General features: G+C 59.4%; 38 protein-coding genes, 1 tRNA gene, 1 other RNA gene and 2 pseudogenes (1 of these 42 only partly in view). 11 read left to right on the top strand and 31 right to left on the bottom strand.

Features of this window, described 5'->3' with window-relative positions:
* Positions 1-37, top strand: partial view of a glutathione-disulfide reductase gene (gene gorA / locus HMPREF3142_RS10855; RefSeq protein ID WP_070612068.1) — the 3' end only. Its footprint begins 1316 nt before the window's first position; only the last 37 of its 1353 coding nucleotides appear in the window; the start codon falls outside the window, past its left edge; its stop codon occupies positions 35-37.
* 52 nt (positions 38-89) lie between these two features.
* Here the strand turns inward: gorA and HMPREF3142_RS10850 are convergent, their stop codons facing one another.
* Complete coding sequence (locus tag HMPREF3142_RS10850; RefSeq protein WP_012540364.1) at positions 90-713, bottom strand: glutathione S-transferase family protein; 624 nt, start codon at positions 711-713, stop codon at positions 90-92.
* A gap of 135 nt (positions 714-848) precedes the next feature.
* On the opposite strand from HMPREF3142_RS10850, the gene HMPREF3142_RS10845 reads away from it, so the two are divergent.
* From HMPREF3142_RS10845 to HMPREF3142_RS10835, 3 genes are all read left to right on the top strand, one after another.
* Positions 849-1997: an iron-containing alcohol dehydrogenase gene (locus HMPREF3142_RS10845; RefSeq protein WP_070612067.1), complete on the top strand. Its 1149-nt coding sequence runs from the start codon at positions 849-851 to the stop codon at positions 1995-1997.
* A 239-nt stretch (positions 1998-2236) separates the two neighbouring features.
* On the top strand, positions 2237-3889 hold the full coding sequence (locus HMPREF3142_RS10840; protein WP_008806929.1) for an alpha,alpha-trehalase: 1653 nt from the start codon (positions 2237-2239) through the stop codon (positions 3887-3889).
* Positions 3890-3955: 66 nt separating this feature from the next.
* The gene (locus HMPREF3142_RS10835) at positions 3956-4489 is read left to right on the top strand and encodes a GNAT family N-acetyltransferase (RefSeq protein WP_023298314.1); all 534 of its coding nucleotides are present in this window, start codon (positions 3956-3958) and stop codon (positions 4487-4489) included.
* A 24-nt stretch (positions 4490-4513) separates the two neighbouring features.
* Here HMPREF3142_RS10835 and HMPREF3142_RS10830 read toward each other — a convergent pair whose 3' ends face one another.
* A complete protein-coding gene (locus HMPREF3142_RS10830; protein ID WP_032736512.1) occupies positions 4514-5272 on the bottom strand; it encodes an SDR family NAD(P)-dependent oxidoreductase in 759 nt (252 codons plus the stop codon).
* Between the two features lie 119 nt (positions 5273-5391).
* On the opposite strand from HMPREF3142_RS10830, the gene HMPREF3142_RS10825 reads away from it, so the two are divergent.
* From HMPREF3142_RS10825 to HMPREF3142_RS10815, 3 genes are all read left to right on the top strand, one after another.
* The gene (locus HMPREF3142_RS10825) at positions 5392-6291 is read left to right on the top strand and encodes a LysR family transcriptional regulator (protein WP_012967098.1); all 900 of its coding nucleotides are present in this window, start codon (positions 5392-5394) and stop codon (positions 6289-6291) included.
* 106 nt (positions 6292-6397) lie between these two features.
* Positions 6398-7429, top strand: a complete 1032-nt coding sequence (gene yhjD / locus HMPREF3142_RS10820) for an inner membrane protein YhjD (protein WP_008806925.1) — start codon at positions 6398-6400, stop codon at positions 7427-7429.
* Positions 7430-7700: 271 nt separating this feature from the next.
* Positions 7701-9023: an MFS transporter gene (locus HMPREF3142_RS10815; RefSeq protein WP_012967096.1), complete on the top strand. Its 1323-nt coding sequence runs from the start codon at positions 7701-7703 to the stop codon at positions 9021-9023.
* Positions 9024-9060: 37 nt separating this feature from the next.
* Here HMPREF3142_RS10815 and HMPREF3142_RS10810 read toward each other — a convergent pair whose 3' ends face one another.
* Positions 9061-11112, bottom strand: a complete 2052-nt coding sequence (locus HMPREF3142_RS10810) for an AsmA family protein (RefSeq protein WP_023298316.1) — start codon at positions 11110-11112, stop codon at positions 9061-9063.
* A 194-nt stretch (positions 11113-11306) separates the two neighbouring features.
* Here HMPREF3142_RS10810 and HMPREF3142_RS10805 point away from each other — a divergent pair, with 194 nt between their 5' ends.
* Complete coding sequence (locus HMPREF3142_RS10805; protein WP_012967094.1) at positions 11307-12236, top strand: 2-dehydro-3-deoxygluconokinase; 930 nt, start codon at positions 11307-11309, stop codon at positions 12234-12236.
* A gap of 53 nt (positions 12237-12289) precedes the next feature.
* Here the strand turns inward: HMPREF3142_RS10805 and HMPREF3142_RS10800 are convergent, their stop codons facing one another.
* The 9 genes from HMPREF3142_RS10800 to bcsR form a co-directional block, all read right to left on the bottom strand.
* Positions 12290-13792, bottom strand: a complete 1503-nt coding sequence (locus tag HMPREF3142_RS10800) for a M16 family metallopeptidase (protein ID WP_008806921.1) — start codon at positions 13790-13792, stop codon at positions 12290-12292.
* Between the two features lie 220 nt (positions 13793-14012).
* Positions 14013-15299 carry a dicarboxylate/amino acid:cation symporter gene (locus HMPREF3142_RS10795; RefSeq protein WP_008806920.1) on the bottom strand — a complete coding sequence of 429 codons (1287 nt, stop codon included), beginning with the start codon at positions 15297-15299 and terminating at the stop codon, positions 14013-14015.
* Between the two features lie 156 nt (positions 15300-15455).
* The gene (hmsP, locus tag HMPREF3142_RS10790) at positions 15456-17462 is read right to left on the bottom strand and encodes a biofilm formation regulator HmsP (protein ID WP_016161933.1); all 2007 of its coding nucleotides are present in this window, start codon (positions 17460-17462) and stop codon (positions 15456-15458) included.
* A gap of 243 nt (positions 17463-17705) precedes the next feature.
* Positions 17706-21185 carry a cellulose synthase complex outer membrane protein BcsC gene (bcsC, locus tag HMPREF3142_RS10785; protein ID WP_070612066.1) on the bottom strand — a complete coding sequence of 1160 codons (3480 nt, stop codon included), beginning with the start codon at positions 21183-21185 and terminating at the stop codon, positions 17706-17708.
* On the bottom strand, positions 21167-22276 hold the full coding sequence (bcsZ, locus tag HMPREF3142_RS10780; protein WP_012967091.1) for a cellulose synthase complex periplasmic endoglucanase BcsZ: 1110 nt from the start codon (positions 22274-22276) through the stop codon (positions 21167-21169). Before bcsZ ends, bcsC begins: the two co-directional genes overlap by 19 nt.
* 3 nt (positions 22277-22279) lie before the next feature.
* Complete coding sequence (gene bcsB / locus HMPREF3142_RS10775) at positions 22280-24625, bottom strand: cellulose biosynthesis cyclic di-GMP-binding regulatory protein BcsB (protein WP_077270040.1); 2346 nt, start codon at positions 24623-24625, stop codon at positions 22280-22282.
* A gap of 10 nt (positions 24626-24635) precedes the next feature.
* Positions 24636-27254, bottom strand: a complete 2619-nt coding sequence (gene bcsA, locus HMPREF3142_RS10770; RefSeq protein WP_012540356.1) for a UDP-forming cellulose synthase catalytic subunit — start codon at positions 27252-27254, stop codon at positions 24636-24638.
* The gene (bcsQ, locus tag HMPREF3142_RS10765) at positions 27251-27982 is read right to left on the bottom strand and encodes a cellulose biosynthesis protein BcsQ (protein ID WP_012967089.1); all 732 of its coding nucleotides are present in this window, start codon (positions 27980-27982) and stop codon (positions 27251-27253) included. The genes bcsA (HMPREF3142_RS10770) and bcsQ overlap by 4 nt, the downstream gene beginning before the upstream one ends.
* Before the next feature lie 11 nt (positions 27983-27993).
* Positions 27994-28182, bottom strand: a complete 189-nt coding sequence (gene bcsR / locus HMPREF3142_RS10760) for a cellulose biosynthesis protein BcsR (protein WP_002921513.1) — start codon at positions 28180-28182, stop codon at positions 27994-27996.
* 168 nt (positions 28183-28350) lie between these two features.
* Between bcsR and bcsE the strand changes: the two genes are divergently transcribed.
* The 3 genes from bcsE to bcsG are packed head-to-tail and all read left to right on the top strand — an operon-like array spanning position 28351 to position 31777.
* Positions 28351-29904 carry a cellulose biosynthesis protein BcsE gene (gene bcsE, locus HMPREF3142_RS10755; RefSeq protein ID WP_012967088.1) on the top strand — a complete coding sequence of 518 codons (1554 nt, stop codon included), beginning with the start codon at positions 28351-28353 and terminating at the stop codon, positions 29902-29904.
* Positions 29904-30101, top strand: coding sequence for a cellulose biosynthesis protein BcsF (bcsF, locus tag HMPREF3142_RS10750; protein ID WP_008806912.1), 198 nt, complete (start codon positions 29904-29906; stop codon positions 30099-30101). Before bcsE ends, bcsF begins: the two co-directional genes overlap by 1 nt.
* The gene (gene bcsG / locus HMPREF3142_RS10745) at positions 30098-31777 is read left to right on the top strand and encodes a cellulose biosynthesis protein BcsG (protein ID WP_070612064.1); all 1680 of its coding nucleotides are present in this window, start codon (positions 30098-30100) and stop codon (positions 31775-31777) included. The genes bcsF and bcsG overlap by 4 nt, the downstream gene beginning before the upstream one ends.
* A gap of 107 nt (positions 31778-31884) precedes the next feature.
* Here bcsG and HMPREF3142_RS10740 read toward each other — a convergent pair whose 3' ends face one another.
* The 19 genes and pseudogenes from HMPREF3142_RS10740 to HMPREF3142_RS10650 all read right to left on the bottom strand — a co-directional run bounded on the left by HMPREF3142_RS10740 (position 31885) and on the right by HMPREF3142_RS10650 (position 57664).
* Entirely contained in the window at positions 31885-32886 is a 1002-nt protein-coding gene (locus tag HMPREF3142_RS10740; protein WP_012967086.1) for a glycosyl hydrolase family 8, read from the bottom strand.
* An 11-nt stretch (positions 32887-32897) separates the two neighbouring features.
* Positions 32898-33374, bottom strand: a complete 477-nt coding sequence (gene bcsD, locus HMPREF3142_RS10735) for a cellulose biosynthesis protein BcsD (RefSeq protein WP_008806909.1) — start codon at positions 33372-33374, stop codon at positions 32898-32900.
* Positions 33374-37426: a cellulose biosynthesis protein BcsC gene (locus HMPREF3142_RS10730; protein WP_070612063.1), complete on the bottom strand. Its 4053-nt coding sequence runs from the start codon at positions 37424-37426 to the stop codon at positions 33374-33376. Before HMPREF3142_RS10730 ends, bcsD begins: the two co-directional genes overlap by 1 nt.
* The gene (gene bcsB, locus HMPREF3142_RS10725) at positions 37426-39858 is read right to left on the bottom strand and encodes a cellulose biosynthesis cyclic di-GMP-binding regulatory protein BcsB (RefSeq protein WP_070612062.1); all 2433 of its coding nucleotides are present in this window, start codon (positions 39856-39858) and stop codon (positions 37426-37428) included. The genes HMPREF3142_RS10730 and bcsB (HMPREF3142_RS10725) overlap by 1 nt, the downstream gene beginning before the upstream one ends.
* Positions 39855-41966: a UDP-forming cellulose synthase catalytic subunit gene (gene bcsA, locus HMPREF3142_RS10720; protein WP_008806906.1), complete on the bottom strand. Its 2112-nt coding sequence runs from the start codon at positions 41964-41966 to the stop codon at positions 39855-39857. Before bcsA (HMPREF3142_RS10720) ends, bcsB (HMPREF3142_RS10725) begins: the two co-directional genes overlap by 4 nt.
* A gap of 19 nt (positions 41967-41985) precedes the next feature.
* Positions 41986-42778 (bottom strand): annotated as a pseudogene (locus HMPREF3142_RS10715) (cellulose synthase operon protein YhjQ/BcsQ).
* 1 nt (position 42779) lies between these two features.
* Positions 42780-43316 carry a cellulose biosynthesis protein BcsO gene (bcsO, locus tag HMPREF3142_RS10710; protein ID WP_016161937.1) on the bottom strand — a complete coding sequence of 179 codons (537 nt, stop codon included), beginning with the start codon at positions 43314-43316 and terminating at the stop codon, positions 42780-42782.
* A gap of 316 nt (positions 43317-43632) precedes the next feature.
* Positions 43633-43806: pseudogene (locus tag HMPREF3142_RS29400) on the bottom strand (hypothetical protein); the annotation flags it as partial.
* Between the two features lie 24 nt (positions 43807-43830).
* Positions 43831-44844, bottom strand: a complete 1014-nt coding sequence (gene dppF, locus HMPREF3142_RS10705; protein ID WP_008806903.1) for a dipeptide ABC transporter ATP-binding subunit DppF — start codon at positions 44842-44844, stop codon at positions 43831-43833.
* Complete coding sequence (gene dppD / locus HMPREF3142_RS10700; RefSeq protein WP_012540347.1) at positions 44841-45824, bottom strand: dipeptide ABC transporter ATP-binding protein; 984 nt, start codon at positions 45822-45824, stop codon at positions 44841-44843. Before dppD ends, dppF begins: the two co-directional genes overlap by 4 nt.
* A 10-nt stretch (positions 45825-45834) precedes the next feature.
* Positions 45835-46737 (bottom strand): dipeptide ABC transporter permease DppC, encoded by a 903-nt coding sequence (gene dppC, locus HMPREF3142_RS10695; RefSeq protein WP_012967081.1) that lies wholly within the window; start codon positions 46735-46737, stop codon positions 45835-45837.
* A 9-nt stretch (positions 46738-46746) separates the two neighbouring features.
* Positions 46747-47766, bottom strand: a complete 1020-nt coding sequence (gene dppB, locus HMPREF3142_RS10690; protein WP_008806900.1) for a dipeptide ABC transporter permease DppB — start codon at positions 47764-47766, stop codon at positions 46747-46749.
* Between the two features lie 134 nt (positions 47767-47900).
* The gene (gene dppA, locus HMPREF3142_RS10685; RefSeq protein WP_012540345.1) at positions 47901-49508 is read right to left on the bottom strand and encodes a dipeptide ABC transporter periplasmic-binding protein DppA; all 1608 of its coding nucleotides are present in this window, start codon (positions 49506-49508) and stop codon (positions 47901-47903) included.
* 819 nt (positions 49509-50327) lie between these two features.
* Positions 50328-52295 (bottom strand): RNA-binding domain-containing protein, encoded by a 1968-nt coding sequence (locus HMPREF3142_RS10675; protein WP_070612061.1) that lies wholly within the window; start codon positions 52293-52295, stop codon positions 50328-50330.
* Positions 52296-52588: 293 nt separating this feature from the next.
* Positions 52589-52721: non-coding RNA, RtT sRNA (locus HMPREF3142_RS10670), on the bottom strand.
* Between the two features lie 34 nt (positions 52722-52755).
* A tRNA-Pro gene (locus tag HMPREF3142_RS10665) sits at positions 52756-52832 on the bottom strand.
* A gap of 119 nt (positions 52833-52951) precedes the next feature.
* Positions 52952-54346 carry an ankyrin repeat domain-containing protein gene (locus HMPREF3142_RS10660; RefSeq protein ID WP_023340814.1) on the bottom strand — a complete coding sequence of 465 codons (1395 nt, stop codon included), beginning with the start codon at positions 54344-54346 and terminating at the stop codon, positions 52952-52954.
* Between the two features lie 196 nt (positions 54347-54542).
* Positions 54543-56216: a kdo(2)-lipid A phosphoethanolamine 7''-transferase gene (gene eptB, locus HMPREF3142_RS10655; protein ID WP_049137993.1), complete on the bottom strand. Its 1674-nt coding sequence runs from the start codon at positions 56214-56216 to the stop codon at positions 54543-54545.
* Between the two features lie 242 nt (positions 56217-56458).
* Positions 56459-57664 (bottom strand): L-lactate MFS transporter, encoded by a 1206-nt coding sequence (locus HMPREF3142_RS10650; RefSeq protein WP_070612060.1) that lies wholly within the window; start codon positions 57662-57664, stop codon positions 56459-56461.
* Positions 57665-57671: the final 7 nt, after the last annotated feature.

The raw sequence follows: 57671 nt of genomic DNA, 5'->3' as shown, positions 1-57671 counted from the left end.
CCCGACGGCGGCGGAAGAGTTCGTCACCATGCGCTAAGACGCGATCGCCGGATGATAAAAAGAAGCCCCAGGGGCTTCTTTTTTTATGTTCAGGCCACGCCGTTATTGCCGTGGCGCATAAACGCCGGGCGCTGGTTGAGCGCCATATACCAGCGTTCCACGGCCGGCATCTCCGGATGGGCAAAAGGGGTCATCTTCCAGCGATGCACCGACAGCCCCAGCACGATATCGGCGAGAGTGAAGCGCTCGCCGGCTATCCACGCCCCGGTACGCTGCAGTTGCGCTTCGACAATGCGCACGCAGTGGGTCCAGGTGGCAATACTCTCTTTAATCGCCGCCGGATCCTGAAAGCGCGGATCTTTACGCACCAGCCCCATAAAGGCATGGCGCCAGGCAGTGTTAAACTCGGTCGCCTGCCAGTCCATCCAGTGCTCCACCTCGGCGGCGGGCTGTGGCTCGGCGGGCAGCAGATCCCAGCGCTCCGCTTTCCGCGCCAGATAGCGGCAGATACTGTTCGACTCCCAGAGCACGAAGTCACCGTCCAGCAGCACCGGCACCAGGCTGTTAGGATTCAGGCGCTGAAACTCAGGCGTATCCAGAGGCTTAAATCCGCTGCCGTAATCCTCCTGCTGGTACGCCAGCCCGGCTTCCTCGCAGGTCCACAACACTTTCCGTACATTGATTGAAGAGCGTTTGCCCAGAATTGTTAGCATTGTCAGCGATTCCTCAGCCATAAAAGAGAGATCTTTCACTCTACTCTATTGTCAGCCTTGCCAGCCAGCAACAAGGCAGAGTAGTGGATAATGTGTATAGTTGATTCCAGCCTGTTTGCCGAAAAGGAACCCGACATGTTGACCCCTTTTACCGTTTTGATGCCCGCAAATATTCGTTTTGGCCGTGGTCAGGCCCTGAGCGCTGCCCCCTGGCTGGCGCAGCAGGGCGGCCCCATTCTGCTGGTGCATGGCGCCAGCCCGCAGCGGGCGGCGTTTCTGCGCCATCAGCTGGAGGCGCTGCAGCTGGAGGTCACGACGCTGGCGATAAGCCGCGAACCCTGGCTTATCGATATCGAGCAGGGCGTCCAGCTGGCGCGCGAGAAAGGCGTCCGGGCAGTGGTCAGCCTCGGCGGCGGCGCGGTGATTGACACCGGTAAGGCGATTGCGGCGCTGGTGCCCGCCGCCGGCCCGCTGGTCGACTATCTGGAGGTGGTGGGAACGGGTCGTCAGCTGGAAGCCAGTCCGCTGCCGTTCGTGGCGATCCCGACCACCGCCGGGACGGGCGCGGAGGTCACCAAAAATGCGGTGATCAACGTCCCGGAACAACAGCGGAAAGTGAGCCTGCGCGACGACCGAATGCTGCCTGACCTGGCGATTGTCGACCCGGCGCTGACCGACAACGCGCCGCGGAGCATCACCCTGAGCTCCGGCCTCGATGCCCTGACCCAGGTGATCGAACCCTGGCTCTGCAGCCGGGCCACTCCCTTCACCGATGCCCTCTGCCAGCAGGCGATCCCGCGGGGCATCCGCGCGCTGAAAATTCTGATGGAACAAGAGTGTCCGACCAGCCGCGACGAGATGGCCTGGGTCAGCCTGTGCGGTGGACTGGCGCTGGCGAACGCCGGGCTGGGGGTGATCCACGGCCTCGCCGGCCCGCTGGGCGGCCTGAGCTGCGCCTCGCACGGTGCTTTATGCGGCAGCCTGCTGCCGTTTGGCCTGGCGCTCAATGAGTCGCAGATAAGCGACCCTGCCCTGCGCCAGCGCTTCAACGACGTTCGCCGCTGGCTGGCCGACGGGCTGGACGTCCCTGTGGATCGGGTCTGGGACAGTCTGCGGGAATGGAGCCATCGCGCCGGCCTTGGCACCCTGCGCGACCTCGGCGTAGCGCGCGATGCGCTGGAACCGGCGGCGCTGGCCGCCAGCAGCTCCTCATCGATGAAGGCCAACCCGGTCAGCCTGAGCGGCGAACAGCTGCTGGAGATGCTGGAGGCGGCGTGGGAGTGAGCGCCCCGGGATAAAATTTTGTTGCATAATGAATGCTCCGAATTTCATCTGTGCCAGGATGTACAATTTTTAATTACTTATCAACAGCATACTTTAAAATGACAGCTTTTCTTCTCGGCGGAAAAGCGTGATCTCACGCACAGTTTGCTTCACACTCACCGAAGCGACTGTCTACGCTTAATAGACAAGGCCGGGTATGCCCGGCCCCGAACTCACGCTATCCGGAGGTCCGTATCGCTATGTTCAGCCAGAAATTACGCCACGTTGAAGACGACGAGTTAAGGATCGACATCGATCCCTGCTACGAAGCCGATCCGTACGAATTAAAGCTGGATGAGATGATAGACGCTGAACCGGAGCCTGAGGTGATCGAGGGGCTTCCGGCGTCCGATGCCCTTACCCCGGCGGATCGCTATCTTGAGCTGTTTACCAACGTGCAGAAATCACGCATCTTTGCCGACAGCAAAACCTTCCCCGACTGCGCGCCGAAACACGATCCGCTGGACATCCTGCGCAACTACCGCAAGGTCAAACGTCAGCCCGACTTCGACCTGCGACAGTTCGTGGAAGACAACTTCTGGCTGCCGGAGAACCAGACCGACGTCTACACCTCGGACCCCAGCCTGACGCTGAAAGAGCACATCGATAAGCTGTGGCCGGTGCTGACCCGCGAGCCTCAGGATCATATCCCCTGGTCGTCGCTACTGGCGCTGCCGCAGGCCTATATTGTGCCTGGCGGTCGCTTTAGCGAAACCTATTACTGGGACTCTTATTTCACCATGCTGGGGCTGGCGGAGAGCGGCCGGGAAGATCTGCTGAAATGCATGGCCGATAACTTTGCCTGGCTGATTGAAACCTACGGTCACATTCCGAACGGCAACCGCACCTACTACCTCAGCCGATCGCAGCCGCCGGTGTTTGCCCTGATGGTCGAACTCTTTGAAGAGGATGGCGTGCGCGGCGCGAAGCGCTATCTGGACCATCTGAAGATGGAGCACGCCTTCTGGATGGACGGCGCCGAGTCGTTGATCCCGCACCAGGCGTATCGCCACGTGGTGCGTATGCCGGATGGCTCCCTGCTCAATCGCTACTGGGACGACCGGGACACGCCGCGGGATGAGTCCTGGCGCGAGGACGTGGAGACCGCCCGACACTCCGGGCGGCCCGCCAATGAAGTGTACCGCGACCTGCGGGCGGGCGCCGCGTCCGGCTGGGACTACTCCAGCCGCTGGCTGCGGGATATCACGCGGCTGGCCAGCATCCGCACGACGCAGTTTATCCCCATCGACCTGAACGCCTTCCTGTTCAAGCTGGAGACGACCATCGCCAATCTCTCCGGCCTGAAGGGCGATCGCGAGACAGAGGCGGCCTTCCGCCAGAAGGCTCAGGATCGGCGGGCGGCGGTCAACCGCTATCTGTGGGATGATGAGAACGGCTGTTTCCGCGATTATGACTGGCGCCGTGAACAGCTGGCGCTGTTTTCCGCGGCCAGCATCGTCACCCTTTACGTCGGCCTGGCGACTCACGAGCAGGCAGAACGCCTTGCCGATGCGGTGCGGGCCCGCCTGCTCACCCCCGGGGGGATCATGGCCACCGAATATGAAAGCGGTGAGCAGTGGGATAAACCTAACGGCTGGGCGCCGCTGCAGTGGATGGCGATCCAGGGATTTAAACGTTACGGCCAGGATCCGCTGGGGGATGAGATTGCCTGGAGCTGGCTGCAGACGGTCAATCACTTTTACAAGCAGCATCACAAGCTGATTGAGAAATACCATATTGCCACCGGCGTCCCGCATGAGGGTGGCGGCGGGGAGTATCCCCTGCAGGATGGCTTTGGCTGGACCAACGGCGTGGTGCGCCGACTGATTGGCCTGTACGGTGAGCCAACCTAGTCGGGCTGTTCCCGGCGGCTTTCTCCTGCTATGTTCAGAGGATTCGCCCTGCCTGGAATGACGCTTATGCCTGAACTCCTGACGCCGCGCCTGCGCTGCTCACCGCTGCAGCTGGACGACTGGTCGTTTTTTCTTTCCCTGCAGCAGGATCCGCAGGTCATGCTCTACGTCGCCGACCCCCGGCCGCAGGCGGCCATCCGCGAGGCGTTCGATTCGCGGCTGCCGCCGTGGGCGCCGGGGGATGAACACTGGCTGTGCCTGGTGGTGCGCGACAGGCTCACCCATACCCCGCTCGGCCTGACCGGTTACCAGCATCATCAGCGCGACATTGCCGAGGTCGGCTTTCTCTTCGCTCCGGCGGCGCAGGGCCGGGGCTACGGCTACGAATCGCTGCGCGCGCTGTGCGACTACGCCTTTGCCACCGGCGGCGTCCGCCGCCTGACCGCCAGCGTCACCGCCGGCAACGAGGCGTCTAAGCAGTTGTTGCTCAAAGCCGGCTTCCGGCTGGAGGGGGAGTTGCGGGAGAACTACTGGCTGAACGGCCGCTGGCACAATGACTGGCTGTTCGGTCGGCTGCGTGGGGAGGGCGATGCGCCGTAGCGCACCGCCCGGCGTCAGTCTGGCTCAGAGGAACATCCCGCCCGAGACTTCCACGCGCTGCGCGTTCATCCACGCCAGCTCATCGCTGAGCAGGGCGGCGATGGCGTCGCCGATATCATCCGGCAGCCCGACGCGCCCCAGCGCGGTCTGGGCGGCGATATGCCGATTCACCTCGGCGTTATCGCGCACCACGCCGCCGCCAAAGTCGGTCTCGATGGCTCCCGGCGCAATGATATTCACCGAAATACCGCGCCCGCCCAGCTCTTTCGCCTGATAGCGGGTCAGGACCTCCATCGCCCCCTTCATCGCGGCGTAGGCCGCATAGCCCGGCAGGGCAAAGCGCGCCAGGCCGCTGGAAACGTTGAGGATCCGTCCCCCGTCCTGCAGGAGGGGCAGCAGCCGCTGGGTCAGGAAAAATGGCCCTTTGAACTGGATGTTCATCAGCTCGTCAAACTGCGCTTCGCTGGTCTCGGCGAAGGGGACGTTAAGGCCGATCCCGGCGTTGTTCAGTAAATAATCAAAGGTGGTTCGCCCCCACTTCTGCGCCAGCACCTGCGCCACCTCGCTGGCGAAAGCGTCGAATGTTGAAGAATCGCCGACGTTCAGCGCTAATGCCGCCGCTTTGACCCCTTTTTGCTCAATCTCCGCCACCACATCGAGGGCCGCCTGGCGGTTGCTGTGGTAAGTCAGAAGAATATCGGTTCCCTTCGCCGCCAGCTTCAACGCGGCGTTTTTACCCAGACCGCGGCTGCCGCCGGTCACTAAAGCGATACGTTGTGTCATCAGAAGACCCCTTTCAGGTTGCGTTGTGATTGTGTTCTAGCTTATTAACTGCCAGTGAAACAATAAATACGCTACATTACGTTTTACTGTTTCATTCATAACAACAATAGGCGATCGGCATGGATAAAATTCATGCAATGCAGTTATTCATTCGCGTAGCGGATCTGGAGAGTTTTTCCCGCGCCGCCGAGACCCTGGCGCTGCCGAAAGGCAGCGTCTCGCGGCAGATTCAGGCCCTGGAAAGCCATCTTGGCGTGCGGCTCCTGCACCGTACCACCCGTCGGGTTCAGCTCACCCAGGATGGGATGGTCTACTACGAGCGGGCGAAGGATCTGCTGAGCAACCTCGACGAACTGGACGGCATGTTCCAGCACGATCCGGCGAGCATCAGCGGCCGGCTGCGGGTGGATATGCCGGTCGGTTTTGCTAAAAAACTGGTGATCCCTCATCTGCCGACTTTTTTACAGCAGTATCCGGGCATCGAACTGGAGCTGAGCAGCAGCGACCGGCTGGTGGACGTGATCCGCGAGGGGTTTGACTGCGTGGTACGCGTCGGCGCGCTCAAAGACTCAGGGCTTATCGCCCGCCCACTGGGCAAGCTGACGCAAATTAACTGCGCCAGCCCGGACTACCTTGCGCGATTTGGCTATCCGCAATCCCTTGAGGATCTGGCGGATCATGCCCTGATCCACTACGCCAGCACCCTCGGGGTCCGTCCCCCCGGCTTTGAGGTGGTGATCGATGGCGCGGTGCGCTGGGTAAAAACCGGCGGCATATTGACAGTCAACAGTACGGAAACCTATCAGGCAGCCTGTATCGCCGGGCTGGGGATCATTCAGGTGCCGCGTACCGGCGTGCGCGAGGCGTTACGCGCCGGCGACCTGACGGAGATCCTGCCCCAGTACCGCGCCGAGCCGCTGCCGGTCTCGCTTATCTACCCCCATCGGCGCAATCTCTCCCGTCGCGTACATCTGTTTATGGAGTGGCTGGGCGGGCTGATGAAAGCGTATGTCGATTGATCCCCGCGGATGGTGAACGGGTGGCGGGTAGATGCGTTCCTGCAGGATACGCCATTTAAGGTATACTTTTTGCTGAATCTCGCGGTAAAAAAGGAAGAAATCACGTATGACGCCGGAAAACGACGATCGACGCCCACCACAGGAACCGGACACGCAGCCGGAGAAAAACAAAAGCCCCCTCGACGCTCTCAATGACACGGCCGTCGGGCAAAAAGCCAGCCAGGCGCTGAAGACCGTCACCGGAACGGCGGCCAAAGTGCAGCGCAACCCGGTGATCGCCCACTTACTGCGCGCCGCAGAACGTTTCAATGACCGGCTGGGCAATCAGTTCGGCGCGGCCATCACCTACTTCTCGTTCCTGTCGATGATCCCAATCCTGATGGTCTCCTTTGCCGCCGCCGGTTTCGTGCTGGCCTGGCACCCGACCCTGCTGCAGGACATTTTCGACAAGATTCTGCAAAACGTCAGCGACCCGACGCTGGCGGCGACGTTGAAAAACACCATCAACACCGCGGTGCAGCAGCGCACCGCCGTCGGTCTGGTCGGCCTGCTGGTCGCCCTCTATTCCGGTATTAACTGGATGGGCAATTTGCGCGAAGCGATCCGCGCCCAGTCGCGCGACGTCTGGGAGCGCCGGCCGCAGGACGAAGAGAAAATCTGGATAAAATACTTCCGCGATCTTATCTCGCTGATCGGTCTGCTGGTGGCGCTGATTATTACGCTGTCCATCACTTCTGTCGCGGGTTCCGCCCAGCAGTTGATTATCTCCGCGCTGTATCTCGACAACATTGAATGGCTGAAGCCCGCCTGGCGGCTGATCGGCCTCGCCATCTCGATTTTTGCCAACTATCTGCTCTTTTTCTGGATCTTCTGGCGGCTGCCGCGCCATCGTCCGCGGCGCAAAGCCCTGTTTCGCGGCACGCTTATCGCGGCGATTGGCTTTGAAATCATCAAAATCGTCATGACCTGGACGCTGCCGGCGCTGGTGAAATCCCCCTCCGGGGCGGCGTTCGGTTCGGTGCTGGGGCTGATGGCCTTTTTCTATTTCTTTGCCCGCCTGACGCTATTCTGCGCCGCATGGATCGCCACCGCGGAGTATAAAGACGACCGGCGGATGCCTGGCAAAACCCACCGTTAACGCATTGCGAGGATGAATTGAAGAGGCAAAATTCATCCTCGCGCTTTATTTCAGTAGATAAATCCACCCATTAACTTTTATTTAACCAAAAACTGGTTTTATCCTCTATCTTTTTAATTGTGTGAAGCATTTCATAGAACCATTTTTACTGGTGTAAAAATTATCCGCTTTTTGCCTGTTTTTTGCCCACTTTCCACGTTTGTTACAGATTGAAATGTCCCTGTGGCTGTGGCTATATGGCTTTTCGTTCGCGCAAAAATAAGAAAGATCTATGCAAGCCACAGCCACCACACTCGAAAACTCGCAGGAAACCGCCCCGGTCAATTCACGCAACAAAGTCGTTGTCGCCTCGCTCATTGGCACCGCCATTGAGTTTTTCGACTTCTACATCTATGCCACTGCCGCGGTCATCGTCTTCCCGCATATCTTTTTCCCGCAGGGCGATGCCGCCGCGGCCACCCTGCAGTCGCTGGCCACCTTCGCCATCGCCTTCGTCGCCCGGCCGATCGGCTCCGCGCTGTTTGGTCACTTTGGCGATCGCGTCGGCCGCAAGGTCACTCTCGTGGCCTCGCTGTTAACCATGGGGATCTCCACCGTGGTGATCGGCCTGCTGCCCGGCTATGAAAGCATTGGCATTGTCGCGCCGATGCTGCTGGCGCTGGCGCGCTTCGGTCAGGGGCTTGGCCTCGGAGGGGAATGGGGCGGCGCAGCGCTGCTGGCAACGGAAAACGCCCCGGCGCGCAAGCGCGCCCTGTACGGCTCCTTCCCGCAGCTGGGCGCGCCGATCGGCTTCTTCTTCGCCAACGGCACCTTCCTGCTGCTCTCCTGGCTGTTAACCGATCAGCAGTTTATGGAGTGGGGCTGGCGCGTGCCGTTTATCTTCTCCGCGGTGCTGGTGATCATCGGTCTGTACGTGCGCGTCTCGCTGCACGAAACGCCGGTCTTCGCCAAAGTGGCAGCGGCGAAAAAACAGGTCAAAATCCCGCTGGGTACCCTGTTGACCAAACACGTCCGCGTGACGGTGCTGGGCACCTTCATCATGCTGGCAACCTATACCCTGTTCTACATCATGACCGTCTACTCGATGACCTTCAGCACCGGCGCCGCGCCGAATGGCCTGGGCCTGCCGCGTAACGAAGTGCTGTGGATGCTGATGATGGCGGTGATTGGCTTCGGCGTGATGGTGCCTGTCGCCGGCCTGCTGGCGGACGCCTTTGGCCGTCGCAAGAGCATGATTGTCATCACCACGATGATTATTTTGTTCGCCCTGTTCGCTTTTAAACCGCTGCTGGGCTCCGGTAACCCGCTGCTGGTCTTCGCCTTCCTGCTGCTGGGTTTAAGCCTGATGGGACTCACTTTTGGCCCGATGGGCGCGCTGCTCCCGGAGCTGTTCCCGACGGAGGTGCGCTACACCGGCGCGTCGTTCTCCTATAACGTGTCGTCGATCCTCGGCGCCTCGGTCGCGCCGTATATTGCCGCCTGGCTGCAGGGCAACTATGGCCTGGCGGCGGTCGGCACCTATCTGGCGGCGATGGCGGCGCTGACGCTGATCGCCCTGCTGCTGACCCACGAGACCCGCCACCAGTCGTTGTGATCCTTCGCCCTGACGCCGCTGGCGTCAGGGCTCTCCCCTACTTTTTCATCTGTGACAAAATGGTCCGACACTGGTTGCTATCGCCCTCCGCCGGGGAGACCAGCGCCAGCAGCGCGGCAGCCGGCGTCACCAGGGTCGCCAGCGCCGCCGCTACCGCACCGCGGACAATCAGCGGCCCGGCCTTCACCCCCGCCTGCGGCGATTTAAAGGTGCCCCGAACATACAGCGGTGAACGCAGGGTGATCACCCGGAAGCCTTTGCTTTCCGGATCGATGGTCAGGTCCAGCTGCTCGGAGGCGAAGCTGGCGGTTCCGGTCACATTGATCAGCGCGTTTTCCGTATCGAAGGCAAAAATCTGCGGCCGGGCGACGCCGTTGGTCACGTCGATATTGGCCGCCGCACAGTTCACCCGAACTTCCTCATCACCAAAAATCTGGCCGATCAGGTAGTTGCCGACGTTAAGACCGAGAATTTCCATCAGGTTACGACTGATCAGGCCGTCGTTCATCAGCAGTTTCAGATTGCCATTACTGTTGCCGAGCAGGGCCGCCACCGAGTTGCCGCTGCCGCGCAGCTGAACATCGCCATTCATCTCGCCGAGGGTTTTCTGCATCATCTCGACGTTCGGCATCAGCGCCTTCAGCTTCAGGCGTCGCGCCTGCAGATTGGCCTCACCCTGCAGCGGCTTTTTATCGCCCTGCAAGTGTACGCTGCCGGCAATCGACCCGTTGGCCAGGCCAAAGCGCACCGGCTGCAGGCGCAGGTCGCCATCTTCCAGGATCACATGGGTCGACAGATCGCTGATCGGCAGGGTGCCGCCGTGCTCAATTCTCCGGCCCTTAAAGCGTACATCGGCATCCATCACCTGCCATTTATCGGTTTCAAAACGGTCTGCCGGCAGCACTTTACCCGCCGGCTGCGGTCGGTCGCCCGCCTGGCGCGCAGCGCCTTTCTTCGTCCCTTTGCCGGAATCGACGCCGATTAACGGCCCGAGATCCGCCAGCCGCAGCTGCTTCGACTCCATATCGCCGCTGAGTTTCGGCCGCGGTTTGCCGGTGGTATAGGTGAGGGAGCCATGAATGTCGCTATCGCCGATCCGACCATTAAAATCCTGGTAGTCAAAACGCATGCGGTTTTTCTGCTTAAAGTCGGCGCGCAGGCGGCCATCGGTAGAGAACGATGGCGTCTCCGGCAGCAGCACACCGGTCAGGTCGTAGAGATCGCGCAGCGAGTCGCCGGCGAATTTCAGCCGCAGGTCAATACCGCCGACGTTGAGCGGGTCGCTGACCGTGCCGCTGAATGCCACCCGGGTGTTGCCGGAGTGGAAGTCGCCCTGCAGCGGGAAAGGGGTGCTTGCGCTGCGCAGGGCCAGCATGCCGCCGATTTTACCGTTGCCGGTGACCGGCTGGTCCTTGTAGCGGCCCTTCAGCGACAGGCCAAAGACATAGTCACCCACTTTCGCCGCGCTATGCCGATCCTTCGTGCCGGTCACTTCGCTGAACGGCAGCGGTTTGCCGAGGGGATCGACAAGGATGGTGATATCGCTGCGGGTGATCTTGTCATCAATGGCGATAGTCCCGCGGTCAAAGAGAATATTATCGAGGCGAAAGGACCAGCTGGAGGGCGCGCTGTCGCCCGACGTACGCTGATCGCCAGCCAGCTGAAAGGTCCAGTTATTATTGTCTTCCGCCAGGCGGATCAGCCGCACGTCGGGCTGTTCCAGCTTGATCCACGGCAGGTACACCGTTTTGCTCAGCAGCGCCAGCGGGGCGAGGGTCGCCTCCACCCGCGGCAGGTGGATCATGGTCACCTGGGGGATGGCCGGCGGGTTGCCCAGCACGATATCTTCCGCGTGCACATGGGGCCACGGGATCCAGCTGCGCCAGCCGCGCTCGTCCGGCTGCCGCTCCCAGACCACGCCGAGATCGCCGCGGATGGCGAACGGGCGGTTAAGTTCGGCGGACACTTTCTGATTGATCGTCGGCTTCAGCCGGTTCCAGTCAAAGGTGGCCAGCACGATAAAGAAGAGAACGATCAGCAACAGTATCGTTCCTGTGATGATAACCAACGTTTTACGGGTTCTGCTCATCCCTACTCCGCTCCTTTTGCATCACGTCAGTCCTGAATATAGTCAAAACGCGGCGTTTATCCTGGAAATGCGCTTTTCGTCACATTACGCGCGTCAGGTCAAAAAAATAATGGAACGATGTTTTAATATGATTGACCAGCAAAACAGCGCAGCGCACACTAGCGCTTATATCGATTCCATTGCAGGTTCTGGCTATGTCTAAAAAAATTGCCGTTATTGGCGAATGCATGATTGAGCTGTCAGAGAAGAACGGGGCCGTTAACCGCGGCTTTGGCGGCGATACCTTAAACACCTCGGTCTATATCGCGCGGCAGACCGATGCCAGCGCACTGAGCGTCCACTATGTCACCGCGCTGGGAACCGATGCGTTCAGCCAGCAGATGCTCGACAGCTGGCAGCAGGAAAACGTCAACACCGATCTTATCCAGCGGATGGCCGACCGCCTGCCGGGGCTGTATTACATTGAAACCGATGACACCGGCGAGCGCACCTTCTACTACTGGCGCAACGAGGCGGCGGCAAAGTTCTGGCTGGAGAGCGATCGCGCGGCGGCGATTTGCGAAGAGCTGGCCACTTTCGACTATCTCTATCTGAGCGGCATCAGTCTCGCCATTCTCAGCCCGGCCAGCCGCGACAAGCTGTTCACGCTGCTGCGTGAGTGCCGCGCCAACGGCGGCAAGGTGATCTTCGACAACAACTATCGTCCACGCCTGTGGGCCAGCCAGGCGGAGACGCAGCAGGTCTATCAGGAGATGCTTGCCTGCACCGATATCGCGTTTCTGACGCTCGATGATGAAGACGCGCTGTGGGGGGAAAAACCGGTTGCTGAGGTGATCGCCCGCACGCATGCCGCCGGCGTGGAAGAGGTGGTGGTGAAGCGCGGGGCGGATGCCTGCCTGGTCTCGGTTAGCGGGCAACCGCTACAGGAAGTGCCGGCTGTCAGGCTGGCCAAAGAGAAGGTGGTGGATACCACCGCCGCCGGAGACTCCTTCAGCGCCGGCTACCTGGCCGTTCGCCTGACCGGCGGCGATGCTGAATCCGCCGCCAAACGCGGACACCTGACCGCCAGCACGGTGATCCAGTATCGCGGGGCGATCATCCCGCGGGAAGCGATGCCGCAGTAATTCTCCGCAGGAAGCGCTCTCCGGCCGCCGCTGGCGCGCCGGAGAGGCGTTAGTTACTGCCCTGGCGGGATGTCGCTGGCCTCGCTGTGGGCATCAACTGTATCAGCGCTGCCGCTGACCGCCGCGGCCGCCGGATTCGGCGCCATCAGTTTTTCCCACGTGGCCTGCAGCTCCTTCATGTTGTATTCCGGTTCGCCTTTCGGCTGCTGTAGCACCAGCGCCATATCCTGGGACAGCTGCTGACGCAGGTACTGATTCAGCATGTCTACCGTCAGGGAGTTGAGGAACTCCTGGCGCAGCTTCTGATACTGCTCCGGCGCGATATCCACCACCTGATTCTGCAGGGAGCGCATGCGCTGGCTCATCAGAATATCGGTGTCAGTGCGCGCATAGGTGGCAAACAGCCTCTGCAGCTCGAGGCTTTTCTGGGCGATAAGCGCGTCAAACTCCTCCTGCGGCAGGCCGTTGTCCCGCACTTTCGCCAGCTCGCGCGAGACCACGCTCAGGTTGTTGTTCAGACGCTCGCCCGGCGATTCGATGTTGATCGCGCACTGCGCGCGCTGATAGAGCACCCGGCAGTCAAAGCCAAGACCAATATCCTTCACGTTATTTTTGCTCAGGCTCTGCTGCACGTGCCAGAACAGCGCTTCGCGGGCGAGGTCGTCGCGCCAGTAGCGCTGCAGCGCCGCGGAGTCGCGGATTGGCTGCCAGGGCGCATCCCACATGATGGACAGTTTGTCCTGACGCACCGCGCTGGTCATGATGCTGACCGGCACGGTAGGCAGTGGCGATAAGGTCGGCACCGCCGCGGGCGTTTCCCGCTTGCCCTTCAGATCGCCGAAGGTTTTGCTGATTTGCTCAGCGACGCTGCGGCTGTCGACGTTACCGACCACAATCAGCGTCATGGCGTCGGGGGTGTACCATTTATGATAAAAGTCTTTCAGCTGCGCCACGTCTATCGGCTGCTTCAGCGGCGCGGCAGGATCATGGCCCAGCATGGTGGACCCTTTCAGGCGGTAGCGCCACCAGCCCTCTTTGGTATCCAGCGGCCACGTCGCCACCATGTCGCTGCCCTGCAGCGCATGATTGATCGATTCAGGCGTAATGGTCAGCTTACCGCTGGCGTCCGCCAGCCAGCTCAGCGCCTCTTTCAGCAGATCGTTGCGGTTATTGGGCAGACTGAGATTAAACATTGTGTAATCGTAGGAGACGATGGCCGGCGGCAGAGGACGCTTCGGGTCAATACTCTGCTGCCATAAAGAGCGCGCCTGCATCGTCGGCAGGCTGCCGCTTTGCGTCAACGCCAGGCGAGGAACAAAGCGGCTGAAACCACTCTGCTGAGTGCTTTCGCTCAGCGAGCCAATATTCACGGACAGACGGACTTCAATACGGTCGCTGGGACGCTGCGGCGTGGCCAGCACCTGCCACGTCAAACCATTCGCTAAGGTCCCTTGTTGCCAGGCCGGATCAGGCTGGAGCGCTTCTGCCTGCACATAACCGGCCGCCGCTACCATCAGCAAACCGCCCGTTAAGAGTTTAATTGTTGTGCCCTGCATGTGAACCCCTGATGAACATTCCTGGTTACAACAGCACCCCACTGACGGGCTGCCGAAAAAAAGTGAGAGTGAAATACGTCGGTTAGACCACACGGAGACGAAAATGTCGCATGACAACGCAAAATAATCATTTCGTGTCATTTCCGCCAAGCGGAAATGACCTCTAATTATGCGCAGGAGCCCGTACTCCAGCAAGGGAGTACGGGCCTAAGAGGAGGATTTAAGAGGATAATTCGTGCGATTTGTTCGCTGGAACACGGTTATTCAGAACATCATCCATCTGTTTGGCATCGAGTTCTTTGACCCATTTAGCCACCACCACCGTAGCGACGCCGTTACCCACCAGGTTGGTCAGCGCACGGGCTTCGGACATAAAGCGGTCGATACCGAGGATCAGCGCCAGGCCCGCCACCGGCAAATGCCCGACGGCGGAGATGGTCGCCGCCAGCACGATGAAGCCGCTGCCGGTCACCCCCGCCGCCCCTTTCGAGGAGAGCAGCAGCACCACCAGCAGGGTGATCTGATGGAAAATATCCATATGGCTGTTGGTCGCCTGGGCGATAAAGACCGCGGCCATCGTCAGGTAGATGGAGGTGCCATCGAGGTTGAACGAATAGCCGGTCGGGATCACGAGGCCCACCACCGATTTGCGGCAGCCCAGCTTCTCCATCTTGTCGAGCATTCTCGGCAGCGCTGATTCTGACGAGGAGGTTCCCAGCACAATCAGCAGCTCCTCACGGATATAGCGGATAAATTTGAAGATGCTGAAGCCGGTAGCCCGGGCGATACTCCCCAGCACCACCACCACGAACAGAATACAGGTGATGTAGAAGCAGATGATCAGCTGCCCCAACTGCACCAGGGTGCCGACGCCATATTTACCGATGGTAAAGGCCATGGCCCCGAAGGCGCCAATCGGCGCCAGGCGCATGATCATATTGATGATGCCGAAGATAACCTGGGAGAAGCTTTCAATGACGTTGAAAATCAGCTGGCCCTTGCTGCCCAGACGGTGCAGGGCAAAACCAAACAGGACGGCGAACAGCAGCACCTGCAGAATGTTGCCGCTGGCGAAGGCGCCAATGACGCTGCCCGGGATCACATCCAGTAAAAAGGCCACCACCCCCTGGTCTTTCGCCTGCTCAGCGTACACCGCCACCGCTTTCGCATCGAGCGTTGACGGGTCGACGTTCATCCCGGCGCCAGGCTGCACCACGTTGACGATAATCAGACCGATAATCAGCGCGATGGTGCTGACCACTTCGAAATAGAGCAGCGCCACCGCCCCGGTACGGCCGACGGCTTTCATGCTTTCCATCCCGGCGATCCCCGTCACGACGGTACAGAAGATAACCGGAGCAATCACCATTTTAATCAGCTTAACGAAGGCGTCGCCGAAGGGTTTCATTTGCGCGCCCAGTTCCGGGTAAAAATGGCCCAGCAGAATACCGATCGCTATGGCCGTCAGAACCTGGACATAGAGGCTTTTAAAGATAGAGGTTTTCATAGGGTGTCCTTTGGGAATAACCACAGAGCAAGAAGGGATATTTGACGTCTGTGGCTTAAAAATAACACCCTGGAAACATTTCAGAAATAACTAACGCCGAAAGTGCAACGCAATTGTTAAAATCTTTGAGCTGACTCGCACAAGTCAACAAAACATTTACAAATTTTCATCCTCACGAACCGGGGAGAGATAGCGCGCGCTGAATGCCTCCAGCGGCAAAGCGCAACCGAACAGATGGCCCTGGAGCACCTCGACGCCCGCGGCTTGCAACCAGCGGTACTGGGCGTCGTTCTCCACCCCTTCCGCCACGATACGCAGCGACAGGCCGCGCGCGAGCTGGATCATCGCCGGCACCATGCTGACATCCTCCGGCAGCATATCGATGAATACTTTATCGATTTTCAGAATATCCACCGGCAGAGCTTTCATCTGCTGCAGCTGGTGCAACCCGGCATAACCCATGCCAAAATCATCCAGCGCAATCTGTACCCCGGCCTCGCGCAGCGGTCGCAACCGCGCCATCACATCCTGCGGATCGTCCATCCGGCAGCTCTCCGTCACCTCGAGGATGAGGGTGCCAGGGGCGATACGGTAGCGGGCGATCAGCTTTAGCATCTCCTCGCCACGGTCGTGTTCCAGCAGCTGGAGCAGGGAAACATTGACCGACAGCGGCAGCATAATCCCCTGGCTTTGCCAGGCCGCCAGCTGGCGGCAGGCCTCTTCCATCACCCAGTAGCCGACCGGGATAATCAGCCCGCAGGACTCAATGCGCTCAATCAGCGACGGTGGTAGCGACCAGCTGCCATCCGCCTGCCGCTGGCGCAGCAGCACTTCGGCGCCGCAGATCTCGCCGCTGGCGCAGGCCACCTGCGGCTGCAGCCAGATAGCGAACTGCTGGTTGTCGAGGGCGGTCATAATGTCGTGCTCTTCCATCAGACGGCGCTGAGCCTTTTCCATCTGCTCGGGATCGAAGAACTCAATCTGGTTTTTGCCTTTACGTCGTGCGGTGACGGCAGCCGACACCGCGCGCCGGTAAAACTGCTCGGCGCTGAGCCCGGCGTGGAACATGGCGATCCCGACGCTGGCGTAGGGGCGCAGCTGCAGCCCATGCAGCGGCAAACGCTCATTAATAATAGTGAGCACTTGCTTACTTAACGTCACCGCCTGCCACGGTTCGGCAAGGCCATCGGCGAGAATCGCGAAGTCATACCCGCTCACCTGAGCCAGCACCATTTGCGGCGGAATGGCGGCTCGCAGCTTCTCCACCAGCGTCAGGAGCAGCATTTCGCGCTGGCTCTCCTTGAGGACCCCGGCGGCATCCTGCAGGGTTTCGCAGGCGACGACGATTAGCGCGGCGCTCTGGGGGCGGGCCACCGTCTGCTCCAGCATCGCCAGCAAAAAGGCTTTATTCGGCAACTCTGAGACCGGGAAGCGGGTCGACTGGATGGACAGTTCATCATGCTGGCGCACCAGGCTCTGCTGGTTGCGGTTATAGCTGCGCACCAGCATACCGATCTCGTCGTCATGGTGCAGGCGCGGGAGCGTTAGCTGATGGCCGAGACGATCCTGCTGGGAGAGATCGTTCAGCTCGCGGGCGATACGCCGCAGGGGGCGCACCATCAGCCGGTTGATGCACCAGGTAAGCGCCACCGTCAGCATCAGCACCAAAAGTAAGTAAGCCGTCACTAACGTAGCAAGGGCGCTCATGACGAATTTATACATGCGGTATGAATCCGCCTGCAGCACGAGATAGGCCAGCGGCTGGGGGTTAGCCGGCCGTTCCAGTGAATAAATAGGCAGCGAAATCTGCACCGGCAGCTCAAACAGCCGGGTGACGGTCACCGGCACCGGCCGCTCGGGGATAAATCGCATCCGCAGCGCCTGGAACTGGTTCGGCAACACCACATCCGCCCGGCTGACGATGCCAGCAGGCTGGATACGGCTTAAAATGGCTTCCGCTTCCGGAATATCGGCTTTCAGAATAGCCGCAGACAGCGGTTCGCGAACGGATCGCGCGATACTTTCTAACTGCGTGGCCGTGGTAAAGCGACTCTGTTGCACAAAGTGAAACAGCAAAATAGTGCAAAAAACCAATACAAAGGCCATGGACACGCTCGCGACCATCGCCATCTGTTTGATTGTAAGTGAACGGCTGACGCGCAACGGTGTTCTCCACTGATACTGAATGCATACCCGGTATCAATCCTTCAATGCCGGTCGTTTCAGGCTGATTATATACTCAAATCCTTCGCCCACGCCCGCGAGGGATGAAGTGACGGGATATTTCCGCGCGGTGGCGCAGACGCCGGGGAAATCGCCCCGGCGGCCGACGGTGGGCAATGCCTCACGAGTATACGCGAAGCGCGTCGTGGAGTGGCGCTCTGTGACGTAATTCAGCCTATTCTGCTACCAGTCGGCGTAGGGCACCAGCGGCTGGGGAGGCATATCCAGATCCCCCTGCCAGCCGGCCGCCGAGTAGCGGACGTAAAGCAGCGCATGGCTCGGGGTGTAATCCTTCGCCTGCTGAATATCGACCGCGGCGCCGACGAACCAGTTGCTGGTCACCCGCCGCTCCACCAGCGCTCTGGCGGTGTAACCGACTCCCTGACTGCTGCTCCCCTCCTCCGTCAGCTCGCTGGCGCGCTGGCGGTAGTCGGACGGGATCAGGTTCAGCAGCGGATAACGGGCTTGCGTCTGGGTGCGCGAATGGGACCATGACACCGACCCGCCGAGCTCCCAGGACCAGTTCTCGGTACGCTGACGCCAGGTCACCGGCACGGCGAATGAGAGATACTCCTGCGGGCTGTAATAGCCGCCCTGGCCGAGGGTGTAACCGCTGAGATCTTTGTCGTAGTGCCAGATCATATTGTTGAGGCCGACGGTGACGCGACGATTATTCTCGTTGATGACCTTGTAGTAGTACCCGGTCATCCAGCGCACGCGCCAGTTATCCGCCACGTTTTTACCGGTCAGCGAATCGGCCCCCAGCGAGGACCAGATGCCGTGCGCTTCGCCCCGGTCATAGCTGAGGCTCAGGCCGCCGCCGTCGGCGCGGACGCCGCCCCAGGTGGTGCCGGTATGGCTGCTGCTGTCTTTCTGCCCGCCAAAGGAGAGCAGCGAGCTGGAGATGGGGCGCCGGTGGACATTGACCGTGTACCCCACCGGCCCGACGTCGCTGCTGTAGCTCAGCCCCCCCACCACATCGACGACGTTAAAGCCCATCGGGGTGGTGCCGATATCGCCGCTCCAGGTGTCATTCTTCCAGCCGACCGCCACGCTGGCACCGCTGTCGGTCTGGTTTTTACTGCCGCTGGTACAGGCGATCTCCCCGCAGGTGCCCCAGCTGGGCGAGTAGCTCCCGTCGCTGTGGGTGGAAAAGCTGCCGGCATCCATATTGACCAGATCGGTGCGAAAGAACATCCGGCCATCCGCCAGCGGAGCATCCACCTGCAGCATGGTGGTATGCGCCTTCAGGTCGGAATAGCCGCCGGTGCCGCTGGAACCCCAGAAGTCGTGTTCCAGGGTGACGTTCAGATCCTGCTGGCGATAAAGATCGGCGGCATCGCTACGGATCCCGCGCTTCAGCCAGTCATCCTGGCTGTCGTTGCGCGTCAGCCGCGTAAAGGTATCGTTATCCCGCGGCTGCACGGGGGTGATGCCGGAGGCCACCATCGCCTCCCGGTAGTGCGTCAGCGCCTGCTGCGGCGCCCCGGTCTGGGTGGCAAAGCGCGCGGCATCGCGCAGCACCAACGCGCTCTCCATCGAGGGCGGCTGCGCCTTCGCCTGCGGCACAATCTGGTTAAAAATCTGTTGCGCGTCAGCGGTATCGCCAAGGCCGGCTCGCGCCAGCGCGACCCGACGCTGCATATTCATGGATTCGGTCTCTGCGCCTTTCAACTGCATGACCTGCGCCCGGGCGGCCTGTTTATCGCCCTCGGCCAGGTAGACTTCCGCAAGGCCGAGGCGCACATCGCCGTTGTCGGCCTCCTGGCGCAGCACCCGCTGATAGTCGGCAATCGCCGTCTGGCTGTCGCCGCGCTGCTGCGCCCAGTCGGCGAGCGTCAGGTCATAGCGCACCGAGTCGGGCTGCTGTTGGATAAGGGCGATCGCCTGCGCTTCGTTACCGCTGTCGCGCAGCTGGTTGGCCTGGCGCAGCACCCGGTCGCTTTGCAAACGCGCTTCGAGCTCACGAATATTATCCGTCCACGCGCTGCGCGGCAGAGCGGCGATTTGCGCCAGGGCCAGATCGTCCTGGTCGTTTCCCGACAGGTAGAGCCCCGAGGCGTAGACCCGTTCAGCATCCTGCGGCTGGCGGTTGACCATCGCCCGCATCAGCGCGTCGGCCTCCTGGCGTTCACCGGCGCTAACCAGATCGCGCGCCAGACGGTAGGTTATCCACACGCTGTCCGGATCCAGCGCCAGGCGCCGACGCTGGACTTCCGCCGCCTGCGCCCAGTTGCCCTGACTTTCCAGGGCCTGCGCCTGTTTCTCCAGCCGGTCGTTGGTCAGACTGCGCTCAATATCATCGATGCTCCGCCGCTGAGCGGGAGGGAGGCCGGCGATCCAGGCGCTGGCTTTCTCCGGCGATTCGGCGCGATAGAGGTTGGCCAGACCGCGCACCGCCAGATTATTACCGCGATCCAGGCGCAACGCCTGCTGGTAATAGCGCTCCGCCGCTGCCGACTCTTTGCGCGCCGCCGCGACGTCCCCCAATCCCAGCACGGCATAACTGTCGGTGCGATCGACACGCTGCGCCTGGGCATAATAGTTCTGCGCCTGCGAAAGCTGGCCGGCTTTCAGGGCGTTATCCCCCTGCTTGATCAGCAGCCAGTAACGGTTGGTTTGCAGCAGGCTGTCCCATTTGCCGCGGTTCGGGCTGTCGGGGTCCATGGCAATCGCTTTATTGAGCTGCGCCACTGCCCGCGCGCGATCGCCGCGCTGGGAATAGGCCTGGCCGAGGGCGCCCACCGCATCGCTGTCGCGGCTGTCGGCCTGAACGGCTTTCTGAAGATCCGCGACCGCCTGCGAGGCATTCCCGGACTTGACCGCCGCCAGCCCTTCCGAGCGGGCGCGGAAGGTCGGATCCTGCAGCTGCGCCTGCTGCTGGTCGAGCAGAACGCGGGCGTTCGCCGCCACCGAGCCGGTGGGAAACTGCAGGAGAAATTGCTGCAACGCCTGCACGCTGGCCTTGCTCACCGGCATGCTTTTCACTTCACTGAACCACATGTCGGCGGCGATGCCGCGTCCTGAGGCCGAGCGGGCCATCTCCGCCAGATAGGCAAACCCTTCCTGCGGTTTGTTATCGGCAAACATCTGCTTCGCCAGCGAAGTCAGCAGGCTGACGTTGCCCGGCGCGCTGGCGTTCAGCTTTTTCAACTGGCTGACGCCTTCGCTATGGCGAGCGGGCAGGCGCGCCACCAGCGTCCAGTATTCAATGGCGACGTCAACGTCATCCGGCACCCCGCCGTACAGTTTTTCATAGGCGGCGATGGCTTCATCGACCTTCCCGGCCACGCCCAGCAGTCGCGCCTGCTGCAGCGCCTGCCGGCCCTCGCCGGTGTTGCTTTTCATCTCATTGCGCGACGCCTTCAGCTCCGGGGAGTCCGGCGCCAGCTTCGTCAATCGTTCCAGCTCTTTTTTCGCCCCGGCGGCATCCCCCTGACGCAGCAGGTAGCGCATCCGCGCGGCAATCAGATCCGGGTTGTTGGGATCAATCAGCTCCAGGCGGTACAGCGACTGGCGCACCAGGTCTTCACGATTACTGGCCTCGCCAAGGCGGACCTGCTCCAGCAGATGCTCCTGGGCAGGCGTCGTCGCCGCCTGCGCTAACGGCAGCAGCGCCACGCCGAGGGACAGCGTGAGTAAACTTAGTGAGAGCTTGCGCATTCCTGGTTCCAGTCAGGTTGTAATTCGCCACCCGCAGTGAAACGAAAACGGTGTTGATCCCAACCCTGGCCGAACAGCGTCAGAACTGCGCTGTAGTAGGCATCCGCGCCGGGATAGTTATCGGCGACGCGCTGGCGTTGCACCGACCGGGCCTCGTCGTCCTGTAAAAACGGTAGCATCACCGCGGAGAAGCCCACGGGCCCCTGGCCGCTGGTTTTGCCGGTGGCGATATTCACTTTCTCCGGCGGCACCCCCTGCTCCGTGGTCTGCGCCGCCATCGGCGCGAAGCGTTGCAGCAGGCGCGCTTTCTGCTTATCGCCATCATGGAGCATGCCCACCCACAGGTAGACGCGAATCGCGTCATAGCTGCCGATCAGCGGCTTTTCGGTTTTCAGCTGCCAGCCTTTCCCTTTCTCATAGCGCACCCAGTCCGGGATAAAGCCTTTCGGCGCGGTCTCCAGCAGCAGGCGCAGGTTGCTGTCGCGCAGGGCAGGCCACGGCGCGCCAAAACGCACAAAGTAGGTGGCCAGCTGCGGCGGAAGATAGCTGGGGTTAAACCGCCAGCCGCTGTCATCGGCAAAACCGACTTTTCCCGGCAGCAGCATCGTGCCAAGACCGGGCACCGCCACCGTCTCTTCCTCGACAATCCGCGCCAGCAGTGCTTTGCCGGTCTCGGTGTACTGCGGCTGCTGCCACAGGCGGCCCGCCTCCAGCAGCGCCCAGGCTATCCACAGATCCGAGTCGGAGGCCGAGTTGCTGTCCAGCAGGGTCCACTGCTCATCGTCCTTTTTGCCCCACAGCCAGCCCGGCAGATGTTGCCGCAGGTCGCCTTCCGCCAGGTTGTTCTGCGTCCAGGTCAGTAGTTTGTCGAACCCTGCGCGATCGTTGGCGGCCAGGGCGAAAAACAGGCCATAGCTCTGTCCTTCCGAGGTGGAGATTTTGCGCGCATCGCTGGGGTCAATCACCCGTCCCTCAGGGCTGACGTACGCTTTTTTAAACTGCTCCCAGGCGGGCCACTGGCAGGCGGCGCTCACCGGGCCCGCCGCCAGCAGCAGCGCGGAGAGCACCGCGCCACAAAGTACTTTCATCATGGTTTATTCATCATCCAGGCTAAGACGGCGGCGACTGATGATGCGCAGCATGCGCCACAGCACCCACGCCAGCAGCACAATACTGATAGCGGCGAAGATCGCCAGCAGTATCGGGTGGTTAGAGAGCGCGAACCAGATGCGCTCGAACCAGGGCAGATGACCCACGTAGTAGATATCTCCTACCCGCAGACTGTTGACGCCGGACTCGCGGATCACCGCTACCGAGCCAAACATTGCTGCCCGCTTACCGCTGTCGTTGAGGGCGTTGGTCAGCAGTTCATTACCGCGCGGGCTGTCGGCCAGCAGGGCCACCACGCTGCGCTGATCGTTATACGGCGACTGGAAGCCAATCACCGCCGCCATCGGCCCGGAAGAGGTAATGTCGGTGCGGGTATTGGGCGTGCGGGCATCGTCATCGGGATAAATGCTCGCCAGGTCATAGTGGCGCATCGGCATTTTCACCCAGCTTTTGGTCGCCTCGACCAGCAGGTTGATTTTGGTGTCGTCCTTGAGGGACGACGGGATCGCGCCGATCAACAGCAGATCCGCGTCTTTGTTCTTGATCTGGTTGCCATCGTCGGTCATCTGCAGATTAATCGCCGCCAGACCGGTTTGCGAACCGATACCGCCCAGCGCCTGCAGCAGCGTCGCCACCTGGCCCTGGGTCGGCGCTTTCGGCACCACCACCAGCGTGTCGGAGAGGTCGGCCATACGGCTGTAAGGGAAGCCCGCATTGGCGAAGACGCGCAGGTCCGGCAGGGCGATAAAGTGATAATACTTCGAGAAGTCGATGGTCGAATCGTCGCCGATCACCACATGGTTCTGCACCGGCTGGAAGGTAATACAGTTGTCGATGGAGCCGCCCGGCATCGGGTTCATGTACTGGAAGTCAAAGCGCAGCTGGTTGACCGCCCCGAGACGCAGCGCGGGGATGGTGACCTCTGATTTGCCGTCCAGCAGCCCCTGCAGCACCGGCAGGCGCAGGATCAGTTTGTTCACGTCCTGAGCGCTGTTCAGGCTGAACGACTGCAGGAACTGGTCGTTGAGGCTGATATCCATCCGCGAGCTGTCCTTCACCGGCGGCATGGTGTAGCGATATTTCAGATCCATATCGATGCCGTTGGCCCGCAGCAGATAGAGATCCGGCGGCAGATTAAGCGCCACGGTGATGGCATCCGGCACCAGCCCGCTGGACTGCAGCTGTTGCTCATAGGTTTTCAGCTCAGCGAAAGTGACCGAGCGGTCGGTGCGCACCCAGTTCGGCGCGTCGTAAGGCTGACGCGGCTGCAGGGTTTTGATGCCGTCCACGGTGACGCTGCTGCCGCGGAACAGAATATTGCCCTGGGCAATCCCCTTCGCCGCCAGCAGCAGGTCGTTATCATCGCGGCCGAAAATTACCAGCAGCTTGACGTAAGGATCGTTCGGGTTGTCGATCATTTCGATGGTCGGCGCCTTGACCGGCGGATGATCGCGCAGGAAGTCCGGGCGCTTGTCGTTGGTGGCGAAGACGATGGCGTTACGATCCGGCAGTTCGTTGAAATAGACCGGGAACTGCTGGCCGCGCCAGCCGGCCTTGCTGCCGAACCAGGAGGCGACAATCGCCGCCGCCTGCTGCTGGGCCACCGCTGGCGAGCCCGGGAAAATCATCGGTAGCGTCAGCGGGCGGTTATCGCGCGGATCGTAGAACGGCACCGGGAAGTGTGACAGATCGTTATGCACCTTCAGCGACTGGTAGGTGAGATCCAGATAGCTTTCGCGCCCGACGTCCAGCCACAGCGTGCTGCTGGCGGGGTTTTCGCAGACATCGCGGTAGTGACCGACAAACTCCAGCCGTACGCGGTTGAAGTCGGTGATGTACAGCGGGTCAATCGGCAACTGCGCGCGGATCTTTTTCCCCAGCTGCTCTTTGGTCACGGGCAGGACGCCCATCAGCTCATCGTTGAGATAGACTTTCAGCTGCGACTGCACGGGCAGCAGCGAAGGCGATGGGGTGTATTCCAGGTTGAGCAGCGCGTTGGCAACCAGCTCATCGCTGCGCATGCCGAATTCGACCGACGCGTCAGGCCATGAGCCGCGCAGCACGATGCTGCCGGGCGGCGGCGCGATGGTGGCAAAAGTCAGTTTCACCTCCCGCTGCGGGACGTTCTCGGCCACCGCCGCCGGGGCGGTCGGTTCGGCAAGGGCCGCCGTTGGCTCGCCCACCACGATCGGCGCGCCCGGGGTCGCTACCTGCGGCTGAACGCCAGGGGCGGCGTTCGCCACGACGGCCGGCGCCGCATAAGAGGCCAGCGGATACCAGCTGCACATGCCCACCGCTACTGCACACATCCAGGAAAGTTTTCTTTTCATCGCATTATCATCATTGTTGAGCCATTGCCGGGTCTGCGGAGAGCGTCGGCGCGGCGCGTTCAGGGCGTCGGGGTACAAACGACACTATCCAGGCCACCAGCGAAGTGAGCGCGCGGAAAACCACCTTCACCGACGGCGGCGAAAACTCCGCCAGGTGACGATAGCCACGGAAGCCCAGCTTGAGGATATCCAGCAGGCTTTCCATCGGCTTGTCTTCCGGGAAGCTATCCTGCCAAAGCGCCCACGTATCAGCGCGGGCAAACGTACACTGCACAAAATCGATATGCTGTTGGTTGGTCAACGGCAGTAGCTGGAGCCCCACCTCGCTGCCGTTGACCCGCGCGACCCTTACCGGGAAGGCATATTCCTGCTGTCCCCGTTTGAGCAACAGCCTGGCGTTCTGGCCTTCCAGCACCTGCGCGTCGCCGTGAATTTTGATCCCCAGCCCGCCGTCGGAATAGTCGTGAACCGTGCAGGAGAACAGATGGCCATCTTCGCGGGCAATCGCCGCCGGCATGCTCATTTCGACACGATGCGAACGGCGAACCTGCTTGCTTTCGACCGAGACCGCCACCGCGCCGCCAAGAATAATCAGGTTGTAGAACACCCAGACAATACTCACCCAGACGGTGAGAATTTCGTTTTCCGGGCCATACATAAATCGCCAGATCCCCACCGCGACGCCGACCAGATTGAGCAGTACAAGGTAGATATAGGGCCGGGAGATCACCCAGTCGACATACTCTTCTTCCACCAGCCCGCCCTTCGCGGTGACGTTGAACTTACCTTTATGCGGGTTAATCAGCGCCACAAAGGTGGGCGGCGCGATATACCAGGCCAGCACCGTCTCGTAGATTTCACTCCAGAACGAATGGCGGTATTTGCCCTGAATCTTCGAGTTGGTCAGGCTGGCGTGGATCATGTGCGGCAGCACGAACAGCGCGATCATCAGCGCGGGCGCATAAATGATATAGGCATGGAGCAGCAAAAAGGCCAGCGGCGCCGTGAGGAAGATGAGGCGCGGAATACCGGAGAGGAAGTGGAGCATGGCGTTAGCGTAGCAGACGCGCTGCGCCAGCTTCAGGCCTTTGCCAAACAGCGGGTTATCGAGCCGGAAAATCTGCACCATCCCGCGCGCCCAGCGGATGCGCTGGCCGATATGCGCGGACAAACTCTCCGTCGCCAGCCCCGCCGCCTGCGGGATCCGCATATAGGCTGAGGTGTGTCCCCGCCGGTGCAGACGCAGAGAGGTATGGGCATCTTCGGTTACCGTTTCGACGGCTATCCCGCCAATCTCATCCAGCGGGCCGCGACGGATAACGGCGCAGGAGCCGCAGAAGAAGGTGGCGTCCCACATATCGTTCCCGTCCTGCACCAGGCCGTAGAACAACGTCCCTTCGTTCGGCGTTTTGCGAAAGCGGCCAAGGTTGCGCTCAAAGGGATCGGGCGAGAAGAAGTGGTGCGGGGTCTGCATCATCGCCAGCTCTTTCTCTTTCAGGAACCAGCCCATGGTCATCTGCAGAAACGAGCGCGTTGGCACATGGTCGCAGTCAAAGATCGAGACGAACTCCCCTTTGGCGTATTTCAGCGCATTGTTGATGTTACCGGCCTTGGCGTGCTCGTGGCTGGTACGGGCGATATAGTGCACCCCGACATCTTTGGCAAACTGGCGAAACGCTTCCCGTCCGCCATCGTCGAGGATCCAGATGTTCAGCTTATCCTTCGGCCAGTCGATGCCCTGCGAGGCGTAAATGGTGTTTTTCACCACGTTGAGATCTTCGTTGTAGGTAGGGACGAAGATGTCCACGGTTGGCCACAGATCCATGTCCTCCGGCAGCGGCACCGGCTGGCGGTTCAGCGGCCAGACCACCTGGAAGTAGCCCAGCACCAGCACCACCCAGGCGTAGGTCTCTGCGAACAGCAGAATGATCCCGCACACCAGGCTTACCGGGTCGTTCCAGTTCAGCGTCGAGGTGTAGCGCCACCAGATATAACGGCACGACACCGTCAGCGACAGCACGATAAGCATCAGCGCCGAGAAACGCCCCGGGATGCGCCGCACCAGCAGCGCCACGCCCCACAGCAGCATCAGGAAGATAAACTGCGACAGCGGGTTAAAGGGCTGCGTAATACACATTAGCGCCAGCACCAGCGAGCAGAAGGTCACCCCCCCAAGGATCGCCCGGCGCAGCTTCGGATTAAGGTGCGCCAGCTCTTTCTGTTTATCCAGATGGCCGGTGCGGGCATTCACCTGTTCAGGCAATTTCTCCAGCCATTGCGTATAGCGACCGTGCACCCCTTCCAGGGCCGCCAGCGAGCGCCAGTTGACCTTTTTTTCCGGCTCCGGCACACGCGTCGCCAGCAACCACAGGGATTGCAGCAGGTAGCGCAGCGGATCCAGCGGACGCGGGCGATGCGGATTAATATGGGGAAAATAGGTTTCATGGTGGGCCAGAATCGCCTGCCAGCGCGGCGTCTCCAGCGGCATCAGCGCCCAGACCAGCGACGCCCACAAACAGCCAAGCGACGCCGAGAGCCAGGAGGCCCCGTGCTGCCGATAGTCGTCATAGCGCGCGCGCAGCCGTTCCCCCACCGGCGGAGCCAGCAGCAGCGTGCTGAGGCGGATCATGCCGGCCTCCCGCCGGAATAGTGGATCAGGCACCAGTTCGCCAGGGTCAGCACCTCTTCCGCCGCCAGGGAGTCCTGACGATACTCCCCAAGAGGCTGTTTCGCCGCCAGGCACTCGGCCATCGCCTCGTCGCGGTGAATCGTCACCGGCAGGATGCGCGGCTGGCTCTCCAGCCACAGCTGGTAGAGATCTTCCTGCAGCTGGCTGCCGACCCGCAGGTCGTTAACCAGAATGTCGCTGTTGGCCGGGAGGGGCTGCTGGTGTAGACGGATATGGCTATTGGCGTCGGGATGAACCACCACCAGCGTGCGATCGCACAGCGTCAGCAGCTCGCGGGTTAATGGCGAATAACCGTTCGGCAGATCCAGCAGCAGCCAGCGGTACTGGCTCTGCAGCTGCTGCACAGCCTCCGCCATCGCCCCCAGCGCGGGCTGCAGCTGGTCAGCATTTTCTCTTTCGCCGGCGCTGAGCTGGCCAAACGGCAGCAGATCGATATGTTGCGTATAGCGCAGACCCGCGTCGCGCCAGTCCCGGCCGTCGAGCAGCGCCCGCGCCCAGCCGTCCTGATGATGGACGTCGGTATTGAAAAAAAAGCGCAGCATATTATCCGGGCTGGCGTCGATCGCCAGCACCGTTTCACCGAGCAATTGCAGCGCCCAGGCGAGTGCAGCCGTAATGGACGTGACGCCAGTCCCCCCGCGCACGCCCTGTAATCCCAGAATAGCCATCTCCGGCTTCCTTATTTTTTCTCTGCAAACTCTGCCAGTAACGGCCAGCGCTTCAGCGCCGCATTCAGCTGCTCGCGCCGGGAAATATCATGATAATCAATATCCGGCAGGGAAAATGCCCGGCTTAGCGCCAGAAAATCATTTTGAAAGGTGTACCCCAGCGTGGCGTCCGTGGGTACTGCAGGATCTTTTGCTGGCATATCTCTGTCCGTTTGAAATTTATTATTAAACCAGAGGACGAATACAGCGCATCCTTAAAAGCAGGTGTACATGCTAAAACTGATGACCTTTAATTTCAATGTTAGGTTTACTCTGCCGGTTTCGCTAGTAAACTTATCCAGTGTCAATCAGGGCGCACGAGGGATGCCGTGGATAGTGTATTTACTTTGGGTATTTCATCATTATGGGATGAAGTGTGCCATATGCCGGTCGGTGGGGTATGGTGGCTCAACGTTGACCGTTATACCGATGCCGTCAGTCTGTTTAATCAGACGCTGGCCGCGCAGGCGAAAAACAGCAAGATCGCCGCGCTGGTAATGGGAGACAAACCTAATAATATCATTTCATTAGATAATGAAGGTGGCCCGGATAATATCGCGCTGTTCACCCTGCCGAATCGTCCGGAAGCCCTGGAAGAAATACATCGTGATTTAGTCTGCTCCCTCGAACCTGGCAATTACTTGTTTATTCTGCTATGCGCTGAAAATACCTGGCAAAATATAAATAAAGATAAGCTATGCGCGTGGGTGGAAAAGACCAGCCGCTGGGCGCAATATCACCGTTGCGCTTTCCTGGCGATCAATTCCGCCCAGGATATCGATCGACAGCTCACCCCATTATTACGCGAGTACCGTTCCCTTTCCGGCCTGGCAAGTATTCGTTACCAGGGCGACCGGCATCTCTTTGATATTGCCTGGTGGGGAAGCGACAAAGGCATCAGCGCTCAGCAGCAGCTGATGGTCCAACACGATGATGCCGGCTGGCGGCTGGCGCAGGAGGCTGAAACCAACGTTCAGCCACGTAGTGATGAGAAGGTGATCCTCAGCAATATGCGCGTGCTGGAAGGCGCCCCGCCGCTGTCGGAATACTGGACCCTGTTCGATACCAACGACGAGGTTTTCAACGCCGGGCGCACCGCACAAGCGGCCACGGTACTTTTCTCCATCACCCAGAATACGCAAATTGAACAGCTGGGCCGCTATATTCATACCCTGCGTCGCCAGCGCGGTACGGCGCTGAAAATTATTGTCCGTGAACAAACGCCCAGCCTGCGCGCGACGGATGAGCGGCTACTGCTTAGCAGCGGCGCCAGTCTGGTGATCCCCAGCAGCGCGTCGCTCTCCCGCTGCCTGACGCTGATCGAAAGCGTGCAGAACCAAAAATTCTCCCGCCATATTCCGGAGGATTTCGCCACGCTGTTGACCTGGAGCCAGCCGTTAAAGCTGCGCGGCTACCAGAAGTGGGATGCTTTCTGCGAAGCGGTACAGAACGTGATGGCCAATACCCTCCTGCCCGCCGATAGCAAAGGCGTGATGGTGGCCCTGCGCCCGGCGCCAGGGCTGCGCGTTGAGCAGGCGCTGACGTTATGCAAACCCAACCGGATGGGCGATATCATGACCATCGGCAATAACCGGCTGGTGCTGTTTTTGTCGTTTTGCCGGATTAATGACCTCGATACCGCGCTAAACCACATTTTCCCGCTGCCGACCGGCGATATTTTTTCTAACCGCATGGTGTGGTTTGAAGACAAGCAGATCCTCTCGGAAATCGTGATCATGCGCGGCGTCGAGCCGGCGCGCTGGAACACGCCGCTGCCGCTGTCGGTGGGTAAAAACGAGACCATCAACGCCACCCACGATGGACGCCACTGGCGACGCTACCCCGAGCCACACCGGTTAACCACCCGCGAGGAGCAAGCCTGATGATGTCTATCGCCGATATTCTGCAACTGGTGGTGCTCTGCGCCCTGCTGTTTTTTCCGCTGGGCTACCTGACGCGCCATTACCAGCGCCGTATTCGCACGACGTTAAGATTGATGTTCTTTAAACCCCGTTACGTGAAACCGGCAGGCGTATTACGCCGGGGAGCCACGGTTAAGCAAGGCAAAGCGAACAAATGACAAACACTAAACCGACCGCGACACCGCTTCCGCTCTGGCAGTACTGGCGCGGCCTTGGCGGCTGGAACTTCTACTTTCTGGTCAAATTTGCCCTGCTGTGGGCCGGGTATCTCAATTTCCACCCGATGCTGAACCTGGTGTTTCTCGCCTTTCTGCTGGTGCCGATCCCGCGCGAAAAGCTACACCGTATCCGCCACTGGATCGCTATTCCGCTCGGCTTCGCGCTGTTCTGGCACGATACCTGGCTGCCCGGTCCGGAGACGCTTCTTAGCCAGGGTTCGCAAATCGCCGGCTTCAGCGCCAGCTATATCTGGGATCTGATCGTCCGGTTTATTAACTGGAGCATGGTCGGCGCCTTCTTTGTTTTACTGGTCCTGTGGCTGTTTATCAGTCAGTGGCTGCGCGTCACCGTGTTTGTCTCCGCGATGGTCGTCTGGCTGGCGGTCAGCCCGCTGCTGCCAGCCTTTACCCTATGGCCCGCCGGTCAGCCCACCACGGCCGCCGCCACGACCGCGCCGGCCAATACCGGGGCCAACGCCGCCGCTGGCACCGCGACCAGCCCCGCCAGCAGCGATATTCCACCGCAGACCGAGCCGCCGACGTCAGCCAATCTCACCAACTGGCTGAACGGTTTCTATGCCGCCGAGCAGAAGCGCAAAACGCCGTTCACGGACCAGCTGCCGGCGGATGCCCAGCCGTTTGACCTGCTGGTGATCAATATCTGCTCGCTCTCCTGGTCGGATATTGAAGCCGCCGGTCTGATGGACCATCCGCTGTGGAAGCATTTCGATATTGTCTTCAAAAACTTTAACTCCGCGACCTCCTACAGCGGCCCGGCGGCGGTGCGCCTGCTGCGCGCCAGCTGCGGCCAGCTGTCGCATACCAACCTGTATCAGCCGTCCGGCGCCGATTGCTACCTGTTTGAAAACCTGGCGAAACTCGGCTTCAACCAGCAGCTGATGCTCGGCCATAACGGTCTGTTCGGCGACTTCCTGAAAGAACTGCGTTCGCTGGGCGGCATGCAGAGCCCGCTGATGGACCAGACCGGATTGCCGGTCAGCCTGCAGGCGTTTGACGGCTCCCCGGTGTATGAGGATCTGGCGGTCCTCAACCGCTGGCTGAAGACCGAAGAGGCCAGCAGCAATCCGCGGAGCGCCACCTTCTATAACACCCTGCCGCTGCATGACGGCAACCACTTCCCGGGGCAAAGCAAAACCGCAGACTACAAAGTGCGGGCGCAGAAGCTGTTTGATGACCTGGATAACTTCTTCACCGAGCTGGAGAAATCGGGGCGGAAAGTGATGGTGGTGGTGGTGCCGGAACACGGCGGCGCGCTGAAGGGCGATAAGATGCAGGTCTCTGGCCTGCGCGATATCCCGAGCCCGTCGATCACGAACGTCCCGACGGCGGTAAAATTCTTCGGCATGAAAGCGCCGCATGAAGGGGCGCCGATTATCATCGATCAGCCCAGCAGTTACCTGGCGGTGTCGGAGCTGGTGGTGCGTGCCCTCGACGGCAAAATGTTCAGCGAGGACAGCGTCAACTGGCAGCAGTATGTCGCAAACCTGCCGCAGAGCGCAGCGGTGTCCGAAAACGCCAACGCCATCGTCATCCAGTATCAGGGCAAGCCTTATGTCCAGCTGAATGGCGGTAGCTGGGTGCCTTATCCGCAATAAGCGACAAGGCCGCCCAAACTGGCGGCCTTACATCGTGAGACGTTCCCATTCTCCCTTCCCCACCCGCATGCCTACGGGCGGGGAAGGCGGCAAATCAATCACCGTCTCTAACGCTGATCCTGTTTCGCCAGCCAGACCAACTGCTTGAGGCTGGCAGAGTAATAATCATCCTTGTCGTCAATCTGCGGCGCCTCCTGCGGTTCACCCAGCGTCAGATCGCGCACCGCCAGCAGACCGCCGGCCATATACCAGGGGGCCACCTCGTTGGTGCTGACGTTGATCCACGCCGGGGTTTGCAGACGCGGGTAACTCTGCATCCAGGCCTTCCACGGCGCGAGCAAAGCGCTTTGCGGATCGGCCCACGAGAGATACAGCGGGATACGAATCGCATCGAAACTCATCCGCGGCGGCCACTCTTTGGCTGGCAGCATCTTGCCATCCGCCCGCAGCGCCACCCAGTCGCTGGGCAGGTGTGATTTCCCCCACCCCATCTGCCCCAGCAGCGCCTGTCCGTCGGTCTGCAATGTCCGCCAGGCGGTCAGATGCGTCCGCTCCGCGAAGGCGCGCCAGGCCGGAAAGATGAAATAGGAGGGATTAAGGTTCAGATGGTCGTTGAGATTGAACCCTTTCACGCCCGGGAGCATCACCTGACGACCGGCGAAGGTCACCACCGTATATTTCAGCAGGGAGGCGGTGATGGCATCCGAGGCAATCGCGTAGCGCTTGTCCTGCCACTGCTTTTGCGCACGCAACAGCGCCCAGGCGATCAGAGTATCGCCATCAGAGGCGTTGTTTTTATCGGCGATAGGGTCCGGCGCCACCGGGTTATAACGCCAGTAAAACAGCCCGTTAGACTTATCGCGCAGGGTGCTGTCCGTCCACTGCCACAGCTTGTCGAACGCCGGGCGATCGTTATTCGCCACCGCCAGGAGCATGGCAAAGCCCTGACCTTCCGTATGCGACACATTGCCATTGGCGGTATCAATGATACGGCCGTCCGGCATCATAAAACGGGCCTTATAGCGCTCCCAGGCCGTATCCGCCCACGCCCGGGGCACCAGCATCACTGCCGTTGTCACTATCACCGCCACTAAAGCACGCAGGGGCATACATTCACTCATTATGGATGGTAGTAAAGAAACTGAACGTCAGAGACAGAGAACACCCGCTCACGTTGTAAAACGACATGAGCACTGCCTCCCTGACTCTGCAGCCAGCGAGAATATAACCCCTCCAGTATGGCACAGAACGCGTTGCACCAACGCACGCGTCCCGCGTCGTCCCGGCTGACCGGCAACGCCTGATGGCGCAGGCGCAGGCCATCCTCACCGACATCAATCGTCACCACGCCCCAGTGGAAATGGGTCAGCAGCCGGTTGATATTCGCCTCCAGCTCTCCCACCGTCTCCGACGCCGGCAGCGGATGGGTCTCCGCCAGCGAGGCGCCCATCTGACGCAGGAAGGGCTGGCTTTCCAGCTCGCCGGCATTATTTAACATACCTTCGACCATAATCACCAACAGATCGAACCATCCGGCAGGCGTCTGCTGCTGCTGGAACCAGGTCGTGACCACCGGGTTATTGTTCTCCGTCATCATCAATGATCTCCCAACATATAGCGGATATAGAGCCCGGCGGTACTTTCGTTATAATCCCCGAAGGTGTCATAGCCAATCTGGCCCCCCAGCGTCATCTGTTTGTTAACCTTGTAGTCCGCCCCGGCGCGCAGGGTATAGCCGATGCCGCTCTTCGAGGTCGCGGAATAGTAGGCTTCCTTGGCAAACCCATTGCTCACCGCCGTTTCCAGGGTTTGCTGCCACTCCGAATTGGTCGGGAAATAGGCGCTCTTATCCTGACTGTAAGACTGGTACCCCACCGAGCCGCCAAGCTTCATGGTCCAGTTATCATATTTCTCCGTCAGACTGACCGGCAGCGACACGCTGACGTAGTTTTGCGGGCTAAAGTAGCCCCCCTGGCCATAGGTGAAGTAGCTGAGGTTCTTGGAATAATCCATATAGCTCATGCTCAACCCGGTCTGCAACTGGCGGTATTCGTCATGATAGGGCCGCAGATAGACCCCGGCATTGGCGTTAATGCTGGTGTTGCTGGCGACGTTCTGCCCCAGATAGCTGTATCCGCCACCGCCGACATAGAAGCCCGCGTCGCCGTCGTCATAGCTCAGCTGCAGGGTGCCGCCGTTTTTCGTCACCTGCCCCCAGGTTTTACCGGAATAGGCGTCTTTCAGACCAACGTAAGAAAGCAGGCTGTCGGTCAGTGAGCGGCGTTCGCCGGTCAGGATCAGCGACAGGTAGTTGCTCAGCTTAGGCGACCATTTCACCCCGCCGACAACGGTATTGAGATCCTGGCCCAGCGGCGTGCTGCCAATGTCGACGCGATAATCGTCACCGCTTAACGCCAGCGCCAGCTCGACGCCGTTAGCCTTCTGCGAATCGGTTGAGCCGCTGGTCTGGTCAACGTTCGGCTTAAGGCTGGAAGAGGCCAGATAGCTGGCGACCTGTCCCGAATCATAGCTCCCGAGCTTCGCCAGGTTTTCCATCCCGCTGCTGGTGGTCGGATTGAAATCTGCCGCATTCAGGGTGCCCAGGCCGCTTAAGGCTTCGGCCCCCGGATTGCTGGCAAAATAGGCCGTCCGCTCCGCCTCGGTCATCGAGGCGATCGCCGCCTGCTCGCTGGTGGCGGTACTCACCATATTGGAGACCGCATTAGCCAGCGGGTTGGCGCCGTAGCGACGCCAGGCGTCGCCGCTGGCGGTTCCGGCGTTCAACGACACCGGGGTGACGGTAAAGTCAAAGCGCGAATCGCCAAATGGCGAAGAAGACCAGGTCAGCGGCGTCCGGAGCTCCGTCAGCTTGCTGGTACCCGATTCGCCGTCGCGCCCGCGCACGTCCATACCGCCCTGCAGCCAGCTGCCGGTTTTCTCCTGCAGCGACTCCATCATGGTGTCCACCTGGCGCAGCATCCGCGTCTCGGCGGTGTCCACTGGCAGATCGGGGCGCTGGATCCCCGGCAGCGTGGAACCGGGCGCGGCGGCCGACTGGGCGACCTGCCACGGCATATACTGCCCGTAGGCGGAGGCCGTTCGCGTCGGCGCCGACGTTTGCGACACGCCGATGAAGGGGTTATCCGCCGCCAGCACCCCGCCGACGGTTGGCGTTTCGCTGCTGTTGGTGCTTTGCATACCCAGCAGTTTGCCGCGGGCGCTACGCAGGTAGGTCATCGCCTGCTGATGATGGCCCTGCGCCTCTGCGACTCTCGCCAGCAGCAGTAAGCGATCCGGGGAGTTATCCTGGCGCAAACCGCCGGCCAGCTGTTCGGCACGATCGTTGTTCCCCGCCGACAGCGCCACGTCGATGGCCCCGGCGCGCGCGTCCTGGTTCGGCGTATCGCGCGTCATCAGGTAGTCATAGACCACCCCGGCCTCTTTGTTCATTTTGCCGCTCTGGTACAACCGCGCCATCGCGAACATCAGATCGGTATTCTGCGGATCGCTTTGCATGGCGCGGATCAGCTTGTCATACGCCGCAGCGTAATTGCCCTGCTCGCGCAGGCGATCGGCTTCGTTGATCACATAGCCGTTGCGAATACTCGCCAGCTGCGTCGGCGTACTGCTGGCCTGCAGCTGCGGATTGCTGAGCAGGTTCTGCGCCTCGCCGGTCAGCCCGGCCTGATTCAGCACCGCAATCTGATCGGCGTAATCACCGGCGTTGCCGGACACCCCGCTGCTGATATTGTTGCGCACCAGCGAGACCGCGGTGGTCAGGTCGCCGCTCTCGGCCAGGAGCCGCGCCAGCTTTCCGGCGTCCGCCGGGGCTTTCGGCGGCGTGGAGGCCATCGCCCGCAGGGTATTGCTGGCGGCAGTGCGGTTGCCCTGCGCCAGATAGTTTTCGGCGGTCGCCAGCTGCAGGTTGTAGTTCACCCGCTGGCGTAAATCGCGCATGTCGCTGGTCTGGCTGCCGCCGGGAATGCGCGCCAGCAGCGTCTGCGCCTGCTGCCAGGCGCCGTTTTCGCTGGCAAACAGGGCGGCGGCATACAGCGCATTGTTGCTGGCGCCGGGGCGATAGGCCGCCGACATCAGCGAAGAGGCCTCGCTACCGTTACCCGATTTTTGCAACAGCCGGGCCAGATCAAGGCGCAGCCAGGGATCGTCCGGATAACGGGCGACGCCTTCGCGCAGAGTGGCAATCGCGCCGGCTGGATTACCGCTGCTGACCTGCGCCTGGGCCTGACGGCGCACGGCATCGCCCGGCATACCGGCCACCACCCGCGGCTGCAGTTTTTGCTGCAGGCTCTGCGGGAGCGTCTGCAGCATCGCCTGCGCCTCGGCGGATTTATTCTGCTCGCGCAGCACGTAATAGAGGTTTTCCCGCCCCGCCGCGTTCTGCGGATCGTCGCTTAACAGCGAGCGTAGCGTTTGCTCCGCCTGGGGCAAATCTTTGTTATGCCGCAGCACATCGGCGCGGAACAGCTTCGCCGAGGCGCCCCGCGCCCCGCTCTGCTGCGCCAGCGGCGCGGAGAGCGCCAGCGCCTGACTAATATTGCCCTGCTTATAGGCCTGCTGCGCCTGCGCCAGCTGGCCGTAGAACAGCGCATCGGCCGCCTGCTGACGACGGGTCGCCGAGGCGTCGCCGCCGAGATCCGCCGCCCGGCTCAGATACTGCGACGCGGCCTGGTAGTCGCCGCTGCGCTGCGCGATATAGCCCATGCCCGCCAGCGCATCGGCATCCTGCGGGTTGGTCTGCAGCACCTCTTCAAATTGCTGCTTCGCGGCGGCGGTATTGCCGCTGTTGAGATTGGCATAGCCCTGGCCGCGCGCCTGACCGCTGCGCCGTTCGCGAAAGTAATTCTGAACTTCGCTATCCTGCGGATGCCGCTGCATCCAGGTATCGTAATACTGCTCATCCCCGGCCTGCGGGCCCAGCCAGAGCAGCGCCTGACGCAAGCCGCTGTCCGCCTCTTTATTGCCGCTGGCCATCGGCTCAAGCAGAGCGATCCCTTCCCGGCGGGTCTCTTCCCGCCAGGTTAAGGCTTTGCCCAGCGCCACCCGCGGGGCGTTCTCCTGCGGATGCTGGGCCACGTACTGGCGCAGTTCGCTGATGGCCTGCGGATAAAGCGATTTGTCGCTGGCCATGGTCAGGTAATATTCCGCCGCCAGCCCGGCAGGCGGCGTATTGCCATTAAACATGCTGCGCCAGGTCGCCAGCGCCCCGGGAATATTGCCGCCGCGCGCCTGCTGGCGGGCCAGGCTGAGCTGCCCCTGCGGCACCTGCGACATCTTTTTAGCGTTGTCTAAATCCTGCAGCCCCGGGCTGTCCGGCGCCGCTTTCGCCAGCCGGGCGCGCCACTGCGCCGCCGCCTGCATATCGCCACCCTGCTGCGACCAGAGCGCCATCAGATACAGCGCCTGGGTGTTATTGGCATCGACCGAAAGCACCTTCTGCAGGGACTCCATCGCCAGTTCGTCATGGGATTTCTCATGCCAGTAGTTGGCCTGGGCGAACAGCGCCTGCAGCGCCGCGTCGTTACCTGCCGCCAGCGCGCCGCCAGAAGCACCGAGAGTCAACGCGCCGGTGAGGCAGAACGTCGTGAGCCGGCGGGAGGTTTTCATCGTTATTGTTATCTTTCTTTTCATTAGTTATCCCCCGAACCCAGACGCTTACGGGCATGACGTTTAAACATCGCGGTCAGCGCCAGTCCCATTATCGAGGTGGCAATCAGCCCCAGCACCGCCAGGAAACCGGAATGCTGGCTGGCATACCAGACAGCCATCATGTACCACGGCATCTGACCGCTGGGGAACGGCGTGCTGACCTGGAAGCTGCGCACCCCGTTATCACTGGTGATCACCGCGGTATCGCCACGGATCCCGGCGTTGATACGCGGCGAGTCCAGATCGGTCTTCAATCGCGCCAGCTGGTCATCATTGCTGGCCATCGCCACCACCACCAGGCGAGTCGCGTTCCACGGCGAACGATAGCTGATGAACCCGCGCCAGGCGCTGCTGGACGAGAAGTAGCGATCGGCATCGAGGCTGGCCGAGGTCCAGTCGCCGGTGAGCCGACGCTGCACTTTTTGCCACAGGTCAGGCTCACGGACGCTCAGTGTGTTATCCACCGGACGATACGGTGAATCAGCCAGCAGGCTCTGGTTAAAGGCCTGCTGATCGAGAGCGGTGACTGCCAGCACGTCACGTTCGCGCAGCGACTGCAGATCCGCGCCACCGGTCGGCATCCCGAGCACGACGCGGTTATTCGCCAGCGCAGTGCCGGTCGCATTTCCGGAGCGCGCCGCCAGATTCAGCAGGGTGGCCACCTGGGTCTCAGACGGGTCCGCCGGCAGCATAAGCGTCGTTTGCGAATAGTCCGCCAGTCGCGAGAAAGGGAATGAGGCGCCAACGAAATAGGAGAGGTTTGGCAGCAGCGAGAAGTGTCGCGTTTTGCTCAAATCAATCCAGGAATCGTCAGTGATCCGGCTCTTGATATTGTTATTCAGCAGTACCGAGCACGGAACATCATCCTTCGGCACCACATTGAAGTACATCGACAGCTGGTTATCGCCGTAGATCAGATAGGGCGCCAGCGGGATGGTAAAGCGCTCCTGGCGCGCATCGCCCCCGAGGTGGCGCCAGACTTTCTCCAGCGGCCCCTGCTTGTTCATCGCCAGGTTATTGAGGAAGGTACCGTTGAGCGTGACGCTCAGCAGGGACTTGTCCTCATTAATCCAGCTTTCCGATGGGAAGCGGTAGCCAACCTGTAGCGGGATCGTCTCGCCATCCCAGAGATAGAGGTCGGGCGCGGCGCGAAAGGCGATACGTAAAGGCTCATGCCAGACGCCGCTGACGGTCGGGCTTTGATCCTTACGCAACAGTTCGCTGAGCTTGACCGGACGATCGGTGGGGATCCAGCGCGGCGCATCGTACGCTTTACCAACCGGGATGGTCTGCGGTTCGACATCCTGCGTCGCGGTTTGCGGGGCGAAGTTGCCGCGGGTCAACCGCCAGGCGGCCATGCGCAGCGCCATATCGTTTTTACCGACAATCAGCAGCAGTTTGTAGGCCGGATTGGCAGGGTTAGCGATGACGCGCAGCAGCGGTTTATCGGTTTCCGGCAGCGTCATGCCGCCCACCTGCTCGCCCGGATGGCCAATCACAATACCATGGCGTTCCGGCAGGCGATCGCGCAGGGCGCTGAAGGCGATGCCGCGATAGTCCGCCTGGATACCCAGCCATGAAGAGACCAGCGCCGCGGCGCTGAAGACGTCAGCTGAGGGCTTCGCCCCATAGGCGACCGCGATGTCCGCCGGGGTCATCTGCATGCTGTCAAAGAAGGGGCGTGGGAAGTGGCTCAGGTCGTCGCTGATGTTCAGTTGCTGGCTTTCCCAGCTGAAATGCGACGTGGGCAGCACCGTCACCCGCGATGAATCATGAATGTCACGCTGGCACTGCAGGGTATCGCCATCGTTGATCTTCACGCTCAGGTTATTGCTGGAGACCATCAGCGCAGGCGGAATATCCAGCTGATAATGGGAGACATCCTCGCCATCAGCACCCAACGGCAGGGTGCCGAGGGGCTGACCGTTGAGCATCAGTTGCAGGGTGGCGTTGCGGCTCGCCATTTCCGGCGATACGCGGACGGCAAGGCTGAGCTGGGAATGGATCACCACCTGGTCGGAAGGCAGCGTAAAGCTAACGCCCCCCTGCCGCTGGCCGCCGCTGAGGATAATGCCATCCGGCATCCCCATTTGCGCCAGATTCAGATCGCCTCCCCAAACCGGGGCGACGGGGATGACATCGGGCGCAACCGTGTCGCTCACCGGCGGGGTTACTGCGGGCATCTCAGGCACAGGCGTTGTCAACGCCGCATCGCCTGCGGGGGCGGGCGCTACCGCTGGCGTGGCCTCTTCCGGAGCGGCCGCCGGAGGTTCGTCACCGGGCTCATTGTCCGCCGCGCCGTTGAGCTGCGGAAAACTCAGCGGAGCTGAAGCGCCAGTAGCCGGCTCTTCACTGTGCAGCGCAGGCGCAGAGAACATCCCCGCCAGCAGCGCCAGCGTCGTTAATCGCTTCATAACGTCCCATCCTCCTGCGCCGTTTTCGCCACAGCCGTCCGGCTGCGCTGGCTGCGACGGGTTTTCCACGTCAACCAGAACAGTTCGAACACGCAGCGCAAAATGGTGAAGAAGGAGCGGAACGGGTTATCCTGCGGGCGCGGCGGATTAATCCAGGCATCCGCGCGGGCCAGCACCACCCGCACCAGTTCACGGCGGCGCGAGAGAGGAATATCTTCATCAAACTTGAGGCGCAGGAAGCGCTCGTCTGAGGTGACCAGCTGAGCCGGAATGGAGATAGCCCCGGACTGCAGGATCAGCTCAATCTCTTCGATATCATCCTCCAGATGGCGCATATCCGGCGCGGCCACGCGGCAGCCGCCCATCGACAGGTCCGCGGTATGGCTGCGGGAAACGATACCGCTGGCGTAATGGATCACCACCGGAATGTCGACATCGATACGAATGGTTTTTCGCACCTGCCGCGTTTCGCGCGCTACGGCAATCGCCGCCAGCAGGAAGATCAGGCTGTAGATCCCCCACCCGACGTTGAGGGCGATAACGTTGGGATCCGAACCAAAGTAGTCATGGCCTATCGCCCGGACGATGCCGACGACCACCCCCAGGGCCAGCAGGCAGGCCACCACCAGATGCGGCCGCACCACGGTGAAATCGAAGTAACCGACGTCAAGCAGCCCGCCCTTATCGGTAACGTTGAATTTGCCGCGTTTGGGGAAAATCATCGTCACCAGTGTCGGCAGCACCAGGTGGAAGGCCAGCACAATATCGTAGATCTCCCCCCAGAAGCTGTAGCGATAGCGGCCGTTCATTCGCGAACCAACGTAAATAGCGAGGAACAGATGCGGCAGGGCATAGGAGACAATCAGGCTCGCTGAAGAGTAAATAATATTGAGGTTAAACAGCAGATAAGCCAGCGGGGCGGTGACAAACACCACCCTCGGGAGCGCGAACTGGTAGTAGAGCATGGCGCTCAGGTAGCACAAGCGCTGCTGGAAGGTCAGGCCGCGACCAAACAGGGGATTATCGACGCGAAAGATCTGCGTCATCCCGCGCGCCCAGCGGGTTCGCTGGATGACGTGCACCACCAGACGTTCGGTGGCGAGACCAGCCGCCAGCGGAATATCGAGAAAGGCCGACTTCCATCCCAGACGCTGAAACTTCAGCGCCGTATGGGCATCTTCGGTCACCGTTTCGACAGCGAAACCGCCGATCTGCGCCAGCGCCTCGCGGCGGATCACCGCGCAGGAGCCGCAGAAAAAGGTGGCGTTCCAGTTGTCGTTCCCCTGCTGAATCGGGCCATAGAACAACATCCCTTCGTTCGGGATGTTGCGCCCGACGGAGAGGTTACGTTCAAACGGGTCCGGGGAATAGAAATAGTGCGGCGTCTGCACCAGAGCCAGCATCGGATCTTTCAGGAAACCGCCGACGGTGGCCTGCAGGAAGACGCGCGTGGCGACGTGGTCGCAGTCGAAAACGCAGATAAGCTCCCCGTGGGTCAGGGTCAGCGCATGGTTAAGGTTCCCCGCTTTGGCGTGCTTGTTGTCGTTACGGGTGATATAGCCCACGCCGACGTCGGCGGCGAACACGGCAAACTCACTGCGTTTGCCATCATCCAGAAGATAGATCTTCATTTTATCTTTTGGATAATCAATGCATTGTGCCGCCAGGACGGTATCGCGCACCACCTCTAACGGTTCGTTATAGCTCGGGATATAGATATCGACCGTCGGCCACTTACTCATATCATCCGGCAGTGGAACAATGCCGCGCTTCAGCGGCCAGACCGTCTGCAGGTAGTTAAGCAGTAGCATCACCCAGATATAAACTTCCGCCAGAAAGAGTCCCATCCCGAGAATGGCTTCAATGGATGAGTTGAAGTGCAGGGTCTGCGTGAGGCGAAAATACATGTAACGCGTGGACATCAGCAGCGACGTGACGACCATAATGACCGATACGCTGCGGCGCTTGCTGAAGCCCATCAGAAAGAGAATACCGATACTAAGCAGACCAAAAATATACTGCTTTTGGCTGTCCATCGGCGTGATCACCACCAGCACGGCGACGGGAGACAGCACCAGCGCCAGCAACCAAAAAAGAGATTTTTTCATTCAGCAGCCCTGCAATAAGTTAAAGCCCTGACATGCGTGGCTGGCTGTGCACCGTGCCATCGCCAATATGGATACCCAACAGCGAAGATATTTTTTTAGCCATGATTTCAATATCAAAGGCCGCTGCGGAGGAGGCGTTGAAGTCCAGGATCGACTTCTGCGAGGCATTAGCCTCTACCACGCTTTCATCACGATGGATCACGCCAAGCAGTCGCTCGCCCAGTTTCTCTTCCATCAGGCTGGTGACGTCCCGGCTGACCTGGCGACGGCTATCGCTTTGGTTTATGACGAAATAGTGCCCGTGCTTGTGATTCAGCGCCCCGCCGGTCAGGCGCTGCTTTTCCACGTGCGCCAGGGTCGACATTGAGGCGGTATCCGCCAGCAGCGGGATCAGATGCAGATCCGCCAGCCCCGTCAGGGCTTTCAGCGCCGGTGAAGGCCCTGGCGGCATATCGGCGATGGTGATAAGCCCGGGATAGTTGAGCAGCGCCGACAGACCGCGCTGGAGAAAATGGTCATTGTGGGTCAGTTGCTCATCAAACGCCTGACGCTGCGCTTCGCTCACTTCGCCGTAAGGCAGGACGAAAATATTGCTGCCGGCGCTCAGCACACACTGGCTCCAGTCATGCAGTTCCAGCGCCTTCGCCACGTAGCCCCGCTCATCGCTCAACGGCACGCCAAAATGCAAACGCAGCGCATTCTGGACGTCAAAATCCAGCGCCAGGACTTTGCTGCCGGTCCGCGCCAGCGAATAAGCTAAATTGGCCGCAAGGGTCGTTTTCCCCACGCCACCTTTCGGTGAACAGACGCAAATCAACGGCATGTAGCGATCCTTTCCAGAAGAGATTTCAAAGGCTGGTCTTTATTTTTCGCCACCGGCTCCGCGGTTTTTGCCGCGAACAGGTGGGCATAGTTGTCGGCGCCCGGCGCAGGCCGCGGGGCCATCCTCGGCGGCGGGGACATCACCGGTTCAGGTACTGGCGTCGCTGCCAAGGGCTCTGACGTCATCGCCGGCGCCGGAGCGACAGGTTCCGGCATTGCAGGTTCTGCGACCGGCAGTGGGATCGCGGCAATAACTGGGGGGACTGGCGCAACCGGAGGTGATGCTGGCGCGGCGACCACAGGGTCGACACGCTGGAAGAGATCCGCAGGCACGGGCTGCGGCAGCGGCGCGGAGACCGACCCTCCCAGCGCCAGAGAAGCGGGTTTCCCGGCGTCGGGATTCAGCTGATTGAGGATCGCCCAATCCCCATGTTCCCGCGTGGCGGCTTGCGAAGAAAGATCCTGAAATTTGAGGTTTTGCGTCCGCGTTTTTTCTTGAAAGCGCTGCAGATCATCATAATGGTTCATTGATAACCTCATGATTTTAAAAATTTCATATTAAGTTTGTTGTTATTTTCTGGGTATATTAAAAATATCGTGACGCTTCTGGTATGGCAGATAAAGCGCCGGTGGTGACGTACCAATACACACGATTGACAGGGTTATAATAGTTTAGAATTTGATTTTTGGGATGATTCCACGGCAGAAGTATCGCTACACTAACACTTCCCTTTCAGAAGGATAGCCCCATTTTTTAGGTATGCGTACATCCTTAACTCCCGCAACCATCGCGCTTCCCAGTCGTTTTTATATAAAAGTATTACGCCATGATGAAATCATAGCGTCAGTTGAACGAAAGAATAAACCTGAACCATTTTAATTTCTCTTTAATTCTATAAAAATGGACTGAAAGGCTTATTTTTTCGGATAATCGACGAAGAATGCTCCGAGAGTATGGCAGAAACTGCGGTAATAAACGGTGTTGCCAGGTTTCCTCTCCGGCGGAAGAGAAACTCCCGGTCCTGGGACCGGGAGTGTGCCATCAGGCGTGGGGTTTTTGCGGATTCTCATCCTGATCGACGGCAAAGCAGGCTACCAGCTGGCCGCCGTAATCCTTAAGCTGCGGCTGAAGCTGGGTGCAGGGACCAAAGCGTCGACGGCAGCGCGCGTTAAAGGCGCAGCCCGGCGGTGGGTTCAGCGGGCTCGGCAGTTCGCCGGTCAGCTTGATCCGCTCGCGCCGATCGTCCGGATTCAGACGCGGCGTCGCCGACAACAGCGCCTGGGTGTACGGATGACGCGGATTGTTGAAGATCTGGTCCTTGGTGCCCTTCTCCACGCAGCGGCCGAGATACATCACCATCACTTCATCAGCGATGTGCTCGACGACCGACAGGTCGTGGGAGATAAACACGTAGGACAGCCCTAAATCCTGCTGCAGATCCATCATCAGGTTCAGCACCTGGGCACGTACCGAAACGTCCAGCGCGGAAACCGGCTCATCGGCAATCACCACGTCCGGATCCAGCATCAGCCCGCGGGCAATAGCGATACGCTGGCGCTGACCGCCGGAAAACATATGCGGGTAGCGATCGTAATGCTCGGTTTTCAGGCCGACCTTCGCCATCATCGCCAGCGCTTTTTCACGGCGCTGCTCTTTACTCAGGCTGCTGTTAATCAACAGCGGCTCTTCCAGAATCTGCCCCACTTTTTTACGCGGGTTTAGCGAACCATACGGGTTCTGGAACACAATCTGGATTTTCTGCCGCCGGAGCTTCTGCGCCTGCGGGTCGTGCTTAAGCAGATCCTGCCCCTGATAATACAGCTCACCGCCGGTGGGGATCTCAATCATTGTCAGCAGACGACCGAGGGTCGATTTGCCGCAGCCCGACTCTCCCACCACCGCCAGCGTTTTACCACGCTCAAGGGTAAAGGAGACGCCGTCCAGCGCTTTCACCAGTCGTTCCGGGGCGAATATTCCCTTCTTCACCGGGTAGTGTTTTTTCAGATCAATGGCCTGCAACAGCGGTTGTTGCGTGGCGGCCTTTTGCGTACTCATAATCCAGGCCTCCCGGCATCATCGAGTGGGTAGTGACATTTAGACTGACGGCCGCCGGTAAGATCCGCGAGCGCGGGCTCTTCGCTCCGGCATTTATCCGTGGCATAGGGGCAGCGCGGGTTCAGCAGACAGCCGACAGGACGGTCATATTTCCCCGGCACCACGCCCGGCAGCGACGCCAGACGCGCCTTATCCTGGGCGAACTCCGGCAGCGCGCGCAGCAGCGCCTGGGTGTACGGATGACGCGGCGCGCGGAAGATATCCTTCGCATCACCGGTCTCCACCACCTGACCCGCATACATGACGATAATTTTATGCGCCGCCTCGGCCACCAGCGCCAGGTCGTGGGTGATCAGCACCAGCGCCATATTCTCTTGCTGCTGCAACTCCAGCAGCAGCTCGATGATCTGCGCCTGAATAGTCACGTCCAGTGCGGTGGTCGGTTCATCGGCAATCAGCAGTTTTGGCCGACAGGCAATCGCCATCGCGATCATCACGCGCTGACTCATCCCGCCGGAAAGCTGGTGCGGGTAAACGTCGAGCCGCGACGCCGGATCGGGAATGCCCACCAGGTTCAGCAGGTCGATGGCCCGCTGACGGCGAGTTTGCTTATTGCCGCCCTGATGAACTTTGATCGCTTCCATAATCTGGTAGCCGACGGTATAGCACGGATTGAGGCTGGTCATCGGATCCTGGAAGATCATCGCCACTTCCGCCCCCACCAGCTGACGCCGCTCTTTTTCAGAGATGCGCTGCAGGTCGCGGCCATTGAACTCCAGTTTGTCCGCCATCACCCGGCCGGGATAGTCAATCAGGCCCATAATCGCCAGCGAACTGACGGATTTACCGGAACCGGACTCCCCCACAATACCGACCACTTCACCCTGATTCACGCTATAGCTGATGCGGTCTACGGCGCGGAACGGCGCGTTCTCATCGCCGAAATGCACCGATAATTTATCTACATTTAATAACGCCATCTCGAACCTCTTACTGCTTCAGTTTGGGATCGAGCGCGTCACGCAGACCGTCACCCATCAGGTTAAATGCCAGCACCGTCAGCAGGATCGCCACGCCCGGGAAGGTCACCACCCACCAGGCGCTTTGCGCGAACTGCAATACGTCGGAGAGCATGGTGCCCCACTCAGGCGTCGGCGGCTGCGCGCCCATGCCGAGGAACCCCAGCGCTGCCATATCGAGAATGGCGTTAGAAAAGCCCAGCGACGCCTGAACGATCAGCGGCGCGAGACAGTTGGGAAGAATATTGACGAACATCTGGCGCATCGCGCCGGCGCCCGCTACGCGGGAAGCGGTCACGTAGTCGCGGTTGACCTCCACCAGCACCGCGGCGCGCGTCAGACGCACATAGTGCGGGAGCGCCACGAAGGTTAGCGCCAGCGACGCGTTGACGATAGATGGCCCGAAGATAGCCACCAGCACCAGCGCCAGCAGCAGGCTCGGCAGCGCCAGCATAATATCGACGACGCGCATGATGATGGAATCCACCGCCCCGCCGAAATAGCCCGCCACCAGACCGAGCACCACGCCAAGGATCAGCGACAGGACCACCACCAGGCAGCCCACCAGCAGCGACAGGCGGGCGCCGTACATCAGACGCGACAGAATATCGCGGCCCACGTCGTCGGTGCCGAGCAGATGCGCCAGGCTGCCGCCATCCTGCCAGAACGGCGGCGCCAGCAGCGAATCACGGAACTGATCCGCCGGGTTATACGGGGCGAGGAAGTTGGCGAACACCGCGATGATAATCATCACCGCCACGTATACCAGACCGACGACCGCGCCTTTGTTGCGTTTGAAATAGTGCCAGAACTCCTGCAGCGGGGTCATTGGCACCGGTGCAGCAATCGCTTTATTCTCAGAAACTTGTGACATGATGGCCCCTTACTTCTTATGCCGGATACGCGGGTTCACCACGCCATACAGCAGGTCGACCAGCAGGTTGACGAGGATAATCATCGTCGCCACCAGCAGCACCCCGCCCTGCACCACCGGATAATCGCGACGCTGCAGCGCGTCGATCAGCCAGCGGCCTAAACCAGGCCATGAGAAAATGGTTTCCGTCAGGATGGCGCCCGCCAGCAGCGTGCCCACCTGCAGGCCAATGACCGTAACCACTGGCAGCATCGCGTTGCGCAGCGCGTGGACCACAATCACTCGCATCCGGGTCAGCCCTTTGGCGCGCGCGGTACGAATATAGTCTTCGCCGAGCACTTCCAGCATCGACGAACGGGTCATACGCACAATCACCGCCAGCGGGATGGTGCCCAGCACGATAGCTGGCAGGATCATATGCATTAAGGCGTCAATAAAGTCGCCCTGCTCGCCCCAGATGGCGGTGTCGATCAGCATGAAGCCGGTCAGCGGCAGAGTATCGTCAAGGAACACCGTATCGCTGATACGCCCGGAGACCGGCGTCAGATTCAGCTGCACCGAAACTAGCATAATCAGCATCATGCCCCACCAGAAGATAGGCATCGAGTAGCCGGTCAGCGCCAGACCCACGGCGGTGTGGTCAAAGATGGATCCGCGTTTTACCGCAGCCAGCACGCCCACCGGAATACCGACGGCGACAGCGAAAATCATCGCGCAAACGCCCAACTCAAGGGTGGCTTTAAAGCGCGGGACAAACTCTTGCCACACGGGAATGCGGCTTTTCAGCGAGATGCCTAAATCACCGTGCAGTACGCCCCAAATGTAATGGGCATATTGCTGCCACAGCGGCTTATCAAGGCCCATTTCGGCCAGCAGCTGCGCGTGACGCTCGGGGGAAATACCACGTTCACCCGCCATAATCATCACCGGATCGCCGGGGATCATATGGACGAAGGCAAAGGTGAGAAGGGTGATACCGATAAATGTCGGGATGACGAGTCCCAGACGTCGGAGAATAAACTGCAACATAACCCGGATTCTCTCTAGTGACGCCCCGCCTGGCGACAGGGCGTCTGTATTGCTCACAAAAGCATTCCCCGGAATAGCGGGAATACGCCCCCTACCTCTCCCGCGCGGGGAGAGGAGGTCAGGCATCGTGCTTATTATTCGACGGAGACGTTATCGAAGTGGTGTTTGCCCAGCGGATCCACCACATAGCCTTTGACTTCTTTACGCACCGGCTCATAGACGGTGGAGTGGGCGATGATCAGCGCCGGAGCCTGGTCATGCATCACTACCTGAGCCTGTTTGTACAGTTCAATACGCTTGTTGTGGTCGTCGGTAGCGCGGGCCGGCTGAATCAGATCTTCAAACGGCTTATAGCACCAGCGCGAGTAGTTGGAGCCGTCTTTCGCTGCGGCGCAGCTGAACAGGGTCGCGAAGAAGTTATCCGGATCCCCGTTGTCACCGGTCCAGCCCATCATTACGGTCTGGTGCTCGCCCGCTTTCGCCCGCTTCAGATATTCACCCCACTCATAGGTAACAATCTTGGCCTGGACCCCGACTTTCGCCCAGTCAGCCTGGATCATTTCAGCCATACGGCGAGCATTCGGGTTGTACGGACGCTGTACTGGCATTGCCCACAGGTCGATGGTGAAGCCTTTTTCCAGGCCCGCTTCTTTCAGCAGCTGTTTCGCCTTCTCCGGATCGTAGGTGTAGTCCTTAACGTCGTCGTTATAGCCCCACATGGTCGGCGGGATCAGGTTCTTCGCCGCCTGGCCTGCGCCCTGGTAAACGGCTTTGATGATCGCTTCTTTGTTCACCGCGTAGGTCAGCGCCTGACGAACTTTGACGTCGTCCAGCGGTTTCTTCTCGGTGTTGAAGGAGAGATAACCGACGTTCAGGCCCGGCTGTTCCAGCAGGGTAATGTTCTTATCTTCCTTCATGCGCGCGATGTCCGCCGGGTTCGGGTACGGCATCACCTGGCACTCATTTTTCTGCAGTTTGGCATAGCGCACGGAAGCGTCCGGGGTGATGGAGAAGACCAGACGATCGATCTTCGGCTTGGTACCCCAGTAGCCCGGGAAGGCTTTATACAGAATGCGGGAATCTTTCTGGTACTGCAGCAGCTGGAATGGGCCGGTACCGATAGGATTGAGGTCCACTTTTTCCGGCGTGCCGGCTTTCAGCATGTTATCGGCATACTCTTTCGACAGGATAGAGGCGAAGTCCATGGCCAGGTCAGCGAGGAACGGCGCTTCCGGGCGAGTCAGGACGAACTGGACGGTTTTATCGTCCACTTTCTTCACTTCGCTAATCAGGTCCGGTAACCCCATCCCTTCAAAGTATTCATAGCTGCCGCCAGAAACTTTATGGTACGGGTTATTGGTATTCTTCTGGCGATCGAAGGAGAACACGATGTCATCGGCGTTCAGGTCACGGGTGGGTTTGAAGTCTTTATTATCTTGCCACTTCACGCCCTGGCGCAGATGGAAAGTATAGGTTTTGCCATCAGGACTGACTTCCCATTTCTCAGCAAGCCCTGGAATAACTTCCGTGGTACCGGTTTTAAATTCGACCAGGCGGTTATAGATCGGTACGGAACTGGCGTCATAGGTGGTGCCAGAGGTGAAGAGCTGTGGGTTAAAGCCTTCCGGCGAGCCTTCAGAACAATAAACCAGGGTTTTCGCTTGCACGCTGGCGGCGACGGTCATGGCGACCAGGCTCAGACCAAGCTTCAGCATCCCTGATTTCTTCAAGGAAATACTCATTATTCTGCTCCAAAACTGTGATGTTGTTTGCATATATCCGCCGGACCTTTATTTATTTTTATTCGTCCTATTTCAAACAACGGATGCGTTGGCTGCGCTCGATCATCCCAGTCACATCGTTATCTATGCTCAGGGGAGCTCGTACACTTGCCGCCTTTCCGCAGCTCGAACTATTTAGAATATACCCGGTCCAGTCGGTGGTGCCCGAAGGCGTAGAGAGAGATGGGGATTCCTTTCGCAAAAACGACTGAGTTGCAGTACGGATTCTCCATGAAATGCCCCTCATGCCCTACAATCTGTCAACAGAATGGGGAAACGTCAATACAGCCAGCCGGGTTTTACATCCAGCGTGAGAAACGGCAGGCAAAGATTAAAAAAACTTCAAGGCGCTATTTTCAGCAGAGAAATTTATGCTACGGGTCAATAAGCAGAATAATGACCTTAATAATTTGCAACACGCAGAGGGAAACAATTCCAACAAATGAGAAAAATTTCTTGCCGTGTGACCAATATGTGAGCGATTAATAGCGCTAACGTTAAAGCGCACAGCGGAAAATGCTACATTTAGCCATAAGCTTCGCGAAAAAAGATCTGTTCATCGATAAAAAAATGCAATGGAAGATGTCACAAAATAGCGAATAGCTGGCTGGAAACGTGGGTAAAGACGTTTATTGTGATTTTGGTGGAATTTTTGGCCGGTCCCTACTTACGGAACCAGACGGCACGGCATGTATATCGTCCTGACAAATGGCAAGAGGGGTATTGCGCGAATCATAAAAACGAAGGGCGGCATTGCGTCGGAAGCTCACGAACAAAAGGCTAGACCACCGTATACCCTTGTCGAGGTGAGTTAGGCTTGTTGGGAAACGCCAGTTTGAGTTGCCTCGCATCCACCATGGGCTTTAAGTAATTCTGGCGAATACTCTGCGCCTTACGTCCCAATAATTTCTCCATAACTGCGACGGATAAGTAATGACCAGCGCACAACTGGACAAGCAACGCCTTCATCACCTCGGTTTCCAGTCGTCGTTGCGCCCGGGATGGCGCGGTTAACACTTCAAGCTCATGCCGGAATCCATCACTTAATGCGTCAAGATCATCAATGAACGGCTTATCTAAAAAGTGGCTGATGAACCGACCATATTCATCCCTTCCCTGAGGGTTACCGACTAAATCAGGAACGCTATGCGTTAAGCTGTTGCCACTATGCGTTAAGCCCTGAGCGTTATGCGTTAAGCTCGATGTAGAACTTAACGCATTTGCAAATATGTCTTCCGGCGATGGCAGTGCCATTACAGGTAAACTATATGATTTATCTCGCTTTTCACCGCTGGAAACCAGAAATCCCCTATCGACTAATTTGGGAAATGCCAGGGTGACATCACGCGAATGTCTGCTCGTTAGCTGACAGGCTCGCTCATGGTTTACCCATCCCTCTGTCGCCGCGGTGATAACGATCATCCTTTCAAGATCATCAAGCAGAGAAAAACGGTGGCCAAACAAACCATTGAGCCGCTCAGTCACTACCTGTGATACAAGGCTTACTGTGGACAGTTCAAGCAACGTTTGTTCAGAGGGTTCCGTTTTTTCATATAACTTTGGTGTGCGCCAGTTTGCCCATTTCCAGCCGCTTATAATTTTCGGAACCCCGGACCCCGCTCGCTCCCCCGCCCCAATCATTAAAAACATCTGATGCATACGGCGGTTACGACAGTCGCTTTCTCCACCTTTCACTGCGATTTCCGGCGGTATTCGCATCAGCCCTGGATTACGGAAGCCAAAAAGATCCGGCCGTCTGACCACTAAGATTGAGCTTCGACCCGTATAATCAGCATGCACCAGGGTATTAACAAGCGCCTCTCGGATAGCTTCATGAACTTTGGTTTCATCCAGCCGAATACCGTCCTGCAATTCAAAAGGTACCTTAAGATCAGTGATCAGTTTTCGATAAGTCCGGCGGTAAAAATCAAAAACATTGCCTGACCATGAGCCATCCGGATAGATACGGTCGATCCAGCGGGAATCAGGTTGTGCATCGTCCCGTTCACGATAATCAACAAAATAGTTAGGGACCGCATCCTGAATGGCATTCCAGGTGCCAAACATCAGGATACCAGCAAGAGTTATGCCCTCCTCCCCGCTCTGACGATTTTGACGCCAGCCGCCGATATTCTTAAATAAATCAACGAGATTTAGTTCCTGCCATGGATGCTGAGGTTTCGCCACCGCAAAGAGATTACGGTAGGCGCGCAAACTGTCCTGATCGATATCACTGAAATCAAACCCGGTCAGGATCCGGTCATCACGGCTATCCTCGACCTGCTCTGCAAGCATTCTTTTGATTTGCTCTGCAGAGCAGTGGCAGTCCGCTTCATGACGGCGGAGATAGGTTTCCGTCATCGGCTGATTATTGAGATAGACGGGTTTTTGTTCTCGTCTTGCTATGGGAATCTCAATGACAATGACTTCTTTATTATCAAGTTTGATGACTTGTAGCGACTCTTCGGTCAGTAAATTGACATTGACTTTCTTCTTATTGTTAGCAATATCAAAAAGTTGCTTCGTAACGGTAGCCATATCGCTAATCCCTTCAACGATAAAGTTTCCTTTCTTTTCCCTGACACCTAACACGACATAGCCACCGCGGGTGTTCGCCATCGCACTGTACGTCCGCCAGAAATCCTCTGGCAGTTTACCTTTACCCTCCGCTCCCTGCGCCAGCTTAAACTCCAGTTCAACTGATTCAGAAAGCGTTTGTAAGTCCAGCGAATCACTGACAGGAAACATAATCGAATTGGCACCTGTTTAATTTTTCAATCAAGGGATGAAAAGGACAACCTGAGCGCTCAGTTAATCTCATTACCAATACATTTGCCTGCTGTGCCTGCAAAAACTTCGGCTTAATACGCAAAAAAAGCCTGCTCATTGAGCAGGCTTTCAGATTGCGGTTAAACGCATGCCCGGCGGCGCTGCGCTTGCGCGGGCCTACGGAACACAAGCCGAACTCTGCCCCCGGAGGTTCTCATCCTCACAGGCCACAGATGCAAAAAAGCCTGCTCGTTGAGCAGGCTTTTCGAATTTGGTCGGTGATAGAGGATGACTCACCACTTCGTGGCTCGCCCTGCGGGCCGTTGCTGACGCAACGTTCTCTCGCTTCGCTCGAGTCGAACCTCCTGCCCCCGGAGGTTCTCATCCTCACAGGCCACAGATGCAAAAAAGCCTGCTCGTTGAGCAGGCTTTTCGAATTTGGTCGGTGATAGAGGATTCGAACCTCCGACCCCTTCGTCCCGAACGAAGTGCGCTACCAGGCTGCGCCAATCACCGAATGCGGGGCGCATCTTACTGCTGGGATGCCTACCCGTCAATGCCTTATTTTCAAAAAATCGCTCAACCGGCGAGAAACTCAGCAGCCTGAGCAGCGAATCGTCGGTTGGTCATCGTTTTCAGCGGCAGGTCACCTCAAACGCTTTGCGATACTCGGATACCTTACAGGTCACCGGCTCACCGAGATAGGTCGAGCCCGCCGGGTTGAATTTAAATTCCCCCAGCAGCATCGTCAGTTCCCCCAGCTCCGGGCAGGATTGCTGATGACGCATAATATCCGGGCGGGTATCGTTATTCACCGCGCGGGCGATGTCGCTGTATGCCAGCTTGTCGGCAAAGGCATTAGCACAAAACTGCAGTTCGCTTTGCGCCATATGCGCGGCCTGCCCTTTCAGCTCGGCATGCTGCGCCAGCAGCAGCTGGCGAACCTCGCCGGCCCGGCTGTAGCCGATCGCCGTATAGCCGGCCTTATTGCTGAGGTTGACGCTGGCGCCAGCCTCAAGCAGCGCCTCGACATTGGCTTTATTATTCATTTTGACCGCCAGCATCAGCGGGCTGAGGTCGTTGGCGGAGAGCTGGTCCACCTTTGCGCCGCGCTGCACCAGCGCCGCGATCACCGCAGGCGACCCCTGACCCGCCGCCACCTGCAGCGCCGTGAGTCCTTCACGGTTCGGCTTATCCACCTCCACACCGGAGGCCGACAGCGCCAGCACCAGATTGGGATCATCCCCCGCCGCCGCCAGCATCAGCGGGGTGGTGCCGGATTTATCCGCCAGGCTGGTGTCCGCCCCGGCGTTGGCCAGCGTCGTGATGGTTTCCGCCGAACGCGCGTGATCGACCGCGAGGAAAAAGGCCGATTCCCCTGACGCATTGACGGCCTTCACGTCCGCCCCGTGCCTGATCAGCAGCGCCACGATCTCGTCGACGTTCTTCTTAAACGCGCCGGGCGCCAGTTGTAACGCCATGTCTTCGGTCATCAGCGCGCGGTTACCCGTCGCCAGCGATTTCGCCGCCGTTGCGCCGACAATTTTATCCAGCGCGCTCTCCTTCTCGACAGGCGCATCGGGCTTTTTCATCGCCAGAATATGCTGATAGTCGTTTCTGACGTCCCCGCCGTCGGCAATGGCGGACATCAATGCCGTACTCTTCTCGACGCTGGTCTGATTTACCGACGCGCCGGCCTGGAGAAGATCGCCGATAATCGCGGCATCGCTGCCGCGCGCCGCCGCCAGCATCAGCGCCGTGACGCCCTGGCGCGTCTGGAGATTCGGCTTCGCCTGACGCTTAAGCAGTAACGCTACCACATCACGACGATTTTCCGCGGCAGCGACCATCAGGCCACTTAAGCCGGTTTTATCCTGACCATCCACATCAATGCCGTTATTCAGCATGGCTTCGATCGTCGCTGGCGCATCGTATTTACAGGCCAGCAGGAACTGGCTGGTCTCTTCCTCAGACTGGCAGCCCGCGAGCATCAACAGGCACAGTAAGGCCAACCCCTTTATCACCTTCATCCTTTCTCTCCATGAAAAGTTCGTGCACAGGGGGAGCGAGAAAACTGGAGGGTAATCAAAGAAGAAGAGGCAACCTGCCAGACACATCCACTGTGCGAAAAAAATCCCTCGCGCGGCGTCAGCCGGCGAGGGATTAGCTTATCCTGGGCTCAGGAAGGGAGAACAGACCCGAGAATCTGAAAATAAACCCCGTGCCTTACTTTTTCCACCGGCACCAGTTGTTATTCTCATTGATCCCGCCATCCGGCGAGGTATAGCCGAGACAGCCCATAATGGTGTCATACAGCTCGACGTGACGGCGCGGCACCTTCATCGCAGCCTGCTGCTGCAGATGGGCAAACGCGGCGGCATGATCGGGGTTCTCCAGGTATTTATCCGACATCCACACCATCATCGGCACGCGGAACTGCTCCGGCGGCGCCATCTTGCGCGGCGTTCCGTGCAGGTGTTCGCGTTCATTAATCGACTCCCCATGATCGGCGGCATAGAACACAATCGCTTTCTTATCCCGCAGCTGGTCGAGGACGCTGACGATAAAGTGATCGACGTAGGTCACGCTGTTATCGTAGGAGTTAATCAGCTCCGCTTTCGAGCACTTGTTGTCGACGCCGACGCACTCCGGCTTCCACTGGGCGAAGCTGCGCGGGTAGCGTTGGGTGTAGTTAAAGTGGGAGCCTTTGGTGTGGAGAATGATCAGATGCTTACCGGAGGCGTTGCCCTGCGCCATACCGCGTTTCATCTCCTCCACCAGCAGCATATCGTCAACGCTCTTACCGCGGTTGCGCGGCTCGGCGCCAATTTGCTCGCGGTAGGCGATATTGTTGGCCATCGTGTTGCTGTAGAACCACATCTCGCTCTGCATGGCATAGAGATTGCCGTTGAAGCCCAACTGATGAAGCACGGCAAAGACGTTCTGCTCTTTGAGCGTTCGCTGCGGGTTATCCTCCGCTCCGCCCTGACGCACAAACATACAGCGTAACGACAGCTTGGTGGCGGTATCGCAGGAGTAGCCGCGGAAAGCGACCAGATTCTTCTCTTTCTCCAGCTCTGGCGTGGTATTGCGGCTATAGCCGAGGATACCCATATGGTCCCAGCGGGTCGTTTCGCCAATGATAAACACCACGTAGGTGTCATCCAGGCCTTCCGGCGCGACGTAGGTAAACTTCTTCGCCGGGTTAATCAGCGATTTATTATCCGAGGATTCATCCACCTGCGCCCAGGCGTACAGCCCCAGCGCCGACAGCCAGTTTGATGGCAGATAGGAGTTGGCGATCACCCCGCCGTAACTCGGCATATCCACTTCCGAATGGCGCTCCACATCATGCTGACGCAGCTCAAGCAGGCGGATGGGACCCCAGACGATGAGCCCGGCCAGCACGACGATCAATACGTTTTTAACCCGCTGCCCCGGGGTGCGCAGTTGGCGCAGCAGCGTATGCCGGCAGCGGTTGCTCCAGATGAACAGCAACGGCGGCGCGCTCACCGCCACCAGCCAGAGGATCAGGTGCCAGCCGATGACCTCTTTCGACAGGTCGATATCGGTGGTCATCACCGAAGCGATAATCCCGTAGCCAATCACCACATTGAGGAACGTCATGTAGTAACTCGCCGCGGCGGAAAACAGGACAATCAGCGTCGCCAGAATGCGCCAGATGCGGCGACCAAACAGTGACAGCAGACGTAACAGGAAGAAGGTGACAAATACCGTGGCAACCAGTTCAACAACACCGGAAAGCCCTTTCCAGAAAGTGAACTCTTGAGCATAACCATCGAAACGCCGGAAAAAAACGGCGACGTTCATAAACCAGCCGATGTACAGCGCCAGCCAAAAACTAAGCTTCTGCTGCGTCATCGTTCTAATATATTTCATGCAAGCAAACCTGGAAAAAGAAGAATAAAACACCGCCTGACGCTGTGGCACGAGTCAGTAGGCTAATAGGGTGCGTTAGGGTTGGTTATCAGAAACCTCTACAAAGCGCGATAAGTAGACCACAGGGAACGGGAAAAGTATCAGGAGGGAATGTGATCCAGCCAAACATTTACAAAACATTTGGCTGGATTGGCACTATTTGCTTAGGGGATTAACCAGGGGCACGTTTCACGCTGCAGGTTTCAGGCGTGCGCCTCGCTATAAACACTGCCTCTCGGCTGACGGATGGTGGTGGACAGCGCCAGCGACAGAATCAGCAGGGCGAAGATCACGCAGAAGGTCACGTAGAAGCCGCCGAACAGCGAAGCGATGAGAGAGCCGCAGATGCTGCCGATACCAAAGCCCAGATAAATCACGCCGTAGTTTTTCGCCAAATTGTTCAGGCCAAAGAACTCACTCACCAGCGACGGGAAGACGGTGATGGTGCCGCCGAAGTTAAAGGCGACGCAGGCGATGGCGGCGAAGAAAGTCATGGCATTCAGCGGGGCGAACAGCAGCGCGGCCATCCCTACCAGCGACACGATCTGACCGAGGGTAATCACACGAATGCGGGAGATCTTGTCGGACAGGATGCCTAACACCAGGCGGCCGCTAAGGTTAGCAATCGAGATAACGGTTACCGCGTTTGCCGCCGTGGCGACATCCAGGTGGACCATCCCCTGGGCAATATCTTTCGCCACGCCAATCACGTACAGTCCGCTCATGCAGGCCGTCAGGAACATCACCGCCAGCATCCAGTACTGCGGTTTGCGCATCGATTCGGCGAGAGTAAAGTCATTTTCCACGACGCCGTTGGCCGCGGTGGACGCCGTATGATTCGGCGCATCTTTCATCAGGGTCGCGCCAAAGACGATCATCACCAGCACGATAGCGCCCCAGATGACGAAGGTTTTTTCCAGGCCGACGGTGGCCAGCAGATGGGAATCAATGAATTTGAACCCCAGGCTGCCGAGCCCATAGGAACCAATGGAGAAAGCAGAGATCAGCCCTTTACGCTCCGGGAACCACTTCACGCAGTTCGACAGGGTCAGCAGATAGCCGGCGCCGTCCGCCAGCCCCACCAGCACGCCCGCGCTCAGCCACAGCATCATCAGGCTATTGGAGTGCGCGGTCAGGAAGAAGCCCAGACCGAGCAGGATCCCGGAGGCCATGGTCACACGCTTAACGCCAAAGCGTTCCTGCAACTTTCCGGCGACCGACGAGGAGAGCGCCAGCCCGAGGCTCAGCAGGCCAAAGGAGAAAGCCACCTGGCTGACCGGCTCGCCCAGTTTGTCAGACAGCGAACTATTAAACAGGCTCCAGGTATAGACCGAACCGAGAGCAAATTGGGTGATGATGGTGCCGATTAGCGTAAGCCAGCGGGTCGATTGACGGTTTGCAGCGTTCATAGCAGTT

The organism is Klebsiella sp. HMSC16C06 (assembly GCF_001808325.1).
In the GTDB taxonomy this organism is placed as follows: domain Bacteria; phylum Pseudomonadota; class Gammaproteobacteria; order Enterobacterales; family Enterobacteriaceae; genus Klebsiella; species Klebsiella variicola.
The sequence above is the reverse complement of the archived record's forward strand: the minus strand, read 5'-3'. Positions and strand labels throughout refer to the sequence as shown.

Bases quoted from the DNA above. Each gene is read 5' to 3' on its own strand.
- HMPREF3142_RS10850 (WP_012540364.1), bottom strand. From the start codon at position 713: ATGCTAACAATTCTGGGCAAACGCTCTTCAATCAATGTACGGAAAGTG.
- HMPREF3142_RS10845 (WP_070612067.1), top strand. From the start codon at position 849: ATGTTGACCCCTTTTACCGTTTTGATGCCCGCAAATATTCGTTTTGGC.
- HMPREF3142_RS10840 (WP_008806929.1), top strand. From the start codon at position 2,237: ATGTTCAGCCAGAAATTACGCCACGTTGAAGACGACGAGTTAAGGATC.
- HMPREF3142_RS10835 (WP_023298314.1), top strand. From the start codon at position 3,956: ATGCCTGAACTCCTGACGCCGCGCCTGCGCTGCTCACCGCTGCAGCTG.
- HMPREF3142_RS10830 (WP_032736512.1), bottom strand. From the start codon at position 5,272: ATGACACAACGTATCGCTTTAGTGACCGGCGGCAGCCGCGGTCTGGGT.
- HMPREF3142_RS10825 (WP_012967098.1), top strand. From the start codon at position 5,392: ATGGATAAAATTCATGCAATGCAGTTATTCATTCGCGTAGCGGATCTG.
- yhjD (WP_008806925.1), top strand. From the start codon at position 6,398: ATGACGCCGGAAAACGACGATCGACGCCCACCACAGGAACCGGACACG.
- HMPREF3142_RS10815 (WP_012967096.1), top strand. From the start codon at position 7,701: ATGCAAGCCACAGCCACCACACTCGAAAACTCGCAGGAAACCGCCCCG.
- HMPREF3142_RS10810 (WP_023298316.1), bottom strand. From the start codon at position 11,112: ATGAGCAGAACCCGTAAAACGTTGGTTATCATCACAGGAACGATACTG.
- HMPREF3142_RS10805 (WP_012967094.1), top strand. From the start codon at position 11,307: ATGTCTAAAAAAATTGCCGTTATTGGCGAATGCATGATTGAGCTGTCA.
- HMPREF3142_RS10800 (WP_008806921.1), bottom strand. From the start codon at position 13,792: ATGCAGGGCACAACAATTAAACTCTTAACGGGCGGTTTGCTGATGGTA.
- HMPREF3142_RS10795 (WP_008806920.1), bottom strand. From the start codon at position 15,299: ATGAAAACCTCTATCTTTAAAAGCCTCTATGTCCAGGTTCTGACGGCC.
- bcsC (WP_070612066.1), bottom strand. From the start codon at position 21,185: ATGCGCAAGCTCTCACTAAGTTTACTCACGCTGTCCCTCGGCGTGGCG.
- bcsZ (WP_012967091.1), bottom strand. From the start codon at position 22,276: ATGATGAAAGTACTTTGTGGCGCGGTGCTCTCCGCGCTGCTGCTGGCG.
- bcsB (WP_077270040.1), bottom strand. From the start codon at position 24,625: ATGAAAAGAAAACTTTCCTGGATGTGTGCAGTAGCGGTGGGCATGTGC.
- bcsA (WP_012540356.1), bottom strand. From the start codon at position 27,254: ATGATCCGCCTCAGCACGCTGCTGCTGGCTCCGCCGGTGGGGGAACGG.
- bcsQ (WP_012967089.1), bottom strand. From the start codon at position 27,982: ATGGCTATTCTGGGATTACAGGGCGTGCGCGGGGGGACTGGCGTCACG.
- bcsR (WP_002921513.1), bottom strand. From the start codon at position 28,182: ATGCCAGCAAAAGATCCTGCAGTACCCACGGACGCCACGCTGGGGTAC.
- bcsF (WP_008806912.1), top strand. From the start codon at position 29,904: ATGATGTCTATCGCCGATATTCTGCAACTGGTGGTGCTCTGCGCCCTG.
- bcsG (WP_070612064.1), top strand. From the start codon at position 30,098: ATGACAAACACTAAACCGACCGCGACACCGCTTCCGCTCTGGCAGTAC.
- HMPREF3142_RS10740 (WP_012967086.1), bottom strand. From the start codon at position 32,886: ATGCCCCTGCGTGCTTTAGTGGCGGTGATAGTGACAACGGCAGTGATG.
- bcsD (WP_008806909.1), bottom strand. From the start codon at position 33,374: ATGATGACGGAGAACAATAACCCGGTGGTCACGACCTGGTTCCAGCAG.
- HMPREF3142_RS10730 (WP_070612063.1), bottom strand. From the start codon at position 37,426: ATGAAAAGAAAGATAACAATAACGATGAAAACCTCCCGCCGGCTCACG.
- bcsB (WP_070612062.1), bottom strand. From the start codon at position 39,858: ATGAAGCGATTAACGACGCTGGCGCTGCTGGCGGGGATGTTCTCTGCG.
- bcsA (WP_008806906.1), bottom strand. From the start codon at position 41,966: ATGAAAAAATCTCTTTTTTGGTTGCTGGCGCTGGTGCTGTCTCCCGTC.
- bcsO (WP_016161937.1), bottom strand. From the start codon at position 43,316: ATGAACCATTATGATGATCTGCAGCGCTTTCAAGAAAAAACGCGGACG.
- dppF (WP_008806903.1), bottom strand. From the start codon at position 44,844: ATGAGTACGCAAAAGGCCGCCACGCAACAACCGCTGTTGCAGGCCATT.
- dppD (WP_012540347.1), bottom strand. From the start codon at position 45,824: ATGGCGTTATTAAATGTAGATAAATTATCGGTGCATTTCGGCGATGAG.
- dppC (WP_012967081.1), bottom strand. From the start codon at position 46,737: ATGTCACAAGTTTCTGAGAATAAAGCGATTGCTGCACCGGTGCCAATG.
- dppB (WP_008806900.1), bottom strand. From the start codon at position 47,766: ATGTTGCAGTTTATTCTCCGACGTCTGGGACTCGTCATCCCGACATTT.
- dppA (WP_012540345.1), bottom strand. From the start codon at position 49,508: ATGAGTATTTCCTTGAAGAAATCAGGGATGCTGAAGCTTGGTCTGAGC.
- HMPREF3142_RS10675 (WP_070612061.1), bottom strand. From the start codon at position 52,295: ATGTTTCCTGTCAGTGATTCGCTGGACTTACAAACGCTTTCTGAATCA.
- HMPREF3142_RS10660 (WP_023340814.1), bottom strand. From the start codon at position 54,346: ATGAAGGTGATAAAGGGGTTGGCCTTACTGTGCCTGTTGATGCTCGCG.
- eptB (WP_049137993.1), bottom strand. From the start codon at position 56,216: ATGAAATATATTAGAACGATGACGCAGCAGAAGCTTAGTTTTTGGCTG.
- HMPREF3142_RS10650 (WP_070612060.1), bottom strand. From the start codon at position 57,664: ATGAACGCTGCAAACCGTCAATCGACCCGCTGGCTTACGCTAATCGGC.